At 44.6% G+C, this 57,671-nt stretch carries 52 protein-coding genes and 1 pseudogene (2 of these 53 only partly in view); 29 read left to right on the forward strand and 24 right to left on the reverse strand.

The genetic code is table 11. The annotated features are described in order from the left end of the window. The 15 genes from acsB to LPY66_RS02360 form a co-directional block, all read right to left on the reverse strand. A protein-coding gene (gene acsB, locus LPY66_RS02290) for an acetyl-CoA decarbonylase/synthase complex subunit alpha/beta (protein WP_337986514.1) crosses the window boundary here: on the reverse strand, positions 1-1,275 show its 5' portion. 852 nt of this gene lie to the left of the window's left edge; only the first 1,275 of its 2,127 coding nucleotides appear in the window; it begins with the start codon at positions 1,273-1,275; the stop codon falls past the left edge of the window. 54 nt (positions 1,276-1,329) lie between these two features. Beyond that, the gene (acsE, locus tag LPY66_RS02295) at positions 1,330-2,115 is read right to left on the reverse strand and encodes a carbon monoxide dehydrogenase/acetyl-CoA synthase methytransferase subunit (protein ID WP_337986515.1); all 786 of its coding nucleotides are present in this window, start codon (positions 2,113-2,115) and stop codon (positions 1,330-1,332) included. Positions 2,116-2,181: 66 nt separating this feature from the next. After that, positions 2,182-3,537 (reverse strand): acetyl-CoA decarbonylase/synthase complex subunit gamma, encoded by a 1,356-nt coding sequence (acsC, locus tag LPY66_RS02300; protein WP_337986516.1) that lies wholly within the window; start codon positions 3,535-3,537, stop codon positions 2,182-2,184. 52 nt (positions 3,538-3,589) lie between these two features. Then, positions 3,590-4,534 carry an acetyl-CoA decarbonylase/synthase complex subunit delta gene (gene acsD, locus LPY66_RS02305; RefSeq protein WP_337986517.1) on the reverse strand — a complete coding sequence of 315 codons (945 nt, stop codon included), beginning with the start codon at positions 4,532-4,534 and terminating at the stop codon, positions 3,590-3,592. A gap of 18 nt (positions 4,535-4,552) precedes the next feature. Then, positions 4,553-5,320, reverse strand: coding sequence for an ATP-binding protein (locus LPY66_RS02310; protein ID WP_337986518.1), 768 nt, complete (start codon positions 5,318-5,320; stop codon positions 4,553-4,555). A gap of 37 nt (positions 5,321-5,357) precedes the next feature. Beyond that, complete coding sequence (locus tag LPY66_RS02315) at positions 5,358-6,128, reverse strand: ATP-binding protein (RefSeq protein WP_337986519.1); 771 nt, start codon at positions 6,126-6,128, stop codon at positions 5,358-5,360. A 120-nt stretch (positions 6,129-6,248) separates the two neighbouring features. After that, positions 6,249-8,237, reverse strand: a complete 1,989-nt coding sequence (cooS, locus tag LPY66_RS02320) for an anaerobic carbon-monoxide dehydrogenase catalytic subunit (RefSeq protein WP_337986520.1) — start codon at positions 8,235-8,237, stop codon at positions 6,249-6,251. A gap of 419 nt (positions 8,238-8,656) precedes the next feature. Next, positions 8,657-9,325: a DUF1638 domain-containing protein gene (locus tag LPY66_RS02325; protein ID WP_337986521.1), complete on the reverse strand. Its 669-nt coding sequence runs from the start codon at positions 9,323-9,325 to the stop codon at positions 8,657-8,659. After that, positions 9,322-10,260 carry an amidohydrolase family protein gene (locus tag LPY66_RS02330; RefSeq protein WP_337986522.1) on the reverse strand — a complete coding sequence of 313 codons (939 nt, stop codon included), beginning with the start codon at positions 10,258-10,260 and terminating at the stop codon, positions 9,322-9,324. Before LPY66_RS02330 ends, LPY66_RS02325 begins: the two co-directional genes overlap by 4 nt. Positions 10,261-10,294: 34 nt before the next feature. Then, positions 10,295-11,098, reverse strand: a complete 804-nt coding sequence (locus tag LPY66_RS02335; protein ID WP_337986523.1) for a methyltetrahydrofolate cobalamin methyltransferase — start codon at positions 11,096-11,098, stop codon at positions 10,295-10,297. Positions 11,099-11,200: 102 nt separating this feature from the next. Continuing rightward, the gene (locus LPY66_RS02340) at positions 11,201-12,046 is read right to left on the reverse strand and encodes a bifunctional 5,10-methylenetetrahydrofolate dehydrogenase/5,10-methenyltetrahydrofolate cyclohydrolase (protein ID WP_337986524.1); all 846 of its coding nucleotides are present in this window, start codon (positions 12,044-12,046) and stop codon (positions 11,201-11,203) included. A 3-nt stretch (positions 12,047-12,049) separates the two neighbouring features. Next, the gene (locus LPY66_RS02345; protein ID WP_337988004.1) at positions 12,050-12,682 is read right to left on the reverse strand and encodes a cyclodeaminase/cyclohydrolase family protein; all 633 of its coding nucleotides are present in this window, start codon (positions 12,680-12,682) and stop codon (positions 12,050-12,052) included. A 128-nt stretch (positions 12,683-12,810) separates the two neighbouring features. After that, positions 12,811-14,487 carry a formate--tetrahydrofolate ligase gene (locus LPY66_RS02350; protein WP_337986525.1) on the reverse strand — a complete coding sequence of 559 codons (1,677 nt, stop codon included), beginning with the start codon at positions 14,485-14,487 and terminating at the stop codon, positions 12,811-12,813. Positions 14,488-14,534: 47 nt separating this feature from the next. Next, positions 14,535-15,440 (reverse strand): formate/nitrite transporter family protein, encoded by a 906-nt coding sequence (locus LPY66_RS02355; protein ID WP_337986526.1) that lies wholly within the window; start codon positions 15,438-15,440, stop codon positions 14,535-14,537. 89 nt (positions 15,441-15,529) lie between these two features. Next, on the reverse strand, positions 15,530-17,092 hold the full coding sequence (locus LPY66_RS02360) for a methylenetetrahydrofolate reductase C-terminal domain-containing protein (protein WP_337986527.1): 1,563 nt from the start codon (positions 17,090-17,092) through the stop codon (positions 15,530-15,532). Between the two features lie 341 nt (positions 17,093-17,433). On the opposite strand from LPY66_RS02360, the gene LPY66_RS02365 reads away from it, so the two are divergent. The 4 genes from LPY66_RS02365 (at position 17,434) to queF (ending at position 21,304) form a co-directional block, all read left to right on the forward strand. Continuing rightward, positions 17,434-19,245: an ASKHA domain-containing protein gene (locus LPY66_RS02365; RefSeq protein ID WP_337986528.1), complete on the forward strand. Its 1,812-nt coding sequence runs from the start codon at positions 17,434-17,436 to the stop codon at positions 19,243-19,245. A 71-nt stretch (positions 19,246-19,316) separates the two neighbouring features. Beyond that, the gene (locus tag LPY66_RS02370; protein ID WP_337986529.1) at positions 19,317-20,033 is read left to right on the forward strand and encodes a GntR family transcriptional regulator; all 717 of its coding nucleotides are present in this window, start codon (positions 19,317-19,319) and stop codon (positions 20,031-20,033) included. A 274-nt stretch (positions 20,034-20,307) separates the two neighbouring features. Continuing rightward, positions 20,308-20,847 carry a VUT family protein gene (locus LPY66_RS02375; protein ID WP_337986530.1) on the forward strand — a complete coding sequence of 180 codons (540 nt, stop codon included), beginning with the start codon at positions 20,308-20,310 and terminating at the stop codon, positions 20,845-20,847. After that, positions 20,837-21,304: a preQ(1) synthase gene (gene queF, locus LPY66_RS02380; protein WP_337986531.1), complete on the forward strand. Its 468-nt coding sequence runs from the start codon at positions 20,837-20,839 to the stop codon at positions 21,302-21,304. The genes LPY66_RS02375 and queF overlap by 11 nt, the downstream gene beginning before the upstream one ends. Before the next feature lie 153 nt (positions 21,305-21,457). Here the strand turns inward: queF and LPY66_RS02385 are convergent, their stop codons facing one another. Next, complete coding sequence (locus LPY66_RS02385) at positions 21,458-22,051, reverse strand: hypothetical protein (RefSeq protein WP_337986532.1); 594 nt, start codon at positions 22,049-22,051, stop codon at positions 21,458-21,460. 192 nt (positions 22,052-22,243) lie between these two features. Continuing rightward, positions 22,244-22,831, reverse strand: coding sequence for a hypothetical protein (locus LPY66_RS02390; RefSeq protein ID WP_337986533.1), 588 nt, complete (start codon positions 22,829-22,831; stop codon positions 22,244-22,246). Between the two features lie 342 nt (positions 22,832-23,173). Between LPY66_RS02390 and glpK the strand changes: the two genes are divergently transcribed. Beyond that, positions 23,174-24,667, forward strand: coding sequence for a glycerol kinase GlpK (gene glpK, locus LPY66_RS02395; protein WP_337986534.1), 1,494 nt, complete (start codon positions 23,174-23,176; stop codon positions 24,665-24,667). A gap of 62 nt (positions 24,668-24,729) precedes the next feature. Then, positions 24,730-25,467, forward strand: coding sequence for a M48 family metallopeptidase (locus LPY66_RS02400; protein ID WP_337986535.1), 738 nt, complete (start codon positions 24,730-24,732; stop codon positions 25,465-25,467). Here LPY66_RS02400 and LPY66_RS02405 read toward each other — a convergent pair. Together LPY66_RS02405 and LPY66_RS02410 are read right to left on the reverse strand one after the other, a co-directional pair. Beyond that, positions 25,464-26,222 (reverse strand): TIGR03915 family putative DNA repair protein, encoded by a 759-nt coding sequence (locus LPY66_RS02405; protein WP_337986536.1) that lies wholly within the window; start codon positions 26,220-26,222, stop codon positions 25,464-25,466. The genes LPY66_RS02400 and LPY66_RS02405 overlap by 4 nt on opposite strands. A gap of 42 nt (positions 26,223-26,264) precedes the next feature. Next, positions 26,265-27,503: a putative DNA modification/repair radical SAM protein gene (locus LPY66_RS02410; RefSeq protein WP_337986537.1), complete on the reverse strand. Its 1,239-nt coding sequence runs from the start codon at positions 27,501-27,503 to the stop codon at positions 26,265-26,267. A 115-nt stretch (positions 27,504-27,618) separates the two neighbouring features. On the opposite strand from LPY66_RS02410, the gene LPY66_RS02415 reads away from it, so the two are divergent. The 3 genes and pseudogenes from LPY66_RS02415 (at position 27,619) to LPY66_RS02420 (ending at position 29,051) form a co-directional block, all read left to right on the forward strand. After that, entirely contained in the window at positions 27,619-28,476 is an 858-nt protein-coding gene (locus LPY66_RS02415; protein WP_337986538.1) for a DUF3102 domain-containing protein, read from the forward strand. 26 nt (positions 28,477-28,502) lie between these two features. Next, a pseudogene (locus tag LPY66_RS20945) lies at positions 28,503-28,604 on the forward strand (helix-turn-helix domain-containing protein); the annotation flags it as partial. Positions 28,605-28,850: 246 nt separating this feature from the next. After that, positions 28,851-29,051 carry a hypothetical protein gene (locus tag LPY66_RS02420; protein ID WP_337986539.1) on the forward strand — a complete coding sequence of 67 codons (201 nt, stop codon included), beginning with the start codon at positions 28,851-28,853 and terminating at the stop codon, positions 29,049-29,051. A gap of 33 nt (positions 29,052-29,084) precedes the next feature. On the opposite strand, the gene LPY66_RS02425 is transcribed toward LPY66_RS02420, so the two are convergent. Then, positions 29,085-30,335 carry an IS110 family transposase gene (locus LPY66_RS02425; RefSeq protein WP_337986540.1) on the reverse strand — a complete coding sequence of 417 codons (1,251 nt, stop codon included), beginning with the start codon at positions 30,333-30,335 and terminating at the stop codon, positions 29,085-29,087. 297 nt (positions 30,336-30,632) lie between these two features. On the opposite strand from LPY66_RS02425, the gene LPY66_RS02430 reads away from it, so the two are divergent. The 4 genes from LPY66_RS02430 to LPY66_RS02445 all read left to right on the forward strand — a co-directional run bounded on the left by LPY66_RS02430 (position 30,633) and on the right by LPY66_RS02445 (position 35,406). Continuing rightward, a complete protein-coding gene (locus LPY66_RS02430; protein ID WP_337986541.1) occupies positions 30,633-31,610 on the forward strand; it encodes a DUF4393 domain-containing protein in 978 nt (325 codons plus the stop codon). 152 nt (positions 31,611-31,762) lie between these two features. Continuing rightward, positions 31,763-32,026 carry an AAA domain-containing protein gene (locus LPY66_RS02435; RefSeq protein WP_337986542.1) on the forward strand — a complete coding sequence of 88 codons (264 nt, stop codon included), beginning with the start codon at positions 31,763-31,765 and terminating at the stop codon, positions 32,024-32,026. 220 nt (positions 32,027-32,246) lie between these two features. Continuing rightward, a complete protein-coding gene (locus LPY66_RS02440; protein WP_337986543.1) occupies positions 32,247-33,827 on the forward strand; it encodes a hypothetical protein in 1,581 nt (526 codons plus the stop codon). 268 nt (positions 33,828-34,095) lie between these two features. After that, a complete protein-coding gene (locus LPY66_RS02445; protein WP_337986544.1) occupies positions 34,096-35,406 on the forward strand; it encodes an ATP-binding protein in 1,311 nt (436 codons plus the stop codon). A gap of 386 nt (positions 35,407-35,792) precedes the next feature. Here LPY66_RS02445 and LPY66_RS02450 read toward each other — a convergent pair whose 3' ends face one another. The 3 genes from LPY66_RS02450 to LPY66_RS02460 form a co-directional block, all read right to left on the reverse strand. Beyond that, the gene (locus LPY66_RS02450; RefSeq protein ID WP_337986545.1) at positions 35,793-36,374 is read right to left on the reverse strand and encodes an indolepyruvate oxidoreductase subunit beta; all 582 of its coding nucleotides are present in this window, start codon (positions 36,372-36,374) and stop codon (positions 35,793-35,795) included. Beyond that, entirely contained in the window at positions 36,367-38,130 is a 1,764-nt protein-coding gene (gene iorA / locus LPY66_RS02455) for an indolepyruvate ferredoxin oxidoreductase subunit alpha (RefSeq protein WP_337986546.1), read from the reverse strand. Before iorA ends, LPY66_RS02450 begins: the two co-directional genes overlap by 8 nt. A 415-nt stretch (positions 38,131-38,545) precedes the next feature. Continuing rightward, on the reverse strand, positions 38,546-38,860 hold the full coding sequence (locus tag LPY66_RS02460) for a type II toxin-antitoxin system Phd/YefM family antitoxin (protein WP_337986547.1): 315 nt from the start codon (positions 38,858-38,860) through the stop codon (positions 38,546-38,548). A gap of 264 nt (positions 38,861-39,124) precedes the next feature. On the opposite strand from LPY66_RS02460, the gene LPY66_RS02465 reads away from it, so the two are divergent. From LPY66_RS02465 to LPY66_RS02525, 13 genes are all read left to right on the forward strand, one after another. Beyond that, positions 39,125-40,255, forward strand: a complete 1,131-nt coding sequence (locus tag LPY66_RS02465; RefSeq protein WP_337986548.1) for a PRK06851 family protein — start codon at positions 39,125-39,127, stop codon at positions 40,253-40,255. 364 nt (positions 40,256-40,619) lie between these two features. Next, the gene (locus LPY66_RS02470; RefSeq protein ID WP_337986549.1) at positions 40,620-41,300 is read left to right on the forward strand and encodes an AlbA family DNA-binding domain-containing protein; all 681 of its coding nucleotides are present in this window, start codon (positions 40,620-40,622) and stop codon (positions 41,298-41,300) included. A 42-nt stretch (positions 41,301-41,342) separates the two neighbouring features. Beyond that, a complete protein-coding gene (locus LPY66_RS02475; RefSeq protein WP_337986550.1) occupies positions 41,343-41,978 on the forward strand; it encodes a toprim domain-containing protein in 636 nt (211 codons plus the stop codon). Between the two features lie 68 nt (positions 41,979-42,046). After that, positions 42,047-42,838, forward strand: coding sequence for a 16S rRNA (adenine(1518)-N(6)/adenine(1519)-N(6))-dimethyltransferase RsmA (rsmA, locus tag LPY66_RS02480; protein ID WP_337986551.1), 792 nt, complete (start codon positions 42,047-42,049; stop codon positions 42,836-42,838). Between the two features lie 212 nt (positions 42,839-43,050). Further along, positions 43,051-43,878, forward strand: coding sequence for a sporulation peptidase YabG (gene yabG, locus LPY66_RS02485; protein WP_337986552.1), 828 nt, complete (start codon positions 43,051-43,053; stop codon positions 43,876-43,878). An 84-nt stretch (positions 43,879-43,962) separates the two neighbouring features. Next, on the forward strand, positions 43,963-44,784 hold the full coding sequence (locus tag LPY66_RS02490; RefSeq protein ID WP_337986553.1) for a cyanophycinase: 822 nt from the start codon (positions 43,963-43,965) through the stop codon (positions 44,782-44,784). A 59-nt stretch (positions 44,785-44,843) separates the two neighbouring features. Continuing rightward, positions 44,844-47,480: a cyanophycin synthetase gene (gene cphA / locus LPY66_RS02495; protein ID WP_337986554.1), complete on the forward strand. Its 2,637-nt coding sequence runs from the start codon at positions 44,844-44,846 to the stop codon at positions 47,478-47,480. A 34-nt stretch (positions 47,481-47,514) separates the two neighbouring features. Then, a complete protein-coding gene (gene ispE, locus LPY66_RS02500; RefSeq protein WP_337986555.1) occupies positions 47,515-48,396 on the forward strand; it encodes a 4-(cytidine 5'-diphospho)-2-C-methyl-D-erythritol kinase in 882 nt (293 codons plus the stop codon). A 24-nt stretch (positions 48,397-48,420) separates the two neighbouring features. Then, complete coding sequence (locus tag LPY66_RS02505) at positions 48,421-49,098, forward strand: GntR family transcriptional regulator (protein WP_337986556.1); 678 nt, start codon at positions 48,421-48,423, stop codon at positions 49,096-49,098. Positions 49,099-49,163: 65 nt separating this feature from the next. Further along, entirely contained in the window at positions 49,164-49,967 is an 804-nt protein-coding gene (gene purR, locus LPY66_RS02510; protein ID WP_337988005.1) for a pur operon repressor, read from the forward strand. A gap of 168 nt (positions 49,968-50,135) precedes the next feature. Beyond that, on the forward strand, positions 50,136-50,396 hold the full coding sequence (gene spoVG / locus LPY66_RS02515; RefSeq protein WP_337986557.1) for a septation regulator SpoVG: 261 nt from the start codon (positions 50,136-50,138) through the stop codon (positions 50,394-50,396). Positions 50,397-50,650: 254 nt separating this feature from the next. Continuing rightward, the gene (gene glmU / locus LPY66_RS02520) at positions 50,651-52,012 is read left to right on the forward strand and encodes a bifunctional UDP-N-acetylglucosamine diphosphorylase/glucosamine-1-phosphate N-acetyltransferase GlmU (protein WP_337986558.1); all 1,362 of its coding nucleotides are present in this window, start codon (positions 50,651-50,653) and stop codon (positions 52,010-52,012) included. Between the two features lie 10 nt (positions 52,013-52,022). Further along, a complete protein-coding gene (locus LPY66_RS02525) occupies positions 52,023-52,964 on the forward strand; it encodes a ribose-phosphate diphosphokinase (protein ID WP_337986559.1) in 942 nt (313 codons plus the stop codon). Here the strand turns inward: LPY66_RS02525 and LPY66_RS02530 are convergent, their stop codons facing one another. Beyond that, the gene (locus LPY66_RS02530) at positions 52,965-53,735 is read right to left on the reverse strand and encodes a PRC-barrel domain-containing protein (RefSeq protein WP_337986560.1); all 771 of its coding nucleotides are present in this window, start codon (positions 53,733-53,735) and stop codon (positions 52,965-52,967) included. Positions 53,736-53,820: 85 nt separating this feature from the next. On the opposite strand from LPY66_RS02530, the gene pth reads away from it, so the two are divergent. The 3 genes from pth to mfd all read left to right on the forward strand — a co-directional run. Further along, a complete protein-coding gene (gene pth / locus LPY66_RS02535) occupies positions 53,821-54,381 on the forward strand; it encodes an aminoacyl-tRNA hydrolase (RefSeq protein ID WP_337986561.1) in 561 nt (186 codons plus the stop codon). Between the two features lie 34 nt (positions 54,382-54,415). Further along, positions 54,416-54,592 carry a hypothetical protein gene (locus tag LPY66_RS02540; RefSeq protein ID WP_337988185.1) on the forward strand — a complete coding sequence of 59 codons (177 nt, stop codon included), beginning with the start codon at positions 54,416-54,418 and terminating at the stop codon, positions 54,590-54,592. A 193-nt stretch (positions 54,593-54,785) separates the two neighbouring features. Beyond that, positions 54,786-57,671, forward strand: the 5' portion of a protein-coding gene (mfd, locus tag LPY66_RS02545; protein ID WP_337986562.1) for a transcription-repair coupling factor. It continues 681 nt past the right edge of the window; the window shows 2,886 of its 3,567 coding nt (coding positions 1-2,886); the start codon lies at positions 54,786-54,788; its stop codon lies beyond the right edge, outside the window.

The following is a 57,671-nucleotide window of genomic DNA, read 5'->3' on the forward strand; positions in this document are numbered from 1 at the left end:
AACCTCGCCGATATGGCGGAGGCGGAAGCCTTTGTTGTAGGCATCTTTGCCGATACGGATCCAGGTGGTATCCCTTTGACCGACATGCATAATACCTTCAATATAGTTCATGAAATAGTGGATACGTCTTTCCAGTACCGGTTCAAAGTCCGGATTCATATTCTTTCCGGCAACTTCGACCAAAACAGCCAGCGGCATCCGGCCCGGTACTTGGGTGACAACGTCGATATCGTCACCAATCAGGGTAATCTTATGATCTTCAATCTCGCTGATATCACGCTGGGTAACAAGTTCCCAGGAATCAGTACGACCGCCGCCAAATTCTACAAACATCGCATCTTTACGGATTCTTTCACCTTCGAAGGCAGCAGCAAACGCAACCGGAATAGGAATTTCCGTAATTTTGACTTTAATCTGGCGAATCTCAAGAGAGGTTGCAGCCATCTTGTCGTAATCTTTTTGGGTGATAAGCTTCATCGGAACTTCGGCGACATCCTGGTCGGTGACAACAGGGAAGCCGAGGTTAATTGCAGCCGCGCCGCAGGCTACTTTATAATTGCTCAAAGGGCCAACCGCATTGACGAATGCCCGCAGTCTCTTATAAGTGTACCGTTTAAATTCTTCCCAATCGCCAGGCGTAAGAGCACCAAAGATCAGAGCGGCACGAATCGGAATCGTAACGACATGGATGACTGAGGTCATGTTATAGCCAAGCGGCATAACTCGGAACTCCAGGCCAACTTTAACACCCGCTTCAATGGCTTGATCGATCACTTTGCCAACGAGGAACGTCAGTAGACCTTTGGCCTGATATTCCTTAATAATCTTGGCAGCGGATTCGGGATCCGGACATTCACCGATAATAACGGCCTGACCGGGAATGTCGTCCATTACCAGACCGACACCCCAACCGCGGACAACAGCGTCGGTGAGAAAACCCATGCAGGGCGCTTCATACGGATTTTCTTGCATAACATATTTCAGAACTTCGATAATTTCTGAGCAAATGGCAGCAGCCATACCGGCATTTTCTGCTTCCCTCAGCTGTTCTTTTTTAACAATAAAGCTGCGGGCCAGATCTAAAGCGCCTTCAAGTTCCCCCAGGGTGCTAATCTTTTTGCCTGTTATGGCGTAAATCAGCGGCAGGGAGTAAGCAGTGTCGGGAAAAGCTACTTTCTGTTCCCGTCCCTTTAAGGAGATTGCTTTTTCAACATATTCAACTGCGGTAGCGAGGGCTTGGTCTGCGCCTGCAAATATGGTGTTATATAAATTCATGAGTATTCCCCTTTCCGTGGAATTCCCCCAGGCCGTACGTATACGGGGCTGTTTTTACAGCTCCAGGTAGGAATCGGCATACAGCATATTGCCTTTAATCATGTCACACGTTTTAATGGTTTCCATAAGTCTTTGGTCGCAAGGGTTAACAATAGCTGCAGTTAATCCACACTGCATAGCCATTGCACAGTAGGTAGCATCGATAATCGGGCGAACATTTTTCGGTGCGCCGTTGGAAACGTTGCTTAAGCCGGCGTTGGTTCTAAGGCCCATTTCGGTGATTTGGCGAATGGTTTCCAATACTTCAGGCGCTTTCTCCTGCATGCCTTTGATGACCAGGAACAGGGGGTCAAAGAGCAGATCCATCGGATCCATACCCAGCATCATGGCTTTTTCCAACATTTCGGTGCAATAGGTGATACGTTCTTCAACATCAGAGGGAATGCCTTCTTTCGCGCACAGGGCGATAGCCATAGCGTCATTAGCAGCAGCAACATCCAGGAGTCCGAGACGCGGTCCAGCATCGGCAGAGTTGATGATCGGCTTTCCTTTGGAACGGTTATACACTTTGATACCGGCTTCGATGGCTTTCTTATTAGCAGTATCCAAGCAAATAGGCACATTGTCGCATTCGCTTTGCAGGAGCTGTACAGCCCAAGCCATGACTTCTTCGCCGTCTCTTTCGGCAGGTCCGATATTCAAATCAAGATAATAAGCGCCGGCAGCCAGTTGTTCTTTTGCTCTTTGCAGAATGGGTTCAGGGTTGCGGTCCGCAATTGCCTGGCGGATGACCGGAGAAATACAATGGATTCTTTCACCAATTACTAAAAATCTATCCATGTTAGAGCACCTCCACATAATTTGTTCTATCTTTTATACCCAGTGCGAATTCATAACGAATCCGTATTAGTTAATACCTTCCAGCGTTCTCAGGAACTTAGGCAGATGCATTGCCTCATCGGGTCCGATGACGATTTCCCATTCCGGAAGGTTTTCTTGGATATCACCTTTAAGAACAGCCACTTTGCCGGGGATGATCAGCTTACGGCATTTTGTTTTCTCTTCAATACCGGATTCTTTGATGAATTTACTGATAACTGAGCCGCTGAATTTTCCTGCAGCCCATGCCGTAAGAACGGAATACCCGCCAGCATCAGGAATTCCAAACCAAACAGGTACTTTGGATCTTTCTACTTCACCGGAAACAACGAAGTAGGTCAGAGCAAAGTCAACGGTGATAAGAACAGGTGAGTTGTCGCCAGGGTTGTTGATCGGATAGATTTTTGGCTCAACACGCATCGGTTTTTGCGGATCAGTATAGATATTCTGTCTTAAACCAAAGAGCGGAAGAGCACGCGCATAATCGATGTCATCCAGGACAATGATGGAGCCGTATTTCATGGTGAAAAGAGAAGCCAGAGCGACTTCCATGTATTTGTCGCCTTTAGCCAGCTCATTGACAAAGACAACCGAAGGATAACCGAAAGTACGGTCTTGCTCTTTCAATGAAATCCTGCGAATTTGGACGGCGTTGGTAAAAGCTTCACGTGCGGAAGCGATTCCCGTATCTAAGATCAATTCCTTGTAATCCAATTTCTGAACGTTTTCGGCTAAGGCATAGAGTTCATCCAAATTGGCTGCTTTTAAACCTAAGGGAAGTTTTTTATCTTTGACTAGGGCAACCATGGCTTCATAATTGCTGTTCGTAGCACCAAAAACAATCGGCAGCTCATCTTGAACCAGCGGCAACGCATCCTTCAAAACGGAAGCGTCGTCACAGATCAACATATAAGCAACTTTTAATTCCGAAGCTTTTACCTTGTTGATCAGAGACAGGTAAGCCTCTTTGTTGCCGGTATATTGCAAGGCGACGATTTCTGCTTTCATCTGTTCACCAATACGAACATAATCTACTTTTTTCATGTTGGCGATCCGAGTGTCAACTTGTTCCTGGGTCATCGCATCCGTCAGGCATACGGCAAAACGGTTTCTGTTAACAAAAGTTTCTTCATGGCGGAAAAGAACAGTTTCACCGCCGAGCTTGTATTCATTATCGCCCGTTCCAAAGGTGATCGCTTTCATCAAAGGTGCGGTTGATTCAGAGAGTTTAGCCATCGCTTCGTCGCTCATATGGCCGCATTTGCTAATTTCCGCGCCGCCGGCGGCAACCTTCATCGCAAAAGCCATACAGGTGGGGAAACCGCATTCTTTACAGTTGGTTTTGGGAGTCAGTTTATAGATATCCAATCCGGACATTGCCATTTTATATATTCCTCCTTGAAACAATATTTATATCATATACATCGAATCTGAATTATTTCATCGCATTAATAAACGCACGAATTGTCTCAGCTGAACGCGGATGACGTACGACAACGGCATCAGAACCGGCAGCGATGACGCTGGCAGCCGTAGAGATTTCCATGGCAATGCCACGCTCTTCCTGATTGCCCCATTCCGGAGAATCTTCTTCAGTCGACGCTGCTTCCTTGACGTTCCACGTATCGAAAGAAACCGGGGTAATAATCGGCATCTGAAGCGTCTTATCATTCTGGCCTAAACCAGCAAGACGGATACGGTCCATCGTTGAAGCCACATATTCAAATCCATAGCCGACAGGGGCGCTGCCGACATTCATGACAATACTTTCGTTTTTAATTTCAAGTTGATTAATTAAAATGTTTAATTGTTTGGCAAGGTTAATGTCGACGGATGATTCGGCAGCAACCTTATGTTTGTAAGCCGTGACACCTGCTGCAGCGACCGTTTTATAGTTGTCTTCCACAGCGGACATAAGTAAGACGTTTTTGCCTTCCAATACTTCGGCGACTTTCTCAAATAGCTTAAGATCTTTCTCATGATTCTGCGTACCGGCAATCACAAGAGGCGTTTTAATTGCTGCAGCAACTTCCTTAGCTAAAGCAGCACATTCGTTCACCGGTTTATTTAAACCGTTCGGGTCGGCGCCTTCAAAACGCAGACAAATAAAGTCAGGTGCATATTTTTCTTCTACCGCTTTCGCCCAAGCGACCGTACTGTCGATAGCAGAACCGTAAAGTGCCTTCAGCGCAGGAATCCAGCTCTCAGGATAAACATCAAGGATTTCCAAGCCAATTTTGGTACCGCTCCCGGTTTCACCGTCAAAATTATAGAACGGTAATGCGTTTTGACCACCAAGTGATAAGGTGTTTTCCCCTGTCCCTAATTCGAGATTGTTAATGCTTCCACTATACTTTTGGACTGAGGTTTTAAAAGCCACTAGAATCTCCTCCTTTTACTATAAACCGATTTTTTGACAAATATTTTTAACTGCCTGTTTGGATAAACTGTCATCAGGCAGTTTGACTGAAGGTATTCCCTGGGTGTCATAATCATAGACGAGTGGATCGAGAGCGATGACTCCCAGTAGCTCCAGGCCTTGCAGGGCTATTTCTTCCTTAATACCCTCGCTCAACTGCCCTTCAGGAGCTTTATTGATGATTAAGTACTGTTCTTTCACTTTCAGACCCAGTTCCTTAACCAGCTTATTGATACGGCCGACGGCCTGAACGCCGCGCCGTGAGCAATCACTGACCAAAAGCAGAATATCGATACTTCTGGCAGTACCTCTGCTTAAGTGTTCCATACCTGCTTCATTATCCATGATGACATAATCGTAATCTTCAGAGACTTTATCCAGTTGTTCTCTTAAGATCGTGTTGACGAAACAATAACAGCCTTTGCCTTCGGATCTACCCATGACGAGCAGATCATAACCATTGCCTTCAGAAATACTGGCATTTAACTGGTAGTTCAGATATTGCCCTTTGGTCATTCCGCCAGGAAATCCGTCGCGCATGGTCTCGCGCCTATTGACTTCTTCTTTGATCTCCCCGAGTGTTGTCTCGACTTCTATGCCAAGCACCTCATTTAAGTTGGCGTTGGCATCGGCATCCACAGCGAGAATAGAGCCTTTCTTCTGCTTGATCAGGTAGTCAATAATCAGACCTGTTATTGTGGTTTTCCCTGTTCCGCCTTTACCGGCCAGTGCAAGTGTCTTTCCCATAATCATTCCCCGTTTCACCTATGTGCTCGTATATGGTCTATATCAGGGCACTTAATTTGTCTTTAATCGCTTTGACCTCGTCAACAACTTGACTGTCAGCATAAGGGGACCGGTCAGCCCTGTCGGAATGGACAACATTCTGACTGTAGGTGATAAAGCCAAGACAGGCGTCGGGATCGACGTTTGCAAGGACATAATCCTTATCTGCCTGATCTTTGATTTTATTTCCCACAACATAAACTTTTTTAACTCCGATATCCGCAGCCAGTTTTTTTATCTTATGGTAGGTTTGCAGGCTTCTGGCTCCGGGCTCGACAACCACGATGAAAGCATTGACTCCCTGAGCGGTACCCCGTCCCAAGTGCTCGATTCCGGCTTCCATATCCATGACGACAACATCTTTATTATGCAGGACAAGATGTGAAGTCAGCCGTTTCAGAAGGACATGTTCAGGGCATACACAGCCCGATCCGCCGTTTTCTACCGTACCCATGGTAAGAAGGTTAACGCCATTATAGCGGGTACAGTATTTATCAGGAATGTCATCCACTTGTGGATTCAATTTGAACATTTTGCTAAAGGAGTCACCGGGTGTGTTCGTACGTTCGGCAATCATTTCTTTCATTTCCGCAATGGGTACGATTCCGGCAATAATTTCTTCCGGAAAGCCTAACGCCAAAGCGAGATTCGCATCGGGATCAGCATCGACAGCCAGTACACGAAAGCCCTCCGCCGCATATAATCTGCTTAAGATGGCAGCAAACGTCGTTTTGCCTACACCGCCCTTGCCGGTAATTGCAATTTTCATATGAACACCCCGTTTCTCCTATAGATAACCCTTCATAAGGTTAATTTGCATTAAAGGATAGATATTTAATCATACATTGAAGGTTTTTTTCTGTTTTTCGATAGCGCGTCAGGATGAATATTAAAACCCTGCCGGAGTTAAATCATCATACCCCGGAACATTCATTCTCTGATTGTTAAGGGCATCAACATGTGTTCTCTTCTCCTCAATCCGAGCTAAGATTTTTTCAGCGGCTATTTCAGGATTGGTCTCAAAGAAAAATTTCGCCCCAACGCTGTTTTCCAAACGGTTGGTTAAGATATCAGTTACTTCAGGGCTTCCTGTAACCGAAGGGATAACGCCGAGGAAGGTATCGATACCGGAGGTGACGACATACGTGCCGATGGCAACAGCTTTTTCCGACATCCATTCCATGGCTGCGCCGACGACAGGAAGTTCGCTCATATCCAGACCAAGGATCTTAGCCACTTCACCGACTAAATTCAAAATTCGGCTGTTATCGACACAGGAGCCCATATGCAGGACAGGCGGAATGTCTGCCAGTTCGCATACTTTTCTTAAGCCTTCGCCGCAGTATTTAATCGCATCATCACTGAGAAGTCCCGCTTTAGAAGCGGCCTGAGCAGCACAACCGGTAACGACCACAATGACATCATTGGCCAGTAGCTCTTTAATGAGTGTAACGTGGCTGCTGTCACCTTTAATCTTCGGGTTATTACAGCCAACAACACCGGCGGCCCCCCTTAATACACCCGAGACCAAACACTGAGCCAGCGGTTCGAATGTACCTGGTTTATGAGTATAGGAGTTGACGACAAGATTTAACTGGTTGATAATACCTTCATTGCTGTAGCCGATTCGGGATACTTGTTTATAGTCAGGTATTGAAACCTTATCCTGAGCTCTGTTCTTATAATTCTCAATGGCGACGCGGACTATTCCTTTGGCACATTCCAAAGCGTTATCTTTATCAAACTCAATGTGCATGGCGTCTGTGATTCTAGCAGTGCTGGATGTTGTAATGAATTTTGTGTGGAAACATTTTGCCAAAGGAGCAAGCGCAGGGAAAATACACTGTACGTCAACAATCATTGCTTCAACGGCGCCGGTGGCAATGCACAGCTCTTGTTGATTAAAACTACCCGCCGTTTTGATACCATGACGCATAGCAACCTCATTGCCGGTGCAGCAGACACCAACGAGATTAATGCCTTCAGATCCGACTTCTTTAGCCAGCGCTTTCAGTTCGGGATCTTCAGATGCGAGAACGATCATTTCCGATAAAGATGGATCATGTCCGTGCAATACAATGTTGACCATACCTTTATCGATAACACCCAGATTCATTTCCAGCTCGCGCGGCATGGGCGTTCCGAATAAAATATCACTGAATTGCGTTCCGATATAGGAGCCGCCATAACCATCGCTAAGTGAGGTTCGCATCGATAGGTTTATCATGCTTTCAGCATCAGCAGTACATCCCATATGTGTCGCGTGCAATATAGAAACGACTTCCTTATCAATGGCTTCCGGCTGCAGTTTGTTCTTCTGCCAGACAGCTTTTCTCTGTTCAGGTAAGCTCGTAGGCAGTGTCATGTTGCCAAACGGTCTGCCAAAATCGTATAAAGCCGCCTCGGATAGTTCATGGGCAATAGCATAAATATCCTTGCCTTCAGTTTCAATACCCCAAGCAGCCGCCAAGTTCAGCAGTTTCTTTTCATCCTTGATTTTGTAATCACCGTCTGGACGGATGGAATGAAGCACGTGGGCGATATGCCGGCCATGGTCGGAGTGAGCCGAGGTACCGGCAGCGACCATACGGGCATAATGACGGGAGGCGATGACATCGGCCGTCGCGCCGCAGACCCCTTTTTGAACCCCTTTACCCGGTATCGGGCTGACCCGGCAAGGACCCATTTGGCAAATTCGGCAGCAAACACCTTGTTCACCGAAGCCGCATTGGGTTTTCAGAGCGGCTTTTCTGTCCCACATGGTATCTAAGCCATTTTCCGCAGCCTTTTTGTACATTTCCTGCGTCGCCAGATCCAATGAGATGGTGGTTTCATCGAGTACCTTTTTCTCTTCGGGTACTTTTGTTTTTTCGTCCATTGCGATTTCCTCCTCAAATTTATTAACTTGTGTGTTGTTGAGAAATCGTAACCTGCAACAATCAGTTAATAATTTATATAAAAAGTGTACCTAATATGAAGTTACTAGGTAATAGGGAGCACAGAATTTACAGATATTTCAGAATTGTTTTGTCTATATAGTATATAATTAATTATTTCACAAGCATATAATTCTGTTGTAAAAGAACTGAAATGGTGTGTGAAATGCATGAAATGAATTATCAACCGTTTTAATTGTATATATACGTATATATAGATTATTGTAACACCATCATTATATCAGGCAAGTATAGAACTGTATATACATATTTCAAACTTAGTTTGTAAAAATTATCACAAATTAGAACAAAAAATAAAATCGATACGAATAATTGCTAAATGTATTATAAGAACGGTATACTAGCGGCTGACACTGGAGAAATGATCCATCGTGATTTCTTGACCTTTAGGAATATAAATAAAGTGATTACTGTTATGCTTAGTAATAAGTTCATCCAAAAGCCACATATCATTTTTTTCCATTATGACTTCTAAATCAAAGGTTGAGGCAATTTTGTCTGTCATTGCTGTATGAGAACACAGTTCCCGTGAGTCTGAGATACCCGTGTCGATAAACATCAGATAGTTATATTCTTTCAACATGGCTTTAAATATTCGCTTGGTCCTGACCTCGCCGTATTTTTCCAGTGCGCGTTCATGCTCATGTAGAATATTATTCGAGCTTTCAAGCCAGCCTTTGCTTAAGAAGTAAGTTCGCGCTTTTCTTACGAACTTTTGATTTTCTTTGCTTAGCATTATTTCAATACAATCTTCCACTTTAGGAATAAATAAATCCGCAGTGGTAGCCTTTAGGCCTACAGTCGCAAGCCCACAGCTGCCGTAGACTAAAAGAATATTTTCACAAGGCGGCGCGTTGTCAACTTCGTGCTGTAGTTTTTCTCTGAGTTTATTTGGATCATTATGGTATTCTGTGGGAACCCAAATCACTGGCAAGGTAAGCTTGGCTTTTCCCAGTGCTGCAGAGAGCTCACCTTTTAACATTTCACAGCTGATAATCATCGTACTCATGATGCTCCACCGACCTCGTCTGTGTTATTGAAGACAATAGCGATATCGTGTTGCTCGAGGTTTAAAGCTTTCATCCCGTTGACACGAGCCGCGGATAAGATTGTTTCTTTCTTGATGCCAGTACTTGCAAGATGATCAAGTTCATCAAAAAATCCTTTGCCATGGCAAACAGCATGAGACCCCGCATCGCTTCCTGCAGCTACTCTAACGCCCAGTTCAAAAGCTTTTGCTACTTTTTGCGTGTGGGCGGCGTAGATTTGTTCAATGATTTGTATCTCATTTTTAAAGCGTAAGTCGTTTTGTTTGACTAAATTTCCTAACGGAGCTAACGTAGGAACCCAAACCGTATCGTTCTCTAGCATAAGATAAAGTTCATCATCAGTCAGAAAATAACCATGCTCTATGGTATCTGCTCCTGCCAATATAGCCATGCGTACGGCAACGGCTGTGTAAGCGTGAACCATGACGTTCAGATTTTTATCCTTAGCCGATTGTATCATATAATAAAGTTCATCAAAAGTAAAATTAATGGCATCCACTTTACCAAATTGACTAAAATCCATAATACCAGTGAAGGGTATTTTCAGATGATCCGGTTTGAAAGACAGAAGCCTGGCGAATTCATCTTTGAATTCTGCCATATCGGCAATCGGTCTCCCCAAAAAGCTGCCATAGCGCCCTTTTTTGTAAAGGGCATAGACAGGTGTTCTGAGAATCATTCCTTCCTCCATAGCCAGTTCTCTGGCGTATAGAGATACATTGAGGTTATCGCCGCCATCGCGAAGGAATCGAATGCCAAGAGATTTATATTTTCGAAGAACAGCTCGGAGGATATTTAAATCAGGGGTATCCTTATGCTTAAGTCTGGCTTGCTTGAAATCGATACCATCCAGAGCCAGATGAATATGAGCATCAATCAATATATTTTCTTGCATGGCCAATCCACCTGGCTTTGTTGGTATTTTCATATTATTTTACGGGTCCGATTTTTCCTTGTCTGAAGGCCGTGCTGAACTTTCTGCAGTTTCTGTCTTTGCCCATCAGCGCTTCCGTTGCAAGTAGGGTTGCAATCATATCTCTGCTGCAGGGATCCATAATGGCGGAGTCCATACCGAAGAAAGTAGCCAGGGTAAGGAAGTTTTGGTTAACCACTTTTCTCAGCGGCATACCAAATGAAATGTTGCTTAAGCCGGAAGTGATTTTAATCGTCGGGTAAAGCTCCTTAATCCGGGTCATGCTTTCCTGGAAAGAATACATCGACTTGTTATCGGTAGCCAAAGCAATGACAAGCGGATCGATATGAATTCTGTCCGGGGTGATACCGTATTCAGCTGCTTTTTCGACCATTTCTTTGGCAATGCGGACACGCGTATCGACATCTTTGGGGATGCCGTCGTTGTCGCAGGTCAAAGCGATGACTTCCCAGGTGGTTCCCTGAATTAAGGGATAAATGACATCACATTTGTCACCTTCCATGGATACGGAGTTAATCAAACCAGGTCGTTGCGCATACTTGAATACGGCTTCGATCGCATGCGGGTTGGGGCTGTCAATACAAAGCGGAGTCTCAACAGCATCCTGGATAACCTCCATCAACCATTTTAAGGTTTCTACTTCAATATCCGGGGTTGTGCTGGCACTGACATCAAGGAAATCAGCACCGTCGTTGGTCTGATCGATTGCTCTTTTACGGATAAATTCCGCGTCTCTGGCTTCGATCGCTTGCTTGACGATAGGGATAGTTCCGTTGATTTTTTCACCAATAATAATCATTGAAAACGACGCTCCTTTTATTTGTATATACATGTATAGCCAAATATGTATATACATGTATACGCATAGTATAACTCCGCTTTCGCTGATGGTCAATAGTTACTATTTATTTTTAGCGGCTCTGACACAGTTTTTCATCAGAATTGTCGTTGTTATGGAGCCGACACCACCCGGAACAGGCGTGATCGCTTTGACCTTATCGACAACATCATTATAATCGATGTCGCCGCAATAGGTACCGTCGCCGGCATCATTTGTTCCGACATCGATGACAACTGTCTGATCGGTGACATACTTGGAATCGATCATTTTTGCTTTGCCCATCGCAGCAACAATGATGTCTGCCGCTTTGGAGATTTCCGGCATGTCTTTGGTCCTGGAATGGCACATAGTCACTGTGGCGTTTTGCTTTAAGAGCATCATAGCCAGGGGTTTGCCTACGACAAGGCTGCGGCCCATGACGACGACATTGGCACCGCTAAGATTAAAGCCGTAGAAACTGAGCATTTCCATAACAGCCGCCGGGGTGCATGGGAGAAGACCACTTTCGTCGCCTTCGAATACTTTCGCAAGGTTCAGCGGATTCATGCAGTCAATATCTTTGTCAGCAGAAATCAGGTGCTTGATGACTTCTTCGTCCAACTGTTTCGGAAGCGGTCTGAAAAGAAGGATTCCGTGAACGGAAGGATCGTTATTGACATCGGTCATGACTTTCGTGAAATCTTCCATGGTAATGTCCAGGTCGAGGGGGTAAGTCTTGACGATGATTCCCATATTTTCGGCATTCTTGATGACACTGTTTTCGTAGAAGACATCGTCAGGACGGGCGCCGACGCGGATGATTCCGAGACAGGGATTGGTGCCTTCCGCTTTGAGGGCCGCAACTTCCTGTTGAAGATTTTCTTTCATTGCTTGAACAACGGGTTTAGCGCTAAGTATTTGACTCATGTCTTATTTACCTCCTGTGATTGCATTCTGAACGTCAGCAAAAATTCTGTCCGCTTTCGCAGTATATTTCGTGACAAGGTCATTTAATTCGGTTTCAATCTTTTGTTTGAGATCCTGATCTTTCATGATTTGGGTGTTGATCAGAACATTGAGTTTTGCACCTTCCAGAGCGGCTTTGAGGAAAGTAACACCAACGCCGACATCACTGATGGCAATCCGCGTTCCTTTTTGAGCGAATTCTTCCTGGAGATCAATGCCCTCGGCACAACATCTGGCAATATCGAGGGGAACCAGCGTGGCTTTAACTAATGCTTTCTGCAGGGTTTCTTCTTTAATACGGGCTTCTTCTTCTGTGTTCTTAGGCAGTCCGTATGCTTGGGAAAGAGGATAGAACGCATCTGCGTCTTCCATTACCAGTTCCTGAAGTTTGGCGATAATTTTGTGGCCTTTTTCCATCAATACAAGAACATCCGCTTCGACATCAGCGTATTTCTTCTTGCCAACGGTCAGACTGCCAACCATAACACCGAGAGCAGTACCAATAGAGCCTACATAAGCGGAAGCACCGCCGCCGCCGGGGATGGGTTCTTTCGTAGAAAGGACTTGAACAAAATCTTTACAGCTTTGGTCTAACATCGTCATATGTTATCCATCTCCTTTAATATATTTTGAAAATAAAAACCTACTACTGATAGAATGAGATGGTAGTAGGTTACCTAGCTGCCATCTCATTCGCATTCTCATTTTATACTATTTAATTTATCTTAGAATAAGCCGGAAATCTTACCTGTGCTGTCAACATCAATATTTTCAGCGGAAGGTACTTTCGGCAGACCAGGCATGGTCATGATATCACCGGTCAGGGCAACAGCAAAACCAGCGCCGGCAGAGATTTTAACATTGCGGATCGAAATCCGGAAGCCGCTCGGACGACCTAATTTCTTCTGATCGTCAGACAGGGAGTACTGAGTCTTAGCCATGCAGACGGGAACATCTTTGAAGCCGATTTTTTCAATGTTCTCGATGTCAGCGGAGCTGGAGCCAATGAAGTCAACACCGTCAGCGCCGTAGATCTTGGTAGCGATTGCGGTGATCTTGTCTTTGAGACCCATGTTGTTGTCATAAGCGAACTGGAAGTTATTCGGGGTGTCAACAAGGCGCAGGACTTCTTCAGCCAAGGCTTTGCCGCCAGGGCCGCCTTTTTCCCAAACTTCGGAAAGAGCCACGTTAACGCCGAGTTTCTTGCATTCTTCTTCAACCATAGCGAGTTCGGCTGCAGTGTCGAGCGGGAATTTGTTAATGGCGACAACAGCCGGCAGACCGAAGTTAACCGTGACGTTTTCAACATGCTTTAAGAGGTTCGGTAAGCCTTTTTTCAGAGCTTCCAGGTTTTCGTTGTTCAGGTCGGCTTTGGCTACGCCGCCGTGGGATTTGAGCGCACGAACAGTAGCGACGATAACAACGGCAGACGGACGCAGACCGCTTAAACGGCATTTGATATCGATGAATTTCTCAGCACCGAGGTCCGCACCGAAACCAGCTTCGGTTACGACATAGTCGCCGAGTTTTAGAGCGATCTTAGTCGCCATGACGCTGTTGCAGCCATGGGCGATGTTCGCGAAAGGTCCGCCATGGATGAAAGCGGGAGTATGTTCTAAGGTTTGTACCAGGTTCGGTTTTAAAGCATCCTTCATCAGAGCACCGACGGCACCTTGGCATTTCAGCTGGCCGGCAGTAACAGGCTCGCCTTTGCGGTTGTAAGCGACGATGATTTTTTCAACTCTCTTTTTGAAGTCGTCAATATCGCTGGACAGGCAGAGGATAGCCATGATTTCAGAAGCAACCGTTATGTCGAAGCCGTCTTCACGCGGTGTGCCATTGGCTTTGCCGCCAAGGCCGTTGACCATGGAGCGGAGCTGACGGTCATTCATATCCATACATCTTTTCCAGGTAATTCTGCGGACATCGATATCCAGTTCGTTACCTTGTTGGATATGGTTGTCGAGCATGGCAGCAATCAGGTTGTTGGCTGCGCCAATCGCATGAAAGTCACCGGTGAAGTGCAGGTTGATGTCTTCCATCGGAACAACCTGAGCATAACCGCCGCCGGCTGCGCCGCCTTTAACGCCGAATACAGGGCCTAAGGATGGTTCACGCAGGGCGATAACTGTTTTTTTGCCGAGGTAGTGGAGCGCATCTCCTAAACCAACGGATGTGGTGGTCTTACCTTCGCCGGCAGGAGTCGGGTTGATAGCGGTAACTAAAATCAGTTTCCCGTCAGGAGTATTTCCCTTTTCCGTAAGGATGTTGTAGTCGACTTTGGCTTTGTATTTGCCATAGGATTCCAGATAATCCTCCGGGATCTCCAGTTCTTTGGCTACCTCAAGGATAGGCAGCATGGTTGATTCTTGGGCGATTTCGATATCACTTTTAAAAGCCATTGTGTTTTTTCCCCCTTTTTTTAGATTATTTGCGCTTTTGCTCAACTTTATTTAGCTTTTTCAAAAGCACTATCATATTTTTTTTGTACAAGATTATCAACGTTGACATGCGCTGTTGATTTCTTTTGGTACATATGGCTTAACCAATAGAAGATTCCAACGAAAAGACTGCCGCCGATAATGTTACCGAGTGTAACCGGGATCAGATTGGCGGTAATAAAGGTGCCCCAATTCAAGTGGTCCAGTTTTTCCGGGGTGACACCCAGCGTTGCAGCCTGAGCGACCCATGTCGGATTGGCTTTGGCCAGGATCCCCACAGGGATATAATACATATTGGCGATGCAGTGTTCAAAACCGGAGGTAATAAATAACCAAATCGGGAAGAAGATGGCTAAGAGTTTTCCGGTAATGTCTTTAGCCGCACTAGCCATCCAGACAGCCATGCAGACCAGCCAGTTACACAGGATCCCCATAAAGAAAGCCTGTGAAAAAGTTAACCCTGTTTTGTAGGCAGCAACTTTAATTGAAAAACCGCCTAACAGTCCGGCTGAAAAACCAAATTGGTTCGAATTGATGATAAATAAAACAATCAGCATCGATCCAATGAAGTTGCCGATGTAAACAATACCCCAGTTCCGAAGCATTTTAAGCCAGGTGGATTCCTTCTGCAGAAGCGAGACCACAATGAGCGTGTTCCCTGTGAACAACTCGGCACCTGTAATAACGACCATCATCAGCCCGGTGGCAAATAAGGCACCGGCGAGGGCCTTGCCAACACCGACAGAGGCGATGGTGTGAATGGCTACATTGGAGCCTTCCGCCGCAAAAGCGATGAAGGCTCCAGCCAGTATACCCAGTAAAAGCAGTCTGAATGCCGGTGAATTTGACTTGTTTTTCCCGATCTCAACAAACCCTTCAGTAATCTCCGAAGGTGCTTTAAATAGCTTTTCCATTTCTCCAACTCCAATTATACCTGTATTTATCCTTGTTATAAAGGAAAAATATGACATGAAACAAGGATTTTTCTTACTATTCTGATATATTATTTATCCGAATTCTTTTTTGCTTTCGGCTTGATTTTGAGTCTTTCCGCGGAATGGTCATCCCCTTCATAGAAGTTGATCCAACCGGATGTGTGCTGTTTTGACCAGTCGTACAGATCAACATGATAGGAATTGAGCTTCTCTTCCTCACCGTAGCGTGACATACGGTCATAGGCCTGGACCCAAACGCACTTCTGCTTATTGGGATAAACTTCACACCAGTCGTGATAACTGCCTTCACACGGGCCGTTACGCTGGTTCTTAGGACATTTCCCCATGGGGCAGACATACGCCACATCGGTCAGAGCGCAGTCTCCGCAATCCTGACAGTTATACAGGCAGGATTTGGCGAAATGCTCAATACCGTGAAAGGGCTTTTCCATTGCGGAATCTTTGACAGCATGGCAAATACTTTGCATCGGACCAAAAAATGCTTTGTTGGGTACAAATAGCATTTTATGAACCATTCTGGAAACTTTATAGTTAAGATTAAAGCTCGAATCACTTTTGCCGTAGTCATTGGATTTTTCCGGCTTATTTAAACCGGTCTTCTCATCTTTAGCATAGACATAGAAGCCGTTTTTCTGCGGATAATCAAATTCCTTGACATAATCCAGCCAATTGGCAGCAAGTTCATTGCCGCGGTCAATAACATATTCGATTTGTTCATAGGTGGTATTATGTCCACCGAGGTGAACGCCTTTATAGCCCATACCTTTAAGAATAGCAAAGAGTTTGGCTGCTCTTTCCAGCATGGCTGCTGCGCCTTTGTCGCTGCTTTGTCTTTCTTGATCCAGTTCAGCAACCAGTTTATCCGTAACCACACAGCCCGGGACTTTATTCATGTTCATGGCTTTACCCGCACCATAGGTCAGCAGATAAATATTTCCCATCAGGTTGGCATTGATATTATTGTGTTTGGCATATTGATATAATTCATGGTATTTTCGAACATCATAACCGACCTGAGGAATAATAAATTGGGCACCGTTTTCCACTTTTTTTCTCATTTTGGAGTATTGGAGCATCTGTTCCGCTTCTGTTGCTTTAAAAGGCGAAACAGCCGCACCGGCATAGAAATGAGTCGGTTTAAGTTTCGTACTGCCCTTGGCTGTGGGAAGCTCTAAACCGTCGTTCATTTTAGCTACCATCTTCAGAAGCTGGGTCGAATCCATATCAAATACCGGTTTCGGACGTCCGAAAACGTTCCCGAGGTCATAGTCTCCGGTCAGTACCAGTAGATTATGAAGACCGGAACGTTCCAATGAATCGAGTTGGCTTTCCAACTGGGTACGGTTTTTATCTTTGCAGGCCAGGTGAATCAGGACTTCCATACCGAGGTTTTTTATCTCTCGGCCAATACCCTCAGGCTGGATACCCACGTTACCGCCGGGATTGTCCGTCAAACTGACACCATGGACCTTTTTCCCTTTAGCCGCCTGTTCAGCCAAAAGGAGTGCTTTTTCCTGAGACACTTCACTTGAGCCGCGACCGGGTACAAGCTCCCAAGTAACGATGAACTCGTTAGGATCCAGCATCGCTTTTTTAAAAGCGTTCTCCATTAATATCCCCCTTTTCTTAATAAAATGGTTAGAATAAGATAATAAGTGCATGGGATATCCGGATAAATGGTTGGCAGGTATACCAAAAACATATCCGGATAAGGTATAATATAAATGAAAAATATTGTATACTATTGTATATACAGGCTCTTTGTGTTTATAATATATCATCACCATTTTCAATAGTCAATATATCCTGTATATAACTTGTAAGTTTTTTTGTTTAATTTTGTCATCATACTTCGATATTTGCCTTTCTTCGTCAAATACGAGTACAGCATTCTTATTTCAGAATATCTTAGCGTTTATATAAAAAATAATTATCGTGAAAGGACTAAATCATGATTAAAGTATTATTTCCCAACCAAAATGCAGAGATACACGCTGACGAGAATGAGACCATCGCTGTTGTGAGTTCAAAACTCGGATATCCGCTTGATTTAGTATGCGGCGGCAAGGGGACCTGTCAAAAATGTAAGGTTGAGATCGAAAAAGATGGCCGCCGGCAGGAAGTACTCGCCTGCCAGGAAAAAGTAAGCGATGGACTGATTGTCTATCTCACGGATGACAATATTATTCATCAAGCAACCATATTAACGGAGAGTCTGGAAACAGATATCGTGATTGAATCATCCATACGGAAAATATTTTTAGATAGAAATGCGTTAAAGACACCTGCCTATGAAGGGGATTGGGAGCACATTGCTATCCAGCTGGGATCTGATCTTCAAACACCGGAATTGCCGTTACTGCAAAAATTGTCAGTCCTGATGCAGCGGGAAGATACCGAGGGATTAACCTTTACCATGAAAGATAATACGGTACTGGATATTGAAATTAATAATACTGTCGCTCACAATTACGGATTAGCGGCTGACCTTGGCAGTACATCGGTGGTTATTTATCTGTTTGACTTGAACAATGGCAAGAAATTAGGTACGTATTCCGCTCTCAACGGGCAGATTGCCGAAGGCGCCGATGTTATTTCCAGGATCATGGCAGCCATTAATCATCCGGATGGGATACACCTGCTGCAATCGAAAGTCGTCAATACAATCAATGACCTGATTGACCAGGCTGTTCAGGAAAATCGCATTCAACGGGAGAATATCTATACACTGGTTATTTGCGGGAACAGTGCCATGCAGCACTTATTTCTTGGATTGCATCCCGGGTCTTTAGGCAAATCACCCTATAAAAATGTTATTTTAGGTGATGTTGAAGCATCCGGAAAAGAACTTGGCATCGGGATCAACCCTCACGGTATCGTTCATTTTCTTCCCCTGATCGGTGGTTTTGTCGGAGCGGATACATCTGCGGTTCTGCTGGCCTTGCCAGAGTCGGAGCTTAAAGGAAAGAAATTAATTATTGATCTGGGGACCAATGGCGAAATTCTGCTTGGTAATGGCAAGAAGTGGCTGGCAACATCGTGTGCGGCCGGCCCTGCTCTGGAGGGGGCAACGATCCATTATGGCATGCGCGGTACCAATGGCGCCATCGAACGTGTCAAATTGGCTAACGGTGCGGTTAAAATTGAAGTAATTGGCAAGGAAAAAGCGAAAGGGATATGCGGTTCCGGGATCGTCGACGCCATCGGTGAAATGTTTAAAGCCGGTCTGATCACTGAACAGGGGCGTATGTTGACCCGGGAGAATTATTTGGAGATCTGCTCACCGGAAAATGCCGGGTTTGCAGACAATTTGGATACCGTCGACGGGGTCAGGGTTTTTTATCTCACAGACGAAGATCAAACAGTTGACAAGGGCAGGATCTATATCGATCAAAGGGATATCCGATCCGTTCAATTAGCCAAAAGTGCCCTCTACACCGGCTGTGTTTTATTATTAGACGAATTAGGCATGCACGGAGAGGATTTGGATGAAATCCTTATTGCCGGCGCGTTCGGCAATTATATTGATGCCGATAATGCCCAAGTGGTTGGTTTATTTCCCAAATACGAGAATGTTCCTATCCGTTCCATCGGTAATGCGGCCGGGGCAGGCTCCACAAATTATTTACTCTCTCGGCCCGTACGCTCCGCAACCCCGGGTATATTAGCCACAGTCGGTCATTTTGAGTTGGCAGCCCATCCTTCATTTCAGGAAAAATATTTAGAGAATACAAAATTCGAAAAAATTGGCAATAATTATTAGTGGGTGATGGATTTTTTGATAGGGTTATATGTATAATGATATCAAAATAATTCTCAATTAAGGAGAATAAAATGGAAATACCGATTTATCAGCATATTATTGAAGAAATTAAGAAGAAAATTACCGATGGTATATTGAAGCCGGGTGACGCCATTCCGTCCGAAAATGCCTTATGTGAAACGTATGGCGTCAGTCGGATGACGGTTCGCAAGGGTCTGGCGATTCTTGTCAATGAAGGGTACATCAGTTCTATCCCGGGTAAGGGCAGCTTTGTGAATGAGCCGGACTCGAAACTGTATACGTTATATTATAATGAAATGGCCAATCTCATTAATAGTATTGACTCAACCAAAATGATTGAGGTTAAAATTATCCTGCCGACACCGAAACTCATCGATAGTTTAAATATCCCCCGCAATAAAAAGGTCATCATGTTTAAACGGATCTATTACAGCAATGGAGAAGCGGTAGCTTACGATGAAAAATACCTGATCTATTACAAAGGGATGCCTATCGTCGAAAAGGAAATCAAATACAGAACGTTTCCGGAGATCGTTTCCCAGTACACCTCATTATTTGCCATCAAAAAGGAGTTAACCATATCGGCCCAACTGCCGAGTGAGGAAATCGCGAAGCATCTCTCCCTTTATTCCGTGATGCCGTTATTGGTTGTTGAACAACGGCTTTTCAATACACAGGATAAACCCATCGGTATGGGGATTACGTACTATCGGGGCGATACGTGTAAATTATTTGCCTCTTCGCCGTTCCCGTCTTCTATCGACTGAGTATTGATGGATCATCTTAAAACATCTTCAGATAGTCTTGATGCTATTTACAAGCATAAGGATTAATGCTATTCTTTTCACGCCAAAATAAATAAGACAGTTCGTGATCCATCCTGTCTCTAAACAAAACTAGGGCTGCTGCCGCAAGGCGGTTGGGCACTAGTGTGCCCTTTTTATTTTGGGTAAAAACAGCAAATGTTTAGAATAACGGGATAAACTAAGGAATGATGTGTCGGTTTTATGTTGGCTAATTTATTTAATTGGAGTGAAACGTATGATTTTATTTCTATATTTAGCGGCTATCGTCGTTGCCAATGTGATTACGGCTGCTTTCGTGCCCTTACAGGCGGGTCCCTTTTTGATTCCCTATGGGTCCTGGTTAATCGGGGCGACACTCGTTTTACGAGATATTATCCAAAGGAAATATGGAAGAAAGAAAGCCTATATTGCCATTGTATCCGCTCTGTTGTTATCGGCGCTATCCTCTGTCTTCCTAGGGGATACCTTAGTGATCACAGCCGCTTCGGCCATTTCCTTTTTGCTCTCCGAATCGGCGGATACCGAAATTTACACTCGGTTAAAGGTTCCTTTCCTGGGAAAAGTGTTGACAAGTGGCGTTATCAGCGGAACACTCGATAGTGTCCTCTTTGTCGTCATCGGTTTATCGCCGCTCTTTTCGGGAATATTATCCTGGGATATGATCCCGAATGCCATCCTTGGTCAGCTCATCGTTAAATGCCTCATGCAGGTCATCGGGGTCCTCGTCTTATATGTTATCAAAAATCGCTGGGAGGTTAACAGCAATGCTGGGTAAGGAGATCGATGGACTGTCGCTTTTGGGATCGGGACATACGGATTATGTTTTTGACTATGACCCTGACATATTGGAGTGCTTTGATAATAAGCATCCGGAAAACAACTATTTTGTCAGGCTGAATTGCCCGGAGTTCACGAGCCTTTGCCCGATTACCGGGCAGCCGGATTTTGGGACGATCATTATTAATTATATACCGGATAAAAAACTCGTTGAAAGCAAATCGCTGAAACTTTATCTATTTAGTTTTCGCAATCATGGCAGTTTTCACGAGGATGTCATTAATATCATTTTAAAAGACCTCGTCACCCTGATGGATCCGCGGTATATTGAGGTTATCGGAAAGTTTACTCCCCGAGGAGGCATTTCGATCCACCCCTACAGCAATTATGGACAGAAAGGCACGTCGTGGGAACAGTTTGCAGAACAGAGGCTGCTTTCGGTTAAAATAGATTGAGTATCATAACCTGGCCCCAAACCATAGACGCCAAAATAAAACGGGCGTCTTCTGTTTTTGACGAGATAATAATCACTTCGACATCAGGGGGAAAAGCACGAGTAACTCTACCAAGTACCAGTGCAAAAACCTACTACCTCGAATAATCTTTGCTTAATGTATAAAATCAGAGTGATTTTCATTATTTACATCTAAACCATTTATATATTGTTTTGGATTTTGTTCATTCTTTTCTTTTTCTGTTGTTGTTTTTGTAGTCGGCTGAACATAATTGTTCATTGGTGGAGCATCCCATAGTGATTCATCCCCTAAGAGTGATGTAGCATAAGTAGTACCTAACCCATAAATCGCATGGCTAATTACATATGAAAGGTTACTTCGGGCATCTTTCGGCTTAACTTTATTTGTATCAAATCCACTAAGCATTGCTGTTACTATGGAGCCATAGGTTATACCAAAAAAAGCTCCTTTTGCGAAAAGATTATTTTTTCCCGTCTTGGATAGTATTTGAACCTGAGCAATAGCACCAAGCATGCCTAATCCTATATCCATAATCTGCCCTAGGATTTGTCCATAAGGATTTTTCGCCTCTTTCCTTGAAGAAACCCAAACACCTGATGCAGTTTCCCTAAATGAACGCTGAGATATTTTCTTTCGAAGGAAAATCTCATCTGAGGCTGTTTTTAATACCGTTCCTAATAGACCAGAAACGATTCCAAGAGTTATTCTATCTTTTATTTTTTTCATTCTTTGTATCTCCTACGTGTGTATTTTGAAATTAGGTTTACCTTTTTTATCAAATATTAAGTTTATAAAATTCTGGAAGGTTGAACATAAAAAACTTGTATTGCAAAAGAGGATATACATCTTCAGATTGTTATATAGAATTGGTTAATTTTTGGACGGCATTAGTAGGATTAGCGGAAGTTAGCTGAGCTTTTATTCAAGTGTTTTTGAATATAGCGTTTCTGTATTTTCTAAATCGCTTTTTGGAATATGTTTTGGATTTTTATGACGTATGTTATTACTAATAAGTACATCCGTAGGATTACTGAGAACAATATTGTTCGGTTTGAATAATGCTGAGTCGCCAAGTAAAGGGGTAATTAGACCAGCAGTTACTCCCCACAAAGAACTACTCCAACTCATCATGACATTTGTGACAACATCTTTTGGATAATTTCGTCCAATCCCAACGTTTGCTAATAAACCCCGAAGAAAACCAAAACCAAATAAGCCAGTCACTAAACCTTTAATTACAGATTTATCCTTACCTGTATAGGAAAGGAGATACACTAGAGGAATCCCCATAAATGAAGATATAACCAACTCTCCAAATATACCGAATATGGTTGCTTTTTTGGTAACTAGGCGATACTTTGGAAGGAAAATTCCAGCAACAATATCAGCAAAACGGCGTTTCTCCAAACCTTTTCTGTAGAAATATTCATTGCTTAATGTTTTTGGAATATCACTAATAAAACCTACTAATAGGCCAAGCATGATGCGGTCTCTCATTTTTTTCATATCGTACACCCTCCCATGAAAAGTTAGGAATAGTTTACCCTTTTGCAGCAGGGTTTATTGGAGGATAAATTTGGGCATTCGTGCAATAAACCCGTCAAATATATTAAAGCCGAATAGTTCACATTATTCTTATAATGGTAATTAGGGATTTGAGCCATCACTTCATGTAAAAAGGACAGCAACTATTGTAAGTCGCTGTCCTTCTGTTGCGTTTTGTTATTCTGTTTTTAGGATCTTTTTTTATCTTTGAAGGTGACTATTTCGTATTGGATTATTGTATAATGTAAGCAATTATCACTACATTGTATGGAGTGACAGGATAGTTTCAAAAGGGGGATGGGGATGCCCGGCAAGGTTATTTTAGCCCTTGATCAAGGGACCACAAGCTCGCGTGCCATCTTATTTGATGAAAATGGGACCATTATCGGGCAGGCTCAAAAAGAGTTCACGCAAATATATCCCCATCCGGGATGGGTTGAGCACGACCCGATGGAGATATGGCAAACACAGCTCAGTGCAGCCCGGGACGTTTTGGCGCAGACAGGAACCGCTGCGGAGAGTATCCACGCCATCGGTATCGCCAATCAACGGGAAACCACCGTCGTCTGGAACCGGACAACCGGCGAACCGGTCTGTAATGCCATTGTCTGGCAGTGTCGGCGCACGACGCCGCTGTGTGAAGAAATAAAAAACGGTCATTTAAATACCTATATTGAGGAAATGACCGGACTGATCGTTGATGCTTATTTCTCCGGAACCAAAATCAGATGGATTCTGGATCATATCCCCGACGGGCAGAAGCTTGCCGAACGGGGAGACCTCATATTCGGTACGATTGACAGTTGGCTGGTGTGGAAACTCACCAGCGGACGGCTGCATATCACCGATTATAGCAATGCCTCCCGCACGATGTTATATAATATCCGGGACCTGCGCTGGGATGACAAGATACTCGCCGCGTTAGATATCCCGGAGTGTATCCTGCCCAAGGTCTGCCCAAGCAGTGACTTGTTCGGGGTAACTGAGGCCCATTTACTGGGAGCGGAAATACCCATCGGTGGCTTAGCGGGAGATCAACAGGCGGCATTATTCGGGCAAGGGTGTTTTTCAGAAGGCATGGTCAAAAACACCTACGGTACCGGTTGTTTTATCCTCATGAACACCGGGAAAAATATCATCCGCTCCAAGAATAAGTTACTGACAACCATTGCCTGGGGAATTGATAATCAAGTCGAATACGCGCTGGAAGGCAGTGTTTTTATTGGCGGGGCGGTGGTTCAATGGCTGCGGGATGAGATGGGACTGATCCAAACTGCCGCAGAAAGTGAATATGTTGCCACTCAAGTCAAGGATACCAACGGCGTTTATGTTGTTCCCGCTTTTGTCGGACTTGGTGCTCCCTATTGGGATATGCAGGCCCGGGGGATTATTACCGGACTCACCCGGGGAGCCAACCGCTCTCACCTCATTCGCGCCGCTTTGGAAAGCATTGTCTATCAAACCAATGATGTGCTCACCGCGATGGATAAAGATACCGGTATTTTGCTACGGGCCTTAATGGTTGACGGCGGCGGGGCAGCCAATCATTTTCTGTTGCAGTTTCAAGCGGATATCAGCAAGGCCCCGGTCATTCCCTCGGCAATAACGGAAACAACGGCTCTGGGAGCGGCCTATCTTGCCGGGCTGGCATCGGGTTATTGGTCCGGCAAGGACGATCTCGGTTCCGGAGGCCGGGCCCAGCGCATTTTTCAGCCGCAGATTACCGAGCAACAACGACGGGAATATCTAAACGGCTGGCAAAAAGCGGTAGAGCGAGCACGCTGTCATCAGGATTAATAGTCAATAAACAGTCAATAATCAAACAATAAACGAGCAATAAAGGGGCGGGAGAAATACCGATGGACTATCTGCGCATTGGCAATAGAGTGATTGAATATGAATTGCGCAAAAGTAAGAAGGCACAACGGCTTGTCATGACAATAAAGGGCTCGAAGATGATCGTATCCGTCCCCGGGTTTGTTACGTTCGCCTATGCCAGGAACTACCTGGAAAGCCACAAGCACCAGATTCTGAAAAAGTTGGAAAAGATCCAAGCAAAAGCAACGAATAACAATTTTACGAAAAACTATATTTCAGGAGAAAAACACCTTTATCGGGGCAGGTACTATCCGCTCCATATCGAGGAAATGAAGGGGTCAACGAAGGGTTCCGGTACTTTCGCTGAGTTTGTCGGGAGCAGGATTCATATCACCATCACACCGGGCCTTACTGAGCAAGAGAAAAGCAATGAGGCTAAGCGCTTATTGGAACAATGGTATATCAGCCAAGCGAAAAAACTTCTGCCTGAACAGGTCGATTATTATGCAAAGCAGTTAAACCTGTCCTATAGTGTATTACGGATCAAAGATCAAAAAACAAAATGGGGAAGCTGTTCCAGTAAAAAAGCCATCAATCTGAATTGGCGAATCATTATGGCACCCAATCAGGTGATTGCCTATGTCATCCTCCACGAACTTGTCCATCTGAAACATATGAACCACTCCCGGGATTTCTGGGTGACCTTGGAGAGCTATTTTCCAGACTATAAAAAGTGGAGGAAATGGCTAAAAGATAATGGCAATGAACTGATGGCTTAATTGATATTTTTGTCGGAATAACCGGTCGTAAATTCTGTAAGATGGCGACGATAGCGGTGCGGGACAAACTGGGTTTGCAGTTTCTTATTTTTTCTGTTCTCAATGCTGATCTGGCTGAAGTACAGCCGCCACAATTCCTGATAATCCTTTTCCTGTTCAGAATAAGTAAAACCTATCTCCTCCGGAAAATCGGTTATGTACCAATCCTGACAGTTAGAAACCACAGCAAGGCCGCGTTTGCGGTCATGAATAATGAACCGTTCCTGAGCCAGCCGGTCGGCAAAGTGATCGGCCAAAAGAATCAGAATATGATGATCGGGTTCGAGCACTGCATATAAAAAACTGCCGGTGTCTTTAAAGCGAAGGAGTCCCAGGAAGCGCTCCGCTTCAAAAGACACTTTCCGGGCCGTTTGCCGGATCGGCAGCACTTCGGGTTGAGCGTGCAGATCATCAATTTGCCGGCCTAATTTAAAGCCCAGTTGCAGATAGTTTAGTATTTTCGTTTCTTTATTGGCTTCATTGGAGAGATACGTATAGAAGATGTGTTTAAGGGACAGATCAGAGATTTTTCGTTCAATCGCGTGATAGACCTTTTCCGCCTTGACTAAATCCGTCTCGACGGTACGCGAGGGGACAAAAAAATTATTTTGATACGCTGCCTGGGGGAAGATCCCCTGGGCTTTTTCTTCATAATAGCTGGCATAGACAGCGGTGAGTAATCCGTCAAAGCTGCCGTCGTAGAGATAATCAATCATGCTGTTGCCTCCCGGACGGCCATGGTTGGCCTGCAGTAAGCGCTAAAAAAGTGTCAGTTGAACCGGCTTTTGCACCGGTGCCAAGGCCCTGCGGATTAATCCCGCTTCCACCGGAATGGCGCCATAGTAATGTCCTTGGCAGGTGATAAAGTAGCGGGCGCGTTTCAGTGAAACCCCGATTTTCTTCAGATGATCATAGGATATGGCAGCCACTCGGCGCTGGCTAATTATGCGTTGGGCTGAAATCAGGCCAATCCCGGGGACCCGCAGCAGTTCTTCATAAGAAGCCCGGTTGATTTCCATCGGAAACAGATGCATATTGCGGAAGGCCCAACTGATTTTGGGGTCAAAATCCGTTTCCAGAAAAGGAGTCCGTTCATCAACAATCTCATCGGCTTGAAACTGATAAAACCGCATCAGCCAGTCAGCCTGATAGAGGCGGTGTTCCCGTAAGAGCGGGGGTGCGGTGGTCAGGGCCGGCAAAAGCGGGCTGTCGTTGACCGGGATATAGGCGGAATAGTAGACTCTTTTCAGCTGAAAACGCTGATAAAGCGCCTCGGATGCTTTGACGATAACCCGGTCGCTATCGTTGCTGGCGCCGACAATCATTTGAGTGGATTGGCCGGCGGGGACAAATTTGTTTTTTTGAGCATGTCGGTATAACCTGCGTTCGGAAGCATTTTGCAGGATGTGATCACTGATTTGGTTCATCGGCGCCAAGACCGCCGGCAAGGATTTTTGCGGCGCCAACAGCTTGAGGCTTTGTTCGGAAGGCTGTTCAATATTGACGCTCATCCTGTCGGCCAACAGGCCTGTTTTTTTGACGAGCACCGGATCCGCACCCGGAATGACTTTAACATGGATATAACCGAAGAAATGATATTCATTCCTCAAAATATCGAGGACCTGATAGATTCTTTCCATGGTTTTATTGGGACTATGTTCAATGCCTGAGCTTAAAAATAAGCCTTCAATATAATTGCGGCGGTAAAAGCCAATGGCCAGATCGGCAATTTCCCTCGGCGTAAAACTGGCCCTGGGGATATCGTTCTGGTTGCGATTGACGCAGTAGGTACAGTTATAAATGCAATAATTGGTCATCAGGATTTTTAACAGGGAAACGCAGCGGCCGTCGGCGGACCACGTATGGCAGATGCCAAAGGCTTTGGAATTGCCGATACCGCCTTTATTCTTCTTCTCGACACCGCTGGAAGCGCAGGATACGTCATATTTGGCGCCGTCAGCGAGGATCGCTAATTTATCCAAAGTTCCCATCACCATCACCCGTTATAGTGTACCATGAGTGCGAGCAAAATGCAAACGTATGTTCGTAAGCACAATCTGAAGCCCGTCTACGTATGCTGGCATTAAAGCTACCAAAAAGGCGGGAATTATAATGAATCAACCGATCACGGAACGCACACCGTGTGTTATCGCGGCTGAGATTAATCAAATCAAACAACAGACATGTAACATCATGCTTACCAATGCCATCGAGGTTGGCAAGCGCCTGAAGGAGGCTAAGGCCATGCTTCCGCATGGGGAATGGGGGAAATGGCTGGTCGAATCGGTGAACTATTCTCAGCGCACAGCCAACAGGCTAATGCAGCTTTTTGAAGAATATGGCGATAAACTGCTCGTTTGTGCTGAAGATGGCGGCAGCGCAAATTCGTCAGCGCTGACGAATTTGACCTATTACCAAGCCCTTCTCCTTCTGGGGATTCCGGAAGATGAACGGGAGGAATTCATTCTGCAGCATGATATTGACGATATGACTACTAGGGAGCTGGATCTGGCACTGAAAGAACAGAAGCACACCGTATCGGAAGAAAAATTAGATCAAGTCACATCCACATCCATACTCCTACCCTTACAAATACCCATACCCGAAAATCCTCAGGGTATAGAAATAGAATATGTGACTGTCAATAAAACCAAAAAACCTGCAAACATGCCAAAAGCAGCGGCCTCCCCAAACGCTACCTCCCCAACTGCTGCCACGGAGTATGAAGAAAAATGTACCGTTTGCTGCAAAACGATCGCCGATACATTCTTCGAACTGCTGACAGCGCTCGGTCAACTGGCTAGAATTGATTCGGTAGCAAAGGAAAAATGCATTACAAATGCGAGTAAGCTTGCAGACTATATGGTCGAAAGGCTTAAAGAGTGGCCGCCTATTATCAGGACAAATATGCCGAATGTAAAAACGTATGCCATCCCTGAAAGTGGTACAATAACCGCCCCAGAGGCATAACAGGCCAGATAAAGGGATTATGAAAAAATAATAGATTATTAATTCATCAAAAAATTAAGCTGTGTGATGAGAGAAAGCTTGAATTAGTGGATCATTTCATAACGTGGGTAATTGACGAAAAGCTATAATTTAAAAAAGTGCGAACAGCACTTATTTTTATTGCCGAAAGAGTCTATTTATTAATTTTCATTCAGTATGTAAATTGGTGGTATTGCTGCAAAATAATGCAATTATTTCCTGTCAATTGGATGAATTTAGAAGGAGTGTGGATTATTTTCGCGAATTAACAAATAATAGACCCCCTAGGCGTAAAAATGATTTGGTAATGCACCAATATAAGTGGATAATACTATTCCTCAATTCATTTGGGCTTATTGAAGGAATTTGATACATATTTGGCTCGACAAGAAGAGCGTTTCTTTGGAGGAATAGTTCCGATTAAGATTAAAGGGGTAAATCTTAGTTCTATCTCAATAGATGTTGAGGGTAAAGGTTTCGAAATTAGTATTATGTCTATCCAGAAAACTCAATGTATTAGTCCTTCTGACAAAAAAAACCCACCTAACTCAAGGTAATACTTGAGAAAAATGAATAGAACCTAATATTAATTAATGAGTGAGTAGCTGTCCTGGAGTTATACCCTGATTTATTGTAACGGTTAGCCCAAGTGATTCTAGTTTCTTAACTGACTTTTTAACTATCTCTGTCATTCGATACTGTTCATAGTAATCTGGGCCAAGTTCTCTGTAAGGAGTGTTGTTTTTAAGCATTGCATAGGCTGCTTTGAGAATTGCATGTGCGACAGCTACAGTAGCTCGATTATAGCCACGTCTCCTGGCAATTCTATTGTATTGGGTACTAAAATACGTGTTCTTTAAATGCCCAGCAGATTTTGCGCATTCAATAAGAGTGGCTTTTAGTATATCGCTGCCTTTCCGTGTTTTGCCACTTTTCCGTTTTCCGGCACTTTCATGATTGCCAGGGCATAAACCAGCCCAGGAAGCGAGGTGTGATGCCGACGGGAATTGATCCATATTGATGCCGATTTCAGAAATGATGATTTGAGCGCTGCGTAAACCAACTCCGGGAATTGAATCGACTAGATTGACTTGTTCACACACCGGTATCATTTTTTCCTGGATTTGTTGGTCAAGTAGAGAGACTTGTTCTTCAAGCATATCGATATGTTTAAGCATTAGGCGCAACATTATTCTTTGGTGATCGCCCATGAAACCATGAAGAGCTTCCTGAATTTGAGGTATTTTCTTACGCATTTGTCTGAAAGCCTTATCAGCCATAGCTTGAACGTCTGTACAACCAGCAATTAGCATATCAAGCATTTGACGCGATGACTTGCCATCGATGTCACTGACAACAGAACCTAGTTTAATGTTCGCGCCTTCTAATACCTTTTGGATACGGTTTAGTTCTCTGGCACGTTCCTGTACCATACTTCTACGATAACGAACAAGTTCTTTGAGCTCACGCTGCTCACGCTGCTCACGCTTAGGAATAAAACTGCCATTTAGTAAACCATGACGAAGCAAATCGGCAATCCATTCTGAATCTTTGACATCAGTTTTCCGACCAGGCACAGCTTTGATGTGTTGAGCATTAACAACTAAAGTAGGTATCGCCTCCATTTCTAAAAGGTTGTAGATAGGCTTCCAGTACGATCCAGTCGCTTCCATGGCAACACATTGACATTCGACACTTTTTAGCCACTCAGTAAGATCTAATAGAGAAGATGTCATTGTACTGAAACTGCGAATCTCCTTGTTTTTACCTGTTATTAAACAGGCCACGATAGTGTTCTTGTGAACGTCCATACCACAACAACGCTCGTAAATTACATTCATTGAAAGACCTCCAATGATTTATATTTACGGCGGGCTTCCTGTCAATGTATTATTCTACCCAACGTGCTCATGGCAACAATTTGTGGTGCAAGCAGGAAACCTTGATCAGTCTATAACATCGGGCTTAGTAGCGCCAAGACATATCGACCTGATGCCGTAGGCAAAGTATCTCACTAGAACTTAGTTTTCATTCATTTGATGGTGTGGCACGAGGTGCCGATGCTACATGGAGGTCTATAATGGTAAATTGCTCTATGCTCATAGCTGATGAAATTCTTATTAATTGGAGGTGTCTTTATGAGTGATAATGAAAACAAGATTACGAAACAATTACCTATAAAAGATATTTATGACGATGCAGTAAAGCCTTTTGCAAAAGAAACTGGAAGTCTGATGAGTTTGATTCCTCGGGCAATACATGCTGCCCTTTCGCCAATTGAAATATGGATACTTAATAGACAACATGCAATAAATGAAACGAAAAAAATGCTTGAAGAAAAACTAAAATATTATGATCCCCAAAAAATATGTACGCCTGAACCCTATATTGCTATACCTGCAATAGAAGCTATTTCCTATTCAAGGGATTGTAAACAAATTCGTGAGATGTATGCAAATCTGCTTGTGAAATCAATGATTATTGAAGAACGCAAATATGTACACCCTGCTTTTACAGAAATTATTAAACAACTGACTCCTGATGAAGCAAAAATAATCAACTATTTGCTAATTTATGGGGATAGACAACCTGTTTTAGAAATACGTCGTGTTTTTAATACTAAATTGAAGGAAGTAGGGTCATATTCCAACTTACATAAGTTTGATAATAAAAGCCTAATTGCTAGTGTGGACAAAAAGGATGGTTTGACACTCCATGACCCCAAGAAGCTAACATTTACAGATAATTTAGGAAATACTTTTTCTAGAAATGTTACACTGCTTGCTTATTATGCAAATTGTAGCTTGCCAAATAAAATTGAAAGCTACTTGGATAATCTATCAAGGCTAAAAATAATTAACATTATATATACTTCATATCTTGACACAAAAGAAGAATATACTAGAATTGCGCAAAGTGGTCATGTGAAAACTACTCTGTTAGAAGATTATGAAAAACTTGAAACGCACGAAGGAATAACATATCACCTAAAAAAGGGGTTTATATGTTTCTCAGATTTCGGTAAAGAATTCGTTAAAGTATGTTTAAACGAGGATGATGCTGAAGATATCATAAACGATCCCAAGCCATCTATACCTATCAACCCTGAATTGTGATATAGATATACTTATTAACGCGTATTATCCATATAATATCCAAACCCTTCCAAGAAAGGCAGTAATAAATTGAACACAGATAAAAACCTCGTTCTTGTAAAAGGTGAGAATACCGGTTTGAACAATCCATGATGGAATATACGGATAGTTCCATGAAACTGTTCAAAGCAAAGCTGGCTGAAAGATATGGGAGAGGGAATCAGAGAACGGTGTTTGCAAGGGATTCACTATGGCGTGATTTTGACTCTTTCATTCGGGAATATCCGGTAATCTTCAGTACTACTCATTCCTTAAGAACCTGTGCAGTAAAAAATTATCTTTTTGATTACGTTATCATTGATGAAGCTTCCCAGGTTGACATTGTTACCGGAGCTTTGGCCTTAAGCTGTGCCAAAAGCGCTGTCAGGTTAAGCTAATAATGAATTTAGTTTATTGTGTTATAAGATAAAGGCAAGGTTACCGAATATAGATTTATGTAATACCATCCTTTGAACGACCATTAGAAAAAGGCAGATTTTATGCCGACAAGTAAAAAAACCAGAGCACTAGCATACTTCCCATAATAAATACATAAATGAAAACAACAACGCTCTTGCATCTTAAGTGGTTAATTTCTATATCAGATGGGAGGCTTCTATGAAGCGTTATTTAATATTAATAATTATCCCCTTGTTATTGACAACTTTAGTTGCTTGTCAAAAGACGACAACGAGCGAACAGAAAGATGAACCGGCAGATATATCCTCAAACACGCAGCAAAAAACAAATACTCAAGACGATTTACACAATAAGGTTATAAATGGGGATTATTATATCATAGGCTCGGATACCAGAGAAGAAAAAGGCAAAGAATGGGCTAAACTGTGGCTGGATACAATTTACCAGGACAATGATATTACAAATGTAGAGATCAAGTATATTCACGGAGGTTACCTTGATGCATTTATGACCGATTGCTCTACTCTTTCCAGCATCTATTCCATCCAATTTTCCTCACAACAAGGGGTTCGTGATGCACAGCATCTGAATGGGGATAATTATTCATTGGAAGTAATGGTTGTGACGGTTGTAGATAATGGCAAGACCGTATTATCCGGTTTCCTCGGGCCCAATGAGTTTGACGTGTATGATGCCCGCCAAGCGATATATAATGTCGTTCAGAATGACCCGCGTTATAATCCCATGTTAATATCATTTCCGGAGACTATCCTTCCCCAAGAAATCACCCAGATAGATATGCGGTTAATTGCTCACGACAACCAAATACTGCGAACAAATACGTTGCCAGGCGGATTTGTGGTTGCTGTCTGCGGAGAACCGATTGATGATCGGGGAAAATATGCGTTAAAGGCGTTGATTTTTGATCCGATAAACAACAAAATAGTGAGCAGTAGGGATATTGGCGAATACTATTTGTTAAACACCTCTGTTTCACAAGAGAAAGTTGATATTTCTGCCCAGAAAGAATCTTCCTCAAAAATTGAAATGTTTCGTGTTGACGCCGTGGGTGATATAACCACAGAAGATTGTCCGGCAGACACACTGTATTTTAAATATTCACCTGACAAAAGCAAATATGTCTATTCGGAAAAAGGAAGTTTGTATGTGGTTGATGAAAATGAGGGAAATACGCCGCGATTGTTGATTAGCGGAAATGACTCAGGCGGTCAGGATCGAAATTATTATTACCCCTTTGCCTGGGTGGACAACGCATTATTGGTCTATGGCATTGGGGGATATGAGTGGTCAAATGGGTGCGGCGTAATCGATATAAGAACAGGTAAAGATATTCTGCTTAAACAAGCCGGTTCCAATGCACAGCCAATAGAATTAGTCAATAATAAACTGTATACCGTCATTGGCGAAATGGGCGAACCTTTAGATCCAGGGGTAATCGACCTTGATCAGACCGGCTATCCCTATAAAAAATTAATCAATGAGACATATGATATTCAAAATATTGGATTTACCGATTATTCCATATCGCCGGATGGGTCAAAAATCGCCTTTATTAAAACGGGGTATGAGCAAAATGAATACAATAAAATATACCTATTTTCCACTGTAGATGGATCATTGCTAAAATCGTTTGAATTCCAAAATGTATTTAATAGTCCGCAATATTTAGATTTCTTTGAAGAAGACAGAATCGCCATATACGCAGAACAGCACTGCTATTGTCCGGAATACATGTATATTGTCAATCTAAGAAATTAATCATGCATTTTCAGCAGAGCGGACTCCAAAGAAAGCGGAGGTGATTCAATTGGTCGATATTATATTTGATTTAACCTTTCTGGCACTTACAATTACAATCATTGTATATATCAATAAAAGAGTAGTAACTGAAAAAGCATTACTTAACAAGCTCGATCGTCTTATAGAATTGCTTGAAAAAAATCAAAAGAGTTGTTAAAGTTGTAATGCCATACATACCAGGCAGTTGATTTGGCTATAGTCACAATAATATTCAGGAGAAACAATCATGCACCATTTAACATCAAAGCTCATCATTTATCGCACCATCGGCGAGGACAGCATCTTATTTCAGTTAGCCGCCATCTGTCAGCGTTTTGCTGAGGGGAACGACCCGAAGGAAAAGCTGGTTACGGATATTTTAACGCAGATCAATCGGCTGCTGGATCTGGCTACCCGCTACGGCTTTGATCAAAACCTGTGGCATAATTATCTGGCTTTTTTGCTGGCAATGACGGAGAATCCCTTTACGCTTGTATCGGAGAAAATCGGCGCCAACGACGGGACCGTTAACGTCTTCGCACGCAATGATTTTGCCATATTCAAAGCGCTGTTTGCTTATGATTTTAGCGCCATAGAAAAGGAACTGGATATTCAGTGCTTTTCCATTATCCGGAACTATAAAGCCGTTATGAAAAAAGAACAGATCTATAATAAAAGTGTCAGTGAAAAGGTCCAATCCTTAAGCCGGATGCTGGCACAAGCCAAAGATGAACATGAGATGTATCGGACGGTAACGGACTTTTATCAGGCCTACGGCGTAGGTAAATTAGGCTTGAATAAGGCCTTTCGCCTTGCCCCTGCCGACGATTCAGAATTGCTCATACCGATTACCACCACCGGCGATGTTGTCTTAGCAGATCTGGTCGGCTATGAGGATCAGAAAAAGGAGCTGGTGCAGAATACCGAGGCCTTTGTGGCAGGCAGGAAAGCCAACAATGTGCTTTTATACGGCGATGCGGGAACCGGCAAGTCCACCAGTATCAAAGCCATATTAAATCAGTATTATGATCAGGGACTGCGGATGATCGAAATCTACAAGCATGAATTCAAGGATTTAGCAAAGGTCATTACCGCGATCAAGAACCGGAATTATCGGTTTATTATTTTTATGGATGACCTTTCATTCGAGGAATTTGAAATCGAGTATAAATATTTAAAAGCGATTATCGAAGGCGGTTTGGAAACAAAGCCGGAAAACATCTTGATTTATGCGACGTCCAATCGGCGGCATTTAATTCGCGAAACCTGGAGTGACCGTTCGGATCTGTCTCAGGATGAACTGCACCGGTCAGATACGATGCAGGAGAAGCTATCCTTAGTGGCGCGGTTCGGAATAACCATCGGCTATTATCAGCCTTCACAGCAGGAATATTTCCATATCGTCACCACCCTGGCTGAAAGATATCCGGAAATCACGTTGACCAAAGAAGAACTAACCGCCATGGCGCATCAATGGGAAATGCACCACGGCGGAATTTCCGGCCGCACCGCCCAGCAGTTTATTAATTATTTGCTTGGGACTGCTCCTCAAAACTAGCAAATAACGATATAAGACAAGTGCACCCCAAATGTTAAGTTTCTTACCCAACATTTGAGGTGCACATTATTTTGACTTGATACAATACTCGAATTAGTTACTCAAATTACTCCATAGTAAGTCCGACTGCACAATGCCGACGTCAAGCGGAGCACGGATTGCGGAGCGCAACGGTCCATGGATGGACCTAAGTTAAAATTCGGCCAAGGAGGGCGAAAGAATTTTAACTTCCTTAATGCAAATTCATGGAAGGCACAAGAGCCGAAAGTGGTATTGAGCAGTCGGACCAGCCCCAAATGAGAATAATTGCTAACGTATTAATAGAATATTGTGCTAGATAGTTCAGCGCACGGTCATTTCGCTAAACATTGTTACCAAAGTAAGCATTACTTGACGCTGTTCCACCCGGCCTCAAAGGCTTTCAGGTTAACATCCAGCAATTTATCGGGAACGGTATCGCGGATGACATCCAGCCAAGTTTGTTTGTCCAGATCGAGATAGCGGGCTAAAAGACCCAGCAGCACGACATTGACGGCTTTGGCATTTCCGGCCTTGACCGCCTCGCCGAGACCATCGATAACCATGGTGTTCGCACACTGTTTTTTAATAGCGGCAATCGCATCCTGAGGGTAGGCAGCCGCTCCGGTGACAACGGGCATCGGATCGAGACGCTGGTCATTAATCAGGATATTGCCGTCTTTCTTTAAATAGGAGAGCCAACGCAGGGCTTCCAGTTTTTCGAAGGCTAGGATGATATCGGCTTCCCCCGGGGCAATGATCGGAGCATATACTTTTTCACCATACCGGACCTGGGTGACCACACTGCCGCCCCGTTGGGCCATGCCGTGGATTTCGGAAACTTTAACATCCTGCCCGATCTTTTGAACAACGCCGGCCAGGACACGGCTGGCCAGGATCGTGCCTTGTCCGCCCACACCGACAATCAGAATATTGGTCAGATTACGCATTAGCGCCACCTTCTTTCCGGATCGCATCGAACTTGCAGACCGTGGCGCAAAGGCCGCAGCCAACGCATTGGGCGGGGTTGATGCTGACTTTTTTATTATCCTGCTTAACGATACACGGGCAGCCGAGCCGCATGCATTGCAGACAGCCGGTGCAGGCTTCCTCGGAGACCGTGTAAGGCGGCTTTGTCCCCTTCTCAATCAGAGCACAGCTGCGCCGGGTTATAATAACCGAAGGCTCTTCGGCGGCAAGTTCTTCACGGATAATCTGCTCCAGTTCACTGAGCGCAAAGGGATCGACGGTGCGGACCCGGTCAACGCCGACGGCTTGGGCCAGAACCGCGAGGTCGATTTCCTTGGTGGGTTCTCCCTTAATGGTAAAGCCGGTGACGGGATTATGCTGGTGCCCGGTCATGGCAGTGATCCGGTTATCCAGGATAAGCGTTGTGGTTGTGGCTTTATTGTAGACGGCATCGATCAGCGGGGTGATGCCCGAATGAATAAACGTCGAATCGCCGATTACAGCGACCATCTTGCGGGCATAATCCTTGCCCCGGGCTTTTTCCATGCCGATGGCCGTGCCGATACTGGCTCCCATGCAGATGGTGGTATCGATGGCATTTAAAGGCGCGAGACAGCCCAGGGTGTAGCAGCCGATATCGCCGGTTACAGTTACTTTCAATTTATTCAGGGTATAAAATACGGCGCGGTGCGGACAGCCCGGACAAAGCACCGGCGGACGCGGCGGGGTGTCTTCGGTTTTCAACTCACAGGCCGTCGCATGGCAGCAAGTTTGCTGATCGCTTGGCGCCAGCTTAGCGCTGATCATCTCCGGCAGCAGTTCGCCAAATAGCGGGAAGGTATCCTTGCCCTGAACGGCAATCCCCCAGGCTTTGATCTGGTCTTCGAAAAAGGGATCTAATTCTTCAATCACATATAGGGTTGTTACTTTTTGGGCAAACTCTGAAATCAGATTCTTGGGCAGAGGGAAGCTCATGCCCAGCTTTAAGATCGAGGCTTGGGGCAGAACTTCTTTCACATATTGGTACGTAATACCGCTGGTGATGATCCCAATCGAAGGATCATTCCATTCGATACGGTTTAATTCGGTGGTTTCAGCATAAGTGCTGAGTTTTTGCATACGATCTTCGACGATGAGATGACGGGGCCGGGCATTGGCCGGAATCATCACAAATTTCGCCGTGTTCTTTTCGTATTCTTTAATCGGGACTTCCTTGCGGTCGGCAAGCTCGACCAAAGACTGAGAGTGGGCTACCCGGGTCGTTGTTCTGAGCATCACCGGGGTATCAAATGCTTCACTGAGATCGAAAGCTAATTTAGTGAATTCTTTAGCTTCCTGACTGTCGGCCGGCTCCAGAACCGGGATTTTGGCAGCTCGTCCGTAATGTCGATTATCCTGTTCATCCTGTGAACTGTGCATCCCCGGATCGTCGGCGGATACTAAGACTAAACCCCCGTTGATTCCGGTATAGGCTAATGTAAATAAAGGGTCAGCGGCGACATTGACCCCGACGTGCTTCATGGATACCAGAGCTCTTCCGCCGGCAATAGCGGCACCAAGACCCACTTCCAGAGCAACCTTTTCATTCGGAGACCATTCCGCGTACATTTCAGGATATTTTGCGGCGTTTTCGGTTATTTCTGTACTGGGTGTCCCCGGATAGGCCGTGCAGACAACGACACCGGCTTCCCAGGCACCCCGGGCAATTGCTTCATTCCCTGTAAGGAGCTTTTTCATCGTTATAATCCATCTCCAAATCATTACTATAATCATATATTTTCGGCCTGGCCGAAAATACGTATGGATACATTATAGTATGAAAAAGAAAAACTGTACAAGCGAAATTATGGTTATTTCATATAACAGTGAAAGATCACACAACAATTGATAACGATCTGAAACTTTTATTCAACAACAGAAAAAGCGCTGCCGCCAAACTGTTTTTACCGTCTGGCAACACCGCCTCTTAGTATAAGGTTTTTAAAGTATTTGCTAATTCCCAAAAAACAGCTGTACGTCACAATACCAGCGTCAAGCGGAGTATGGATTGCGAAGCGCGGCAGGTAGCGCCATGGATGGCGCTACCTGCCGAAAGCGGTAATGTGACGTACAGCCACCCCAAATAATCGAATATTTCGAACGTTATACTAATTTAATCATTTTCTTCATTTTCAAGAAAGATATTTATTTCATCGTCAGAAAGCGTGTTCATTTTCATCGGAGAGTAACGATCATGGAAGGTATGCGGGTAGATTTCAGATGGCATAGTTTGCGAAGTATACTCATCCCTCAGACGCATCAGCTCAGTATATTCATTAATGGAAATAATCACAGCCTGGGGTTTATTGTTCTTAACAATAATATATGGATTGCCCTCGTCTTCAACCGCCTGAATCACTTTTGAAGCTTGTCCCCGCCCTAATTCAGAAACGGAAATCATACAGTCAAATACCCGCCGCAAATCCATATCCTAACCTCCCAAAATTATCTACCACATATTTTAAGCAAACACTAAGTTGATTATATGATGGATATCCTGATAATGCAATTGGGTCTAGCCTTATTTTAATGTTAATTATCATGCATATCTGCATGAATTTCGTCGAATTATGGATGATATATGTAATGCAAAAGTGTTCTGGGGATTATTTGTCACTATTTGTGTAAAGGAACCTTTTTGTTCTATTTCAATACAATAGAAGATGAACATATTTATTGAGGAGTGACACATATGAAGGGACGTATCAAAAAAGTATTTCCAGGCGGAAATACCTCGGAAGGGTTTTTCTCCTATTATTCCTACCTTCTGGAAAAAGGCTTCAAGAGAATATTTGTCGTAAAAGGGGGCCCGGGCGTCGGCAAATCGACATTGATGAAGAAAATCGGGAAGCGGATGGCAGAATTAGGCTATGATGTCGAATTCCACTACTGTTCATCAGATAATCAATCTTTGGACGGAATTGCTGTTTTAGACGCTGGCATAGTCATGGTTGATGGGACTGCGCCGCATATTGTTGATCCGAAATATCCGGGGGGGCTCGATGAAATCATCAATATGGGAGAATACTGGGACTCGGAGGCTATGCAGATCCATGTTGATCAAATTATTGCTTCCACCAACGAAGTTAGCCGCCACTTTAAACGCGCGTACCGTTATTTGAGCGCAGCGAAAGTGATTGCGGATAATATGACGCAATCCCTTAAACTCAGTATGGATTTTCCTGTACTTAATAAAGATACTCTTTTGATGGAAAAAGAATTGTTTGGAAATATAGCGATTCAAATTCCAGAAAATAATGGGGTCATGGGCAGAGTGCGCCATCTATTTTCCTGTGCCTATACACCGGATGGATTTGTCGATTATACAGACTCTATCTTACAAGGAATCAGTCGGGTCTATTATCTGGGTGGGGATTTTGGCATTGGCAGATCCACATTGATGCAAAAAATAGCCCATAAAGCCATGGCGCTTGGCCTGAATACCGAAATCTATCATTTGCCGCTGATGCCGGAAAAAATCGGGACACTCATCATTGCGGAGCTTGATATAGCGTTAACGTCGAGTGATCATTTTAAGGAAAATAACGCAATAGTCATTAATTTGGATCAGTATGTCAATAAAGGGGTAGCAGCAGAAATTGCCGCTCAGGTACGAAGCGATAAGGAATTGCTCGATGATTTGCTGAAAAGAGGGATTGCTTGCATCTCCCAAGCCAAACAAGAGCATGATGTGCTTGAGCAGTATTATGTCCCCTATATGGACTTTGAAGCAGTCGGACAAAAATGTGAGGAAATTCAAAGCAGAATACTGGATTTAGCCCAATGTGAAGCACAGGCAGCTTCCCGGCGAATTTTTAACTAGCAGACCATTCTCTAATCTCTCATTAGTTCCTCAAATTACTCCAGAGTAAGGTCGCCTGCACAATGCCGACGCCAAGCGGAGCACGGAGGCGGAGCGTTGCTCTTTCACGGCCACGGATGACCTAATGTTTCTCACACCTCAAATCAGGTCTGCGTGCCACAGTTCCGGCGACAAGCGGAGCATGGATTGCGTAGCGCGGCTCTTTGCGCCAAGGATGGCGCAAGAGGCGAAAGCGGAATGTGGCATGCAGACCAACCCCAGATAAAAAACGTACTCCTGGCAGCTATACAAACTCAGCGCGTAATTATCGTTTTACTATTGGTTATGCTACAATAGAAGCAATAAATAAATGTCAGAGGTTTCTATGGAAAAAGATGTCTACATGACCATCTCGAGTAAAACAAAACAGCTCTTGGTCCGCCAAGAAGGTTTTGATGTGGATTTCAAATTAACGGTGAAGGGGATTCGGGCAACGGACTTCGTTGCCTTTGCCAACTCCCAAAACGGCGGAACAATCCTGGCCGGTGTCGGAGAAACTGAAGATGCCCATAGTATGCAAAGAGGGCGTATTGTTGGCTGCCCGGTTGGTGATCAAGAGAGGCTTTATATTTTAAGCAAGGCAGAAAGCTGTGTACCGCCGATTGAAGTGCAGATTATCGTTGAAAATTATGCCCGAAAACCGTTCTACCGAATTGAGATTCCTCCCGGCAAAGAGAAACCTTACAGTACAGCCGGGGGCACATATAAGATCAGAGGGGACGGCCGTACCAACACACTGCTTCCCGGAAGGCTTTTAACCCTATTTATGGAAAATCAAAGTGATTTGTTTTTAAGCCGTTTTCGTGAGGCAACAAGAGAATTGGGCCAGAATATGCTTGCGTCGGAAATCAAATTCCAGAATGAGCTTCAGGCGATAAAGACACTGGTATATCAAATTGATGATTCCTTGGAAAAAAAGAACCATATCCTCATGAACCATCTCGAATTCCTTGACCAAAAATTAGAACGATTCATCGCGTCGGCAGGCGTTCAGAATGAGGTATAACCATAATTCCTGAAATAATTGCGGAAAGGATAAAAGTGAGCCTTGGAGAATCAAGATAACGAATTTGTAGTAAAAGATCGTACCGAATTGGACTTTAAGCCACTCATCGTGGTTGAAGGGAAAAATGATGCGCATGCTGTCAGGCGGGCACTGGGCAAGGTTGATGTATTATGGACGGAGGGGTTTGGACTCACGGAAGAGAAACTTGCCTATATAGCTGAAATGGCCGAGAGATGCGGTGTCGTCGTATGCACCGATCCGGACTTTCCAGGAACACAAATCAGAGACCGTATCAACAGAAGGGTGCCTAAAGTCAAACACGTCTACTTATCCAAGGCAATTGCCCGCAATGAGAAAAATAACGATATAGGCTTAGAAAATGTCTCTCCGGAGGAAATACGGAAGGCCTTTGCCAAGGTACTTGAAGACCAGCAGAAATCGCCCTTCGTACCGGATGCCAATCCACCGGGTACCGTGCCGGATGGACTCATTGCAATGGCGGATCTGCTGGAATTAGATTTAGCAGGACAAGCAGGATCATCGCAAAAACGGGCGTTGCTGGGAAAGATATTAGGAATCGGGGATACCAATGCCAAGCAGTTTATTTTCAGAGCCAACCGGTTTAGGATAACCAAGGCAGACCTCTATAAAGCTGCCGAACAGTTGGAAAAGGGATGAAGGAGTGAACACTTACGGAAAGGTATGAGGATACGGCGTCGTATATTCGCAGAGTTGTCCGGCACGGGGTGCGGGCAAAGAAAGCCTTGGGGCAAAACTTCCTCATTGATGATGCCGTGATTAGCCGGATCATCGAAGAGGGTGTACCCAAGGAGAATATTCCTTTGGTCGAAATTGGGCCGGGGCCCGGTGCATTGACACGGAAGCTGGTATTAAAAGAAAACGAATTATGGGCCATTGAGCTTGATCAGGAAAAAGTCGAACTGTTAAATAGAGAATTCCATGCAGACACGTTGCATATCCTGCATATGGATGCCCTTAAGCTGAATGTGCGCGACTTATGGGGGGACAATAAAGGGTGGCTTGTGGGCAACCTCCCGTATTACATCACTAATCCGCTCCTGATGCATTTCCTTGACCAGGGAGACCGGTTAAAGGGCATGACAGTGATGGTTCAAAAGGAAGTGGCGGATAGAATAGGTGCCGGACCCGGAAGCCGGGCGTATGGTATTTTATCCATTGCTGTCCAACTTGCAGCCGATGTGACCCCGCTCTTTGATGTTCCGCCCACCGCTTTCTGGCCCCAGCCAAAAGTAACCTCCACTGTTTTGAAGTTAGAGATGCGGCCATACCCCGGCTTTAACACAGATAAAGACGTGTTCTTCCGTATCGTGCGAGCGGCTTTTGCCCAACGCAGGAAAACAATCATCAATACCTTATCCGGTGGGCTTGGCATCACGAAGGAACAAACGAAGGAAATCCTCGAAAGAGCCGGCATCGATCCGGGGCTAAGAGCAGAGGATATCGGTATCTTGGATTATCAAAAGATTACCCTTATTTGGTTAAGCAAGGCAAAATAATCAAAATCAACAAGAATAAATAATTAATTAATATCCATGCATGTGCATACATAACGAGCACCTTTTGCTAAAAAGCAATAGGTGTTATTTTATTTAATTCACTTGGTAGATGGACACTTGATGTGTATGAAATTGTACGCTTACAGGGAAAGGCAAATACTGATCCTATGCATATAATGGCTATATATGACAAAAGAGCAGGAGGGTTTCGCTTGTTTAAGATTGGAGATATTGTAGCCCGCCGTTCTTATAATCAGGATTTATTTTTAAGGATAATTGGAATCAATAAAAATAAGTTAAAGAAAACGGCGGTTCTCGGGGGGATTAATTATCGGTTGATCGCCGATGCTGCTTTTGATGATCTGATTCTTAAAGATGATAAACAACTAATCTATTATAATCTCGCGGATTCGCAGGAAGTCTATAAGAAATACCGCAAAGTGGCCTTTGAACGAAAATTTAAGGTGGAAGAAGAGTATTTTCAGTTACCGGGGAAAATCCTTCATCTGGATGGTGATGCGGACTATCTTGAACAGTGTCTTAAAACCTATAAGCAGTTAGGTTTGCAGGCCAAAGGAATTTGCAAATCGGAAGCGGAGCAGCCCAAGATTATCGCGAAAGCGCTTAGAGATAACCCAGTGGATATCTTAGTTCTAACGGGGCATGATTCTCTGCTTAAAGGAAAAAAAGACTATAAAAATCTGGATAATTATCGGAGCTCTGCTTATTTCGTCCAATCGGTAATTGAGGCCCGACGCATCCAGCCCAACAAAGATCAGCTGGTTATATTTGCCGGTGGCTGTCAGTCTAATTTCGAAGCGATCATTGACGCAGGCGCGAATTTTGCTTCTTCACCGAAAAGGATGCTCATTCATGCGTTGGATCCCGTCTTTATTGTCGAAAGTATTGCCTTTACCCCCATAGACAGTATGGTTTCAATAAAAGAAATAATAAATCATACTGTCACTGGCTTAGACGGTGTGGGCGGCATCGAAACACGGGGGCAATTAAGAAAAGGCTATCCAAGAGTAGAATATTAACACGAAATAAAGATAAATCTGGATAATGTACGGTATAGTGAATAATTAATTCGGATTTCCGCAAATTATGCTTGGAGGGATGATATGACTGAGCATATTAACGGAAATCTGCTTATTATCGGCGGTGCTGAGGATAAGAAGAATGAATGTAAAATTCTTAGATATTTTTTCAATGAAGCCGGGGGAAAAGACGCAAAGATATGTGTCATCACAGCCGCTTCTGAACAAGCAGAGCAGGTTGGCAGAACGTATGAGGAGCTATTCAGAGGATTTGGCTGTAAGGATTTGGTTATTATCAATATTGAGGATAGAGAATATGCCGCATTGGATCACAATTTAGATAAAATCGCCAGTTCCAGCGGCATTTTCTTTACCGGCGGCGATCAATTACGCATAACGGCAATGATTGGGGGGACGCCCCTGGGAACGGCTCTCCAGCATGGCTATGAGCACGGTATTATTATAGCCGGCACCAGTGCAGGGGCTTCCGTGATGTCGGATACGATGATTATCGGCGGCCAGGGGGATACCCCGGGGGAAGATTTGATTCAAATGGCCCCCGGGTTAGGTTTCTTAAAAGGCGTCATTGTTGATCAGCACTTTGCCCAGAGAGGCAGAATTGGTAGGTTACTCACAGCCGTATCGTTGAATCCGTATTTCCTGGGTATGGGGATCGATGAAGATACATCTGTCCATATTCGAGGCAACGCAACGCTGCAGATAATAGGTCGGGGTACCGTACTGATAGCGGATGCATCCGTGGCTTCCATTTGCAACGTGGACGATATCAATAACGGGAAACCGCTGGCCATTGCTCCGGTGAAAGTGCATGTTTTGTGTGAAGGGTGGGAATTCGATATTGCCCGCCGTACCAGTACATGCCGGGGTGAGCAAAAGGCGAAATGAATATTACGGCATGCAGTTGGAAAAAATAGGGTGTACTTAAATAGTTAGGGGTAACGGCAATGAAAATATGCCATGTTAAGGCGATAGAAGGCGCCAATTTTTTCAGTCATCACCCGGTGATCTGCGGAATCGTTGACATTTCGCAATGGCTGGGAAAGACAACGAAGGAAGTAAACGGCTTTAATGAACGGTTACTTCGGGTGCTGCCATCGTTGGCCAATCATAGCTGTTCGCGCCATAAGCATGGGGGTTTTATTGAACGATTGGAAGAGGGCACTTTTCCTGGCCATGTCCTTGAACATATCTGTATCGAGTTACTGGCGCTTGCCGGAGAAAACAGGCACTACGGCAAAACCCGGCTATATAATGAGGAAAAAAATGAATATGAGGTCATCTATGAATATGAATGCAAAGAGGCCGGTATAAAAGCCATTTTCCTCGCCGGAGCTATCCTGAATAAATTGTATTTCGGTGGTGAGCCCGAGGTTCTGTCATCTGTCAATAAATTAAAGCGCATTCGATCCCAATGCATGCCCGGACCATCGACTCAGGCTATTCTCAACGCCTGTGAAACCCGAGGCATACCCTTTCATCGCCTAGGTAACGGCGCACTGTATCAACTGGGGCACGGCCGGTACCAACGGAAAATTCAGGCAGCCATGAGTGATACAACCAGCTGTATCGGGGTCGATATGGCAAGTGATAAGCAGCTGACCCGGATGGTACTGGATGAATGCCTGTTTCCGGTGCCTCGGGGTATGGTTGTTTCCGCGGAGAAAGAGCTGTTGCAATGCTTTAAGCAAATCAATAAAAACGTCGTCGTCAAGCCGTGTCGCGGCAACCAGGGCAAAGGTGTTTCCATTAATCTGGGTACGAAGCAGGAGCTTATTAAAGCCTACTATCATGCTCAAAAATATGATTCAAAGGTGATTATCGAAGAATATATTGCGGGCAATAATTATCGCTTATTGGTTATCGGCGGTAAACTTGCCGCAGCAGCCCGGAGGTTGCCTCCCGGTGTCATTGGAGACGGAAGATCCACGGTCAAGGAATTGATTCAACTGGAAAATGAACATTCTCTCCGGGGAGACGGTCATGATAATTATTTATCAAAGATAGTTATCGATCCCGCGTTGGAACGTGAACTGGCAAGACAAGGCTTATCCTTGGTATCCGTTCCCCTTGCAGGGGAAAAAGTCATTCTGCGTGCGGATGTTAATATGAGTACGGGAGCAACTGCCGTTGATGTGACAGATCGGGTACACCCGGATAATATTGAACTCGCGGTCAACTCCTCTAAATTATTAGGACTTGATATTGCCGGAGTGGATATGATAGTTGAAGACATCAGCAAATCCTACCGGGAGCAGGACGGTCGCGTCATCGAAATTAATGCCGTACCCGGGTTACGGATGCATCTCCTTCCCAGTGAAGGAAGAGCACGTGACGTCGGATCGGATATCATCAGAATGATGTTTCCAAAGGGCAACGGCAGGGTACCCATCATCTCGGTCACGGGAACCAACGGGAAGACAACGGTAGTTCGGCTTATAAATAACATGCTCCAAAAGCAAAAGCTTACCGTGGGGATGACATCCACAGAAGGAATCTTTATTAATAACAAGCAGATAAGCTCGGGCGATCATAGCGGACCCCAAAGCGCAAAAGCAATATTGCGTCATCCGGATGTACAAGTTGCTGTTCTGGAAACGGCACGGGGGGGTATTCTTCGTGACGGGCTAGGGTATGATTACGCCGATGTCGCTGTCGTAACTAATGTATATGAGGACCACCTGGGGCAGCACGGGATTGAAACGTTGGAGGACATGACCAAGGTAAAAAGTTTGGTGGCTGAAATGGTAGCGCGGCACAGCTATGTCGTCTTAAATGCTGACGATCCGCAATCAGCGTCGTTGGTAAAAAATACCCGGGGGCGGATAATCTATTTCAGCAGCGGGCTTAATAACAGAAGGATATGCAAGCATTTGGCGATTGGGGGAACCGCCATCATTGCGGATGGGGGAAAAATAAAGGTATGCAGGGGTACGGAATGCATTCCTGTATGCAGTCTCCACCATATTCCAATGACCTGGGCAGGAAAAGCGGCGCATCATGTTTACAATGTGCTCGCTGCAGTAGCTGCCTTTTATGCGTTGGGTTATACACCGGATCAGATCCGGAAATCTGTAGCAGGATTTGGACAGGTTGCCGAGGATAATCCAGGCCGATTAGAATATTATGACGTCGGGGATTTTAAGGTTATTTTAGATTATGGACATAACCCGGCCGGTGTTAGAGAAATCGTCAATACGCTCAAGCAAGTTAAACACCGCAGAATGATCGGGTGTATTGGCATTCCGGGTGATCGTCCTGATTCTATCGTCAGGAAGCTGGCAAGAGAAGCTGCTGGGGGGTTCGACTTCCTGATCATCAAAGAGGATTCGGAACTTAGAGGACGAAAAAAAGGAGAAATTGCCGGAATTCTTTATGATGAGGTGCTAAAAGAAAAAAAACAGCCGGAGGCATTAGCCATTGTCCTTGATGAAACAGAAGCGTTTCACCAGGCATTGGATTTAGCAATGCCTGGTGATATTGTTGTTATCTTTTACGAGAAGGCCGACAGTCTCAGAAAAATCATTGCCGATAGACAGAACAAAAATATTTCTATAGCAGAAAGTAGTGGAGATAGGCTATAATATTTAGGAAATAATTACTATAAAAAAGGTAAAAATGAAAGAATTATCGATGAACATGCTGGCACCGGCCAAGATAAATCTTGCGTTGGCCATCACGGACAAACGGCCTGACGGATATCATGGCCTCGAAACAATTTTTCAGACGGTAGCATTATATGACCGCGTGAATGTTGCGTTCAAAGGAAAAGGAATATCCTGCTTCTGCGGCGAATTAAGCGGAAATATAAACCTTGCTTATCAGGCGGCGAGGACATTCTTAGAAGTGTACGAGGCTATGGGATTTGGACATATTCCCGGAGTCGAGATTACGATTGAAAAGCAAATTCCAATGCAAGCCGGCTTGGCGGGAGGAAGTAGTGATGCGGCAACGGTTCTGATTGCCATTAATCAATTAGCAGGCAATCCTTTAACGTACGAACAGCTATTGGAATGTGCAAAAAAATGCGGTTCAGACACTGCTTATTGCCTCCGAGGGGGAACGCAATGGGGTGAAGGAACCGGAACCATTTTGGAAGAATTGCCGCCCGCGCCCGAGATGGATATATTGCTTGTCAAACCGCGGCAAGGGGTTAGTACTGCGGAAGCTTATCGTTTGTTCGATGATCAGGGACGATTCGCTAACCTGGAAAAAGATGTGTGGTTCGATGTACTGCGGTCGGCGGATGTCCCGCGCATCGGGCAATTATTAGCAAATAATCTGGAAAGTGCTGTGTTTAAACTTGTTCCTGAGATTTCCACCTTAAAAGCATTGTTGCTGGAAGGAGGCTGCATGGGGGCTTTGATGTCCGGAAGCGGTTCAGCTGTTTTTGGCATTATCAAAGACGTCGAACAAGGGGAAAAAATGCGCAGGATTCTATTGGATGAAGGATTCAATCACCATTGGCTGGTAAAGACGATCCGAGCCCGTAATATTTAGGTTGGAGATAAGGAGTGATTTGTTATGGAAAGACGCTTAGTACCCGTTAAATTAGACAGCTATAAGCCATTAAGGGAAATCGTTCTGGAGGCGTTAAGAGAGGCTATCGTCGGCGGGGTTTTAGAACCCGGTGAGCGTTTGATGGAGATCCAACTCGCTGAGGAAATGGGTGTCAGTCGGACACCGGTCAGGGAGGCCATTCGCAAACTTGAACTGGAAGGTTTTGTCGTGATGGTTCCTCGCCGCGGGGCCTATGTCGCTGGTGTTTCCCACAAGGATGTCAAAGATGTCTTTGAGATCAGGGAGGCTTTAGAAGGATTAGCGGCAGGGCTCGCCGCAGAGAAGATCACCGATGAGGAAATTGAAGAACTGGAACGTGTCTTGCATTATGAGAAAGAGCCTGATTCGCTGGAAGTGTTGGTTCAGTCGGATATCGACTTCCATGCGCTTCTATATAAGGCAAGCCGCAACGAAAGGCTTAATCAGATCCTGGCAAACTTGAGAGAACAAACAAATCGCTTTCGGACAACGTCGCTGGCAGTCCCCGGAAGAGCGAAATACGCCATTCAAGAGCACCGAGCGATTGTTGACGCCATTGCGCGGCACGACGTGGAAGAGGCCCAACGCTTGGCAGGCGCTCATATAGAAAACGCTGCCAACGTCATGTATGAAGCACTCAGAACAAGAGCAGGCAACCGGTAGAATGACTGACACGGATCAACGGGACAGAAATCATATTTTATGGATGATTGATGAGAGATGAAAGCATGAAAAGAACGGAAAGAATCATTGCCTTGACAGAAATTCTTCTATCTCATCCTAATGAACTCCTGACATTAGGCTTTTTTGCTGAGCGCTTTCAAACCGCTAAATCCACCATCAGTGAAGATTTGGCGGCAATAAAGGAAAGTTTATGTATAGCACGAAAAGGATATCTGGAAACCATCCCCGGCGCAGCCGGAGGCATTAAGTATACGCCGGAAATCGGAAGGGAAGAAGCCCAGAAATTTTTGGATTCATTGGCTCAAACCTTAAGCGCCAGTGATCGAATCCTTCCGGGTGGATTTCTTTACATGGCGGATATTCTCTATGACCCGCATATTTCCAAAAAATTGGGCCTGCTTTTTGCCAGTATTTTTCGCAAGAGAAATCCTGAAGCCGTAGTAACAATCGAAACAAAAGGCATACCCCTTGCCTTGATGACAGCGGATGCACTGGGTGTACCTGCTGTTGTCGTGGGGCATGGAAACAAGGTAACCGAAGGGTCTTCGGTCAGTATCAATTACATATCCGGATCTTCTGAGAGGATCCAAACGATGTCCTTGACGCGAAAGGCATTACGCACCGGAAAAAGGGTTCTCGTAATTGATGATTTTATTAAAGCCGGGGGCACGGCAAAAGGAATCATGAGTCTTATGCAAGAGTTTGATGCCCAGGTCGTCGGATTGGGTATTCTCATGGAGGATGCTGTATGGCATACCTCACGGTTAGTTAACGACTATCATGCGCTGCTCCAGTTGGAAATCGATACTGCAACCGGTAATACATCCGTCAGGGCCAACCGGCTTTAGGAAAATGGGAAAATAGGAAAATGGTTGTGATAAAAAAACAAGAATAATGTAAAATAATTGAAAATTTCAATTTTTTTTTGTTAAAAAGAAGGAGTTTTTTGCCAAACAGAGAATAAAAAAAGAAGATTTTTCTGGAGCGAGAAGAGAGAAGGGTGGTGATACTCAACAATGGAGATTACGGACGTCAGAGTTCGAAAGGTGAATGCCGAAGGCAAGATGAAAGCAGTGGTATCAGTCACATTTGACAATGAGTTTGTTGTCCATGACGTAAAGGTTGTTGAAGGAACGAATGGTCTTTTTGTGGCTATGCCCAGTAGGAAGACCCCGGAAGGCGATTTTCGCGATATTGCCCACCCGATTTCATCTGCGGCGAGAGAAAAAATCCAGACAAAGGTATTAGAAGAGTACGGAAAAGGCCTAGAAGGGTAATCATCAATCAGGCACGAAGAGACCATCTTTAGAGAGGTCTCTTTTTTATTCATCTATGCTCAAGCAAATTCGCTTATATAAAGCAGCTTTGTCGGATTCATTCCTATAATACACAAAAACAAGGTGATTCAAAATGTTTTTATGCAAAGCTCATACAAAAAATTAATAAAATATTTTGTTATTCTACTCAAAAATTCGTATAATAGGGAAGTAAACGTCATATTTACTATTTCTACTGGAGGGTACTTAAGAAAATGGCTTATTATACAGCGGTTGTACTGGCTGCGGGAAAAGGCACTCGAATGAAATCCGAATTGCCGAAAGTCATGCACTTCATGGCCGGACAACCCTTGATCGATCATGTCTTGGATAAGGTATCGCGTTTAGGTATTGATGACGTGTTGACGATAGCCGGGCACGGTCGTGAAATACTGACGGAGCATCTTGGCCAGCGGACACACGTCGTTGTGCAGAGCGAACAGCTCGGCACGGGACATGCTGTTATGCAAGTAATCCCATACCTGAAAGAGGATACGGATGTGCTTATTTTAAGCGGTGATCAACCGCTCTTGTCTGAGCATACCATTAAAGCGCTGATGACGCATCACAGCGTTTCTGGCGCATCCGCAACGGTTCTGACAGCATGTTTGGATATTCCAACCGGGTATGGCCGGATACTAAAAAACGATCAGGGTTTTAGCGGGATTATTGAAGAAAAAGATGCTGATGTTAAGCAAAGAGAGATAAACGAAATCAATACGGGCACGTATTGTTTTCGTGCTGGGGCATTGAAAAACGCGTTGCAGAAAATCACGCCGACGAATGCCCAAGGAGAATATTATCTAACGGATGTATTTGATATAATCCTTTCCTCAGGCGGCAAAATAGAAACACTATGTACAGACGATCCGACAGAGGCCTTCGGGATAAACAACCGGGTCCAGCTAGCCGAAGCGGAGGACATTTTATATGATCGCATACGAAAGCACTGGATGCTGGAGGGGGTAACAATTATTAATCCATCGTCGGTGTTCATCGATGCACAGGCTGTTTTAGGCAGAGATGTTATTATCAGCCCGTTTACACTCATTAAAGGAAATACGCGGATTGACGATCATGCCCAGATTGGGCCTGGGGTTACAGTGATCAACAGTCACTGCCGGCAAGGATGCAAGATCCAGCATGCGGTGATACAAGACGCCGTCATCGGTGAAAATTGCAGCATCGGGCCTTATGCTTATATTCGGCCAGGGACAGTGTTGGGGACGGGAGTTAAAGTCGGCGATTTTGTGGAGATAAAAAACAGCCATATCGCGGATGGTTCCAAGGTCCCTCATTTAAGTTATATCGGGGATTCTGTGATTGGGAATGATGTGAATATCGGGGCAGGTACGATAACCTGCAACTATGACGGGATGGCGAAACACCGGACGACAATCGGAGACAATGTCTTTGTCGGCAGCAATACGAATTTTGTTGCTCCGGTGACTATCGGTCATCACGCCGTCATCGGTGCGGGATCGACAATAACCAAGGATGTGCCTGCTGAATCACTGGCAATAGAAAGATCTCAGCAAAAAAATATCGAAAATTACACGAAGATTAGGAAAAAGTAGGGGGATTATCATGGCCACAAAAGAACTGAAAATTTTCTGCGGCAATGCGAACAAGGATTTAGCCCAGGAAATTGCCGATTACTTAGGAATTTCTTTAGGCGTTGCCAATGTCAAAACATTTCAAGACGGTGAAATAAATATTGGCATTGATGAGAGTGTCAGGGGTGCTGATGTTTTTGTCGTTCAACCGACGTGTGCACCAACCAATGATAACATTATGGAGTTGCTGATCCTCATCGATGCGTTGAGAAGAGCCTCCGCCAGCCGGATTACCGCAGTCGTACCTTATTATGGATATGCCAGACAGGAACGAAAAACCAAAGCCAGAGAACCCATTACGGCAAAACTGATGGCCAATCTTATTACCACGGCGGGAGCAGACCGTTTGGTGGCAATGGACTTTCACGCACCAGCTATTCAGGGCTTTTTTGATATTCCGGTGGATCATCTGCCGGGCGTTCCGATTATCGCCGAGTATTTCCTGGAAAAGAAGCTGGAAAATATCTGTGTCGTATCTCCGGATATCGGCGGCGTTGGGAGAGCGAGAAACTTTGCCGAAAGGGTAAATGCCACCTTGGCTATTGTTGATAAACGCCGCCCTGAGCCCAATGTATCGAAAGTGATGCATGTTATTGGCGACCTTCAGGGAAAAACAGCGGTATTAATCGATGATATTATTGATACAGGCGGAAGCATTACCCAAGCCGCAGCGGTACTACTGGAAAAAGGGGCAAAAGAGGTTTATGCGGCGTGTACACATCCGGTACTGTCCTCAACGGCCATTGAAAAGCTGGATAACTCCGTGATCAAGGAAGTCGTCATCACCAATACGATTCCTTTAGCCAAGGATAAACAGAGCAAAAAAATAAAGGTGCTTTCAGTGGCACCCTTATTAGGAGAAGCTATCGTCCGGATTCATGAAGATTTGTCCGTCAGTAAGCTGTTTAGTTAATTAAATCATCTTGTTGTCCCGGTTATCAGCCTCAGCCTCAGACACCGGCTCGGGAGCATCTGCTGCTGCAGGTTGCGCTTGTTCCAACGTGTCTTCGATCATAGCCTCGGTGTTGACCATTTCCCCCAGTTCAGCGGTTTCCTCGCTAGGGGAGGGCAGGTTATTCTTTTTGCTTTTTCGCAACACACTATTCGCATCCCGGCCTTTCCGGGATGCCTTTTGCGCGGCTACCTGGAATAATTGTTTGACATTTTCATTGATGCCTTTGGAAAAGAGTTCCAGACGCTCTTCGCTATCTTTAGCGGCAACAACGACATCAGCGCCGATCGTGAGTACATCATCCGCGTTTAACCGTGCTTTCCCTTTGAGTAATCCGTCAATTTTGCCGCCGGAGATCTCCAGACACGCAATGGCGCCACTTTCCTCATCAACATAAAATTCTTCGATAAGCCCAAGGGTCTTGCCGTTGGCTGTGATGACTTTAATGCCAATCAGAGCAGCCTTTTCTTTCAGAAGTTCCATCATCTCGGGTAGATTGGTTGCTTTTTCTGCTTGTTTTTCGGCGCCGACCGTGATGGCATTTTCTCCGACACTGACAACTCTGTTAAATGGGATTATACGCTGTTCCTTGAAGAAGCCCTTAGGGTCAACGATTAATGCTGCGACTGATTTGGCAGCAGGATCTATCACAATATTGCGGACAAGCCCGATTTGTTGACCTTCTTTTAAAGAAATGATCGGTAACGATAATATTCTTTTGCTTGGCAGCATATCGATTCCTCCTTTAATTGTTTCACAAAGATACCAGTTTACTTTATGCATGATAATTTTGGTTTATGCTGAAAAGGAGATACGAATGAAGGCGATTGTTGGTCTTGGCAATCCAGGAGTAAAATATAGCCGAACAAAACATAATGCCGGTTTTATGGTGCTCGATAACATAGCGAAAGAGGAAGGGTTGGTTTTCCGCAGCGGCTTTCGCGGCCAAGCTGCAGAAGCAAAGAAGGATGGCGAACGGATCTTCTATCTAAAGCCGCAGACATATATGAATCTCAGCGGCTTGGCTGCAGCAGAATTGGTTAATTATTATAAGATTGCACCTCAAGACATCTTGGTCATTCATGACGATATGGATCTTCCGCTTGGAAGACTCCGACTTCGCTCTAAAGGAAGCGCAGGCGGGCATAATGGCATCAAATCCTTGATTGCCGAATTGGGGATCCAGGACTTTTGGCGTTTAAAAATTGGCGTCGGCAGGCCGAAGTTGGAAACGGACGTTGTTGATCATGTCCTGACCTCATTTGCTAAACAAGAGGCAGAAATTTTCGAAGAGGCGATTATTCGGGCGGTCAAGGTTTCCGCTTTGTGGTGCCAAGGACGGCAAGATGAAGCCATGAACCTGTATAATAGGGAGTGAATACGGCAAGCATAATACAGGGAGGTGTATTCCATTGTATATGTTAAAAATATGCCGTTGTTGTGATGCCATTGTGGGCGAATTGGATACAGATGATTCCAAAAATCTGCGCATGGATCATTCGATTGAAATTACAGGTAATGTTGCCTATACACTCTGTTCGCGGTGTATGCGTGAATTGGATATACACAGAGCAACGTACTACCAGTAATTATTAAATTATTTATCGCAGGGATATCTAAGAATTAGGGTATACACAGGTTCTGAGAGGATAAAATGCTTAATAAATGATACCATTGAGAATTCCGGAATTGGGTTGCGTGCGTCGTGCACGCCATAGGTTCTAAGAGGGATAGAATGAGATATGCATATAAACGTGCTACTTTATGCGGGAGGGCATCTGCATGCCTACGATTAATGATTTTTTGTACAAGGGCTTTGATATAGGCGAAATTAACGCTGCATTAAGTCGAAAAGAAACACCTCAAATGGTTTACAATATAACCGGCAGCCAGAAAGCTGCGTTTGCCGGTCAGCTGGTTGGTTCAAAACAACAGTCTCTCATTATTACGTATACGGATGAACAAGCCCAAAATTGGGTGAATGACCTGGAAACCTGGCTGCCTGATTATGACATATTATTGTTCCCTTCAACGGATTGGCTCCCCTTTGAAGTTCTGAGCAGAAGTCATGAAAGCACGGCGGAACGTATCCGCGTGTTAAGCAGTCTTATGCATAACAACGAGCAGTCTGGCCGGGGGAAAATTGTTGTTGCCCCAGTCCAGGCAATTATCAAAAAGCTGCTCCAGCCGAATGTTTGGTCGAAACATTGTGTGCAGTTAAAGGTAGGGGAACAGTATACACTGTCTGACATCATGCTTCTTTTTGTAGAGGCTGGTTACGAACGCGTTGAAACCATTGAAGGCAAAGGCCAGTTTGCGTTGCGGGGAGGCATATTGGATATTGCTCCCTATGACCGAGACCCGATCCGGGTAGAATTTTTTGATGAAGAGGTCGATTCAATCAGGGTGTTTGACCTCGAAACCCAGAAATCCCAAGAGAGTATTCCCGATGTATGGATCGTTCCTGTCCACGAATATGTGGTAAGTAAAGAGGAACAACACAATCTCAAATGGGAGGTAAGAGCAAAAGCCCGTAAAGCTGTAGGCCGCTTACAACGCTTGGAACGCTATGATGCCGCTCATAAACTTCACAAGAAAGTGGAACATATCATCGAGCGTTTGGATACAGGGATACTGAATGAAAGCATTTATCCGTATTTAGCGCTCCTGCCGGACGAATATGTTCCGTTTTTTGAATGGCTGAATCCGGATTGCCTGGTTTTCCTTGATGAGCCCTTAAGACTAAAAGAACAGTTGGATTTCCATTACAGTCAGCGTATGGCTGAATTTGCCGACAACCTGGAAAAAGGAGAAGAGTTTGTCAATCCGGATAAGTTATTCATTGGATTTGAGGACCTTTTGGCAAGCAGACAACGCCCTTTAATCGGCCTATCCAACCTATTGCGGGAAATAACCGGGTTTAAACCGAAGCGGGTAACCAACCTCACAGCGCGTCCCTTAGCAGGTTATGCTAAGACGTCCATGCTTGTAGAAGAAATTGAGCGTTGGCAATCCAGTGGGTATACGATAGCCCTTTTTGCCGGAAATGCGGAGCAAGCGCAACGTTTGGTCCAAGGAATGAAAGACCGGGGTATTACGGCCGGTCTGTTTTCGCTATGCGGCAATATCACCCCAGGCGGGGTTTCTGTTTATCCGCTTTCCATAAGTCAGGGGTTTGAACTGCCGGTTAGCAAATTGATAACATTTACCGAAACGGAGATCTACCGAAGAGAGCGAAAACAGCAGCCCAAACCGAAGAAAGCGCAAAAAGAAACGGATATTATGGCCTTCAGTGATCTTAAGCCGGGTGATTTTGTTGTTCATTTTTACCATGGAATTGGCAAGTTCACGGGAATTGAAACGATTACGGTGGATAATATCCAAAAGGACTACTTTGCCATTAAATATGCAGGGGAGGATAAACTCTATGTCCCGCTTGACCAGCTACAGTTGTTGCAGAAGTATTTGGGAACAGATGACTCCAGCGCGCCAAAACTTAATAAGCTGAATGGCAATGAATGGAATAAAGCCAAGGCCAAGGCCCACTCTGCGGTTAAGGAGATGGCCATTGATTTATTGGCCCTTTATGCCAAGCGAGAAAAGGCAGTCGGATTCGCTTTCCCTGAAGATAATCAATGGCAAAGGGAATTTGAACAACGTTTCCCCTATGAAGAAACACCGGATCAGCTTCAGAGTATCACGGAAGTTAAACAGGACATGATGAAAACACGGCCTATGGATCGCCTTTTATGCGGCGATGTGGGCTACGGGAAAACAGAAGTGGCACTGAGGGCTGCTTTCAAGGCTGTTTTGTGCGGGAAACAAGTCGCTGTCATGGTACCGACGACGATTCTGGCTCAACAGCACTACAACACGTTCAGAGAGCGGTTCATGGACTATCCGGTAAAGGTGGATATGTTAAGCCGTTTTCGTACACCGAAGGAACAAAAGCATATTATTCAGAGTCTCCAGGATGGCACCCTGGATATTGTCGTTGGAACTCACCGGCTATTATCTGACGGCGTTAGTTTTAAGGATTTAGGACTGCTCATTGTTGATGAAGAGCAACGCTTTGGGGTTGCCCATAAAGAAAAAATTAAAACGTTGAAGACGAACGTCGATGTACTGACCTTATCCGCAACACCCATTCCAAGAACACTTCACATGTCACTTGTCGGATTACGGGATATGAGTATTATCGCAACCCCCCCGGAAGACAGATTTCCTGTGCAGACCTTTGTGGCTGAATTTAATGGCGAAATGGTTCGTGATGCGATCCGACGGGAACTGAACAGGGGCGGTCAGGTTTTTTATGTTCATAACCGAGTAGAAAGCCTTGATAAAGTCGTTCGATTACTCAATTCATTAATTCCCGAGGCGCGCTGCGGGGTTGTCCACGGTCAGATGAGCGAAACGCAATTGGAGAGAGAAATGATGTCCTTTTTAGATAAAGATAAGGATATCCTTGTATGTACCACCATTATCGAAACCGGCTTGGATATGCCCAATGTGAATACGCTCATCGTCGATGAAGCGGACAAGTTTGGCTTAAGTCAGCTCTATCAGCTCAGAGGCAGAGTGGGGAGATCCAATCGCAAAGCATACGCCTATTTTCTTTATCCGCCGCAAAAGGTTTTAACGGAAGAAGCTGAGAAAAGACTGTCAACA

The organism is Dehalobacter sp. DCM, assembly GCF_024972775.1.
In the GTDB taxonomy this organism is placed as follows: domain Bacteria; phylum Bacillota; class Desulfitobacteriia; order Desulfitobacteriales; family Syntrophobotulaceae; genus Dehalobacter.

What these genes read in the sequence shown, in the direction of transcription:
- LPY66_RS02415 (WP_337986538.1), top strand. Translation starts at nt 27,619, where the DNA reads ATGAATCAACCGATCACGGAACGCACACCGTGTGTTATCGCGGCTGAG.
- acsE (WP_337986515.1), bottom strand. Translation starts at nt 2,115, where the DNA reads ATGGATAGATTTTTAGTAATTGGTGAAAGAATCCATTGTATTTCTCCG.
- LPY66_RS02335 (WP_337986523.1), bottom strand. Translation starts at nt 11,098, where the DNA reads ATGATTATTATTGGTGAAAAAATCAACGGAACTATCCCTATCGTCAAG.
- purR (WP_337988005.1), top strand. Translation starts at nt 49,164, where the DNA reads ATGAAAAGAACGGAAAGAATCATTGCCTTGACAGAAATTCTTCTATCT.
- LPY66_RS02400 (WP_337986535.1), top strand. Translation starts at nt 24,730, where the DNA reads ATGGACTATCTGCGCATTGGCAATAGAGTGATTGAATATGAATTGCGC.
- LPY66_RS02490 (WP_337986553.1), top strand. Translation starts at nt 43,963, where the DNA reads ATGACTGAGCATATTAACGGAAATCTGCTTATTATCGGCGGTGCTGAG.
- LPY66_RS02325 (WP_337986521.1), bottom strand. Translation starts at nt 9,325, where the DNA reads ATGAGTACGATGATTATCAGCTGTGAAATGTTAAAAGGTGAGCTCTCT.
- LPY66_RS02405 (WP_337986536.1), bottom strand. Translation starts at nt 26,222, where the DNA reads ATGATTGATTATCTCTACGACGGCAGCTTTGACGGATTACTCACCGCT.
- LPY66_RS02450 (WP_337986545.1), bottom strand. Translation starts at nt 36,374, where the DNA reads ATGCGTAATCTGACCAATATTCTGATTGTCGGTGTGGGCGGACAAGGC.
- LPY66_RS02315 (WP_337986519.1), bottom strand. Translation starts at nt 6,128, where the DNA reads ATGAAAATTGCAATTACCGGCAAGGGCGGTGTAGGCAAAACGACGTTT.
- LPY66_RS02370 (WP_337986529.1), top strand. Translation starts at nt 19,317, where the DNA reads ATGGAAATACCGATTTATCAGCATATTATTGAAGAAATTAAGAAGAAA.
- LPY66_RS02525 (WP_337986559.1), top strand. Translation starts at nt 52,023, where the DNA reads ATGGCCACAAAAGAACTGAAAATTTTCTGCGGCAATGCGAACAAGGAT.
- glpK (WP_337986534.1), top strand. Translation starts at nt 23,174, where the DNA reads ATGCCCGGCAAGGTTATTTTAGCCCTTGATCAAGGGACCACAAGCTCG.
- LPY66_RS02440 (WP_337986543.1), top strand. Translation starts at nt 32,247, where the DNA reads ATGAAGCGTTATTTAATATTAATAATTATCCCCTTGTTATTGACAACT.
- cphA (WP_337986554.1), top strand. Translation starts at nt 44,844, where the DNA reads ATGAAAATATGCCATGTTAAGGCGATAGAAGGCGCCAATTTTTTCAGT.
- spoVG (WP_337986557.1), top strand. Translation starts at nt 50,136, where the DNA reads ATGGAGATTACGGACGTCAGAGTTCGAAAGGTGAATGCCGAAGGCAAG.
- LPY66_RS02355 (WP_337986526.1), bottom strand. Translation starts at nt 15,440, where the DNA reads ATGGAAAAGCTATTTAAAGCACCTTCGGAGATTACTGAAGGGTTTGTT.
- LPY66_RS02310 (WP_337986518.1), bottom strand. Translation starts at nt 5,320, where the DNA reads ATGGGAAAGACACTTGCACTGGCCGGTAAAGGCGGAACAGGGAAAACC.
- ispE (WP_337986555.1), top strand. Translation starts at nt 47,515, where the DNA reads ATGAAAGAATTATCGATGAACATGCTGGCACCGGCCAAGATAAATCTT.
- LPY66_RS02505 (WP_337986556.1), top strand. Translation starts at nt 48,421, where the DNA reads ATGGAAAGACGCTTAGTACCCGTTAAATTAGACAGCTATAAGCCATTA.
- LPY66_RS02390 (WP_337986533.1), bottom strand. Translation starts at nt 22,831, where the DNA reads ATGAAAAAAATGAGAGACCGCATCATGCTTGGCCTATTAGTAGGTTTT.
- LPY66_RS02385 (WP_337986532.1), bottom strand. Translation starts at nt 22,051, where the DNA reads ATGAAAAAAATAAAAGATAGAATAACTCTTGGAATCGTTTCTGGTCTA.
- LPY66_RS02365 (WP_337986528.1), top strand. Translation starts at nt 17,434, where the DNA reads ATGATTAAAGTATTATTTCCCAACCAAAATGCAGAGATACACGCTGAC.
- LPY66_RS02330 (WP_337986522.1), bottom strand. Translation starts at nt 10,260, where the DNA reads ATGCAAGAAAATATATTGATTGATGCTCATATTCATCTGGCTCTGGAT.
- LPY66_RS02350 (WP_337986525.1), bottom strand. Translation starts at nt 14,487, where the DNA reads ATGGCTTTTAAAAGTGATATCGAAATCGCCCAAGAATCAACCATGCTG.
- LPY66_RS02435 (WP_337986542.1), top strand. Translation starts at nt 31,763, where the DNA reads ATGAAACTGTTCAAAGCAAAGCTGGCTGAAAGATATGGGAGAGGGAAT.
- iorA (WP_337986546.1), bottom strand. Translation starts at nt 38,130, where the DNA reads ATGAAAAAGCTCCTTACAGGGAATGAAGCAATTGCCCGGGGTGCCTGG.
- LPY66_RS02530 (WP_337986560.1), bottom strand. Translation starts at nt 53,735, where the DNA reads ATGCTGCCAAGCAAAAGAATATTATCGTTACCGATCATTTCTTTAAAA.
- LPY66_RS02375 (WP_337986530.1), top strand. Translation starts at nt 20,308, where the DNA reads ATGATTTTATTTCTATATTTAGCGGCTATCGTCGTTGCCAATGTGATT.
- LPY66_RS02360 (WP_337986527.1), bottom strand. Translation starts at nt 17,092, where the DNA reads ATGGAGAACGCTTTTAAAAAAGCGATGCTGGATCCTAACGAGTTCATC.
- LPY66_RS02470 (WP_337986549.1), top strand. Translation starts at nt 40,620, where the DNA reads ATGGAAAAAGATGTCTACATGACCATCTCGAGTAAAACAAAACAGCTC.
- cooS (WP_337986520.1), bottom strand. Translation starts at nt 8,237, where the DNA reads ATGGACGAAAAAACAAAAGTACCCGAAGAGAAAAAGGTACTCGATGAA.
- LPY66_RS02425 (WP_337986540.1), bottom strand. Translation starts at nt 30,335, where the DNA reads ATGAATGTAATTTACGAGCGTTGTTGTGGTATGGACGTTCACAAGAAC.
- LPY66_RS02430 (WP_337986541.1), top strand. Translation starts at nt 30,633, where the DNA reads ATGAGTGATAATGAAAACAAGATTACGAAACAATTACCTATAAAAGAT.
- acsC (WP_337986516.1), bottom strand. Translation starts at nt 3,537, where the DNA reads ATGGCAATGTCCGGATTGGATATCTATAAACTGACTCCCAAAACCAAC.
- LPY66_RS02345 (WP_337988004.1), bottom strand. Translation starts at nt 12,682, where the DNA reads ATGTTAGACCAAAGCTGTAAAGATTTTGTTCAAGTCCTTTCTACGAAA.
- LPY66_RS02410 (WP_337986537.1), bottom strand. Translation starts at nt 27,503, where the DNA reads ATGGTGATGGGAACTTTGGATAAATTAGCGATCCTCGCTGACGGCGCC.
- LPY66_RS02460 (WP_337986547.1), bottom strand. Translation starts at nt 38,860, where the DNA reads ATGGATTTGCGGCGGGTATTTGACTGTATGATTTCCGTTTCTGAATTA.
- LPY66_RS02340 (WP_337986524.1), bottom strand. Translation starts at nt 12,046, where the DNA reads ATGAGTCAAATACTTAGCGCTAAACCCGTTGTTCAAGCAATGAAAGAA.
- queF (WP_337986531.1), top strand. Translation starts at nt 20,837, where the DNA reads ATGCTGGGTAAGGAGATCGATGGACTGTCGCTTTTGGGATCGGGACAT.
- LPY66_RS02445 (WP_337986544.1), top strand. Translation starts at nt 34,096, where the DNA reads ATGCACCATTTAACATCAAAGCTCATCATTTATCGCACCATCGGCGAG.
- LPY66_RS02465 (WP_337986548.1), top strand. Translation starts at nt 39,125, where the DNA reads ATGAAGGGACGTATCAAAAAAGTATTTCCAGGCGGAAATACCTCGGAA.
- glmU (WP_337986558.1), top strand. Translation starts at nt 50,651, where the DNA reads ATGGCTTATTATACAGCGGTTGTACTGGCTGCGGGAAAAGGCACTCGA.
- pth (WP_337986561.1), top strand. Translation starts at nt 53,821, where the DNA reads ATGAAGGCGATTGTTGGTCTTGGCAATCCAGGAGTAAAATATAGCCGA.